At 71.9% G+C, this 56,676-nt stretch carries 49 protein-coding genes and 2 tRNA genes (1 of these 51 only partly in view); 37 read left to right on the forward strand and 14 right to left on the reverse strand.

What is annotated here, in order from left to right:
* Nucleotides 1-155: 155 nt before the first annotated feature.
* Entirely contained in the window at nt 156-1,244 is a 1,089-nt protein-coding gene (locus ACGF4C_RS18710; protein ID WP_393567531.1) for a M48 family metallopeptidase, read from the reverse strand.
* Between the two features lie 151 nt (nt 1,245-1,395).
* Here ACGF4C_RS18710 and ACGF4C_RS18715 point away from each other — a divergent pair, with 151 nt between their 5' ends.
* From ACGF4C_RS18715 to ACGF4C_RS18755, 9 genes are all read left to right on the forward strand, one after another.
* On the forward strand, nt 1,396-1,545 hold the full coding sequence (locus tag ACGF4C_RS18715) for a hypothetical protein (RefSeq protein ID WP_393567532.1): 150 nt from the start codon (nt 1,396-1,398) through the stop codon (nt 1,543-1,545).
* Between the two features lie 93 nt (nt 1,546-1,638).
* Nucleotides 1,639-1,848, forward strand: coding sequence for a hypothetical protein (locus tag ACGF4C_RS18720; protein ID WP_236680772.1), 210 nt, complete (start codon nt 1,639-1,641; stop codon nt 1,846-1,848).
* Nucleotides 1,849-1,900: 52 nt separating this feature from the next.
* Nucleotides 1,901-2,512: a nicotinate-nucleotide adenylyltransferase gene (gene nadD / locus ACGF4C_RS18725; protein ID WP_051798734.1), complete on the forward strand. Its 612-nt coding sequence runs from the start codon at nt 1,901-1,903 to the stop codon at nt 2,510-2,512.
* Between the two features lie 24 nt (nt 2,513-2,536).
* Nucleotides 2,537-4,402, forward strand: coding sequence for an LCP family protein (locus tag ACGF4C_RS18730; protein WP_393567534.1), 1,866 nt, complete (start codon nt 2,537-2,539; stop codon nt 4,400-4,402).
* Between the two features lie 273 nt (nt 4,403-4,675).
* Entirely contained in the window at nt 4,676-5,110 is a 435-nt protein-coding gene (gene rsfS, locus ACGF4C_RS18735) for a ribosome silencing factor (RefSeq protein WP_393567535.1), read from the forward strand.
* Between the two features lie 14 nt (nt 5,111-5,124).
* Nucleotides 5,125-5,760: a histidine phosphatase family protein gene (locus ACGF4C_RS18740; RefSeq protein WP_234442158.1), complete on the forward strand. Its 636-nt coding sequence runs from the start codon at nt 5,125-5,127 to the stop codon at nt 5,758-5,760.
* A 114-nt stretch (nt 5,761-5,874) separates the two neighbouring features.
* Nucleotides 5,875-5,947 (forward strand) — tRNA-Ala (locus ACGF4C_RS18745).
* A gap of 149 nt (nt 5,948-6,096) precedes the next feature.
* On the forward strand, nt 6,097-6,273 hold the full coding sequence (locus ACGF4C_RS18750; RefSeq protein WP_393567537.1) for a hypothetical protein: 177 nt from the start codon (nt 6,097-6,099) through the stop codon (nt 6,271-6,273).
* A 3-nt stretch (nt 6,274-6,276) separates the two neighbouring features.
* The gene (locus tag ACGF4C_RS18755; protein ID WP_030413843.1) at nt 6,277-6,510 is read left to right on the forward strand and encodes a hypothetical protein; all 234 of its coding nucleotides are present in this window, start codon (nt 6,277-6,279) and stop codon (nt 6,508-6,510) included.
* Nucleotides 6,511-6,720: 210 nt separating this feature from the next.
* Here ACGF4C_RS18755 and ACGF4C_RS18760 read toward each other — a convergent pair whose 3' ends face one another.
* On the reverse strand, nt 6,721-8,055 hold the full coding sequence (locus ACGF4C_RS18760) for a glycosyltransferase 87 family protein (protein WP_393567539.1): 1,335 nt from the start codon (nt 8,053-8,055) through the stop codon (nt 6,721-6,723).
* A gap of 155 nt (nt 8,056-8,210) precedes the next feature.
* Here ACGF4C_RS18760 and ACGF4C_RS18765 point away from each other — a divergent pair.
* The 7 genes from ACGF4C_RS18765 (at nt 8,211) to ACGF4C_RS18795 (ending at nt 20,612) form a co-directional block, all read left to right on the forward strand.
* Nucleotides 8,211-8,283: transfer RNA gene (locus tag ACGF4C_RS18765), tRNA-Ala, on the forward strand.
* A gap of 351 nt (nt 8,284-8,634) precedes the next feature.
* Entirely contained in the window at nt 8,635-10,593 is a 1,959-nt protein-coding gene (locus ACGF4C_RS18770; protein WP_393567541.1) for a protease pro-enzyme activation domain-containing protein, read from the forward strand.
* Between the two features lie 269 nt (nt 10,594-10,862).
* Complete coding sequence (locus ACGF4C_RS18775; RefSeq protein WP_393567543.1) at nt 10,863-13,769, forward strand: leucine--tRNA ligase; 2,907 nt, start codon at nt 10,863-10,865, stop codon at nt 13,767-13,769.
* Nucleotides 13,770-14,015: 246 nt separating this feature from the next.
* Complete coding sequence (locus ACGF4C_RS18780) at nt 14,016-14,855, forward strand: hypothetical protein (protein WP_393567544.1); 840 nt, start codon at nt 14,016-14,018, stop codon at nt 14,853-14,855.
* A 371-nt stretch (nt 14,856-15,226) separates the two neighbouring features.
* Nucleotides 15,227-16,072 (forward strand): DegV family protein, encoded by an 846-nt coding sequence (locus tag ACGF4C_RS18785; RefSeq protein WP_393567546.1) that lies wholly within the window; start codon nt 15,227-15,229, stop codon nt 16,070-16,072.
* Between the two features lie 668 nt (nt 16,073-16,740).
* Nucleotides 16,741-17,508 (forward strand): helix-hairpin-helix domain-containing protein, encoded by a 768-nt coding sequence (locus ACGF4C_RS18790; RefSeq protein ID WP_393567547.1) that lies wholly within the window; start codon nt 16,741-16,743, stop codon nt 17,506-17,508.
* A complete protein-coding gene (locus tag ACGF4C_RS18795; RefSeq protein ID WP_393567549.1) occupies nt 17,505-20,612 on the forward strand; it encodes a ComEC/Rec2 family competence protein in 3,108 nt (1,035 codons plus the stop codon). The genes ACGF4C_RS18790 and ACGF4C_RS18795 overlap by 4 nt, the downstream gene beginning before the upstream one ends.
* 8 nt (nt 20,613-20,620) lie before the next feature.
* Here ACGF4C_RS18795 and ACGF4C_RS18800 read toward each other — a convergent pair whose 3' ends face one another.
* Entirely contained in the window at nt 20,621-22,249 is a 1,629-nt protein-coding gene (locus ACGF4C_RS18800; RefSeq protein WP_393567551.1) for a substrate-binding domain-containing protein, read from the reverse strand.
* 498 nt (nt 22,250-22,747) lie between these two features.
* Between ACGF4C_RS18800 and ACGF4C_RS18805 the strand changes: the two genes are divergently transcribed.
* Entirely contained in the window at nt 22,748-23,530 is a 783-nt protein-coding gene (locus ACGF4C_RS18805; protein WP_393567553.1) for an arylamine N-acetyltransferase, read from the forward strand.
* A gap of 72 nt (nt 23,531-23,602) precedes the next feature.
* On the opposite strand, the gene ACGF4C_RS18810 is transcribed toward ACGF4C_RS18805, so the two are convergent.
* On the reverse strand, nt 23,603-23,827 hold the full coding sequence (locus ACGF4C_RS18810; RefSeq protein WP_236680761.1) for a hypothetical protein: 225 nt from the start codon (nt 23,825-23,827) through the stop codon (nt 23,603-23,605).
* 349 nt (nt 23,828-24,176) lie between these two features.
* Here ACGF4C_RS18810 and holA point away from each other — a divergent pair, with 349 nt between their 5' ends.
* Nucleotides 24,177-25,160, forward strand: coding sequence for a DNA polymerase III subunit delta (gene holA, locus ACGF4C_RS18815; protein WP_393567555.1), 984 nt, complete (start codon nt 24,177-24,179; stop codon nt 25,158-25,160).
* A gap of 278 nt (nt 25,161-25,438) precedes the next feature.
* Here the strand turns inward: holA and ACGF4C_RS18820 are convergent, their stop codons facing one another.
* Nucleotides 25,439-26,413, reverse strand: coding sequence for a hypothetical protein (locus tag ACGF4C_RS18820; protein WP_393567557.1), 975 nt, complete (start codon nt 26,411-26,413; stop codon nt 25,439-25,441).
* A 564-nt stretch (nt 26,414-26,977) separates the two neighbouring features.
* Entirely contained in the window at nt 26,978-27,244 is a 267-nt protein-coding gene (gene rpsT, locus ACGF4C_RS18825; RefSeq protein WP_030415161.1) for a 30S ribosomal protein S20, read from the reverse strand.
* Nucleotides 27,245-27,540: 296 nt separating this feature from the next.
* On the opposite strand from rpsT, the gene lepA reads away from it, so the two are divergent.
* The 5 genes from lepA (at nt 27,541) to ACGF4C_RS18850 (ending at nt 36,324) form a co-directional block, all read left to right on the forward strand.
* Nucleotides 27,541-29,415 carry a translation elongation factor 4 gene (lepA, locus tag ACGF4C_RS18830; protein WP_030415162.1) on the forward strand — a complete coding sequence of 625 codons (1,875 nt, stop codon included), beginning with the start codon at nt 27,541-27,543 and terminating at the stop codon, nt 29,413-29,415.
* A 393-nt stretch (nt 29,416-29,808) separates the two neighbouring features.
* Nucleotides 29,809-31,698 carry an AMP-dependent synthetase/ligase gene (locus ACGF4C_RS18835; RefSeq protein ID WP_393567559.1) on the forward strand — a complete coding sequence of 630 codons (1,890 nt, stop codon included), beginning with the start codon at nt 29,809-29,811 and terminating at the stop codon, nt 31,696-31,698.
* Nucleotides 31,699-31,968: 270 nt separating this feature from the next.
* On the forward strand, nt 31,969-34,338 hold the full coding sequence (locus tag ACGF4C_RS18840; protein WP_393567561.1) for a SpoIIE family protein phosphatase: 2,370 nt from the start codon (nt 31,969-31,971) through the stop codon (nt 34,336-34,338).
* A 75-nt stretch (nt 34,339-34,413) separates the two neighbouring features.
* Nucleotides 34,414-35,646, forward strand: coding sequence for a radical SAM family heme chaperone HemW (hemW, locus tag ACGF4C_RS18845; RefSeq protein WP_393567563.1), 1,233 nt, complete (start codon nt 34,414-34,416; stop codon nt 35,644-35,646).
* Nucleotides 35,647-35,730: 84 nt separating this feature from the next.
* Nucleotides 35,731-36,324 (forward strand): Uma2 family endonuclease, encoded by a 594-nt coding sequence (locus ACGF4C_RS18850; RefSeq protein ID WP_393567565.1) that lies wholly within the window; start codon nt 35,731-35,733, stop codon nt 36,322-36,324.
* Here the strand turns inward: ACGF4C_RS18850 and ACGF4C_RS18855 are convergent.
* The gene (locus tag ACGF4C_RS18855) at nt 36,302-37,135 is read right to left on the reverse strand and encodes a DUF3097 domain-containing protein (RefSeq protein WP_393567567.1); all 834 of its coding nucleotides are present in this window, start codon (nt 37,133-37,135) and stop codon (nt 36,302-36,304) included. The two genes, ACGF4C_RS18850 and ACGF4C_RS18855, sit on opposite strands and share 23 nt — an antisense overlap.
* Nucleotides 37,136-37,183: 48 nt before the next feature.
* On the reverse strand, nt 37,184-37,921 hold the full coding sequence (locus ACGF4C_RS18860; protein ID WP_393567569.1) for an MBL fold metallo-hydrolase: 738 nt from the start codon (nt 37,919-37,921) through the stop codon (nt 37,184-37,186).
* Between the two features lie 194 nt (nt 37,922-38,115).
* Between ACGF4C_RS18860 and hrcA the strand changes: the two genes are divergently transcribed.
* From hrcA to ACGF4C_RS18880, 4 genes are all read left to right on the forward strand, one after another.
* On the forward strand, nt 38,116-39,132 hold the full coding sequence (gene hrcA, locus ACGF4C_RS18865) for a heat-inducible transcriptional repressor HrcA (protein WP_393567571.1): 1,017 nt from the start codon (nt 38,116-38,118) through the stop codon (nt 39,130-39,132).
* Nucleotides 39,133-40,266, forward strand: coding sequence for a molecular chaperone DnaJ (gene dnaJ / locus ACGF4C_RS18870; RefSeq protein WP_393567573.1), 1,134 nt, complete (start codon nt 39,133-39,135; stop codon nt 40,264-40,266). It begins immediately after the preceding gene.
* A gap of 237 nt (nt 40,267-40,503) precedes the next feature.
* Entirely contained in the window at nt 40,504-41,646 is a 1,143-nt protein-coding gene (locus tag ACGF4C_RS18875) for a nitronate monooxygenase (RefSeq protein WP_393567575.1), read from the forward strand.
* A complete protein-coding gene (locus ACGF4C_RS18880; protein ID WP_393567576.1) occupies nt 41,643-42,386 on the forward strand; it encodes a 16S rRNA (uracil(1498)-N(3))-methyltransferase in 744 nt (247 codons plus the stop codon). The genes ACGF4C_RS18875 and ACGF4C_RS18880 overlap by 4 nt, the downstream gene beginning before the upstream one ends.
* A gap of 27 nt (nt 42,387-42,413) precedes the next feature.
* On the opposite strand, the gene ACGF4C_RS18885 is transcribed toward ACGF4C_RS18880, so the two are convergent.
* The 3 genes from ACGF4C_RS18885 to ACGF4C_RS18895 are packed head-to-tail and all read right to left on the reverse strand — an operon-like array spanning nt 42,414 to nt 43,829.
* A complete protein-coding gene (locus ACGF4C_RS18885) occupies nt 42,414-42,626 on the reverse strand; it encodes a DUF4287 domain-containing protein (protein WP_393567577.1) in 213 nt (70 codons plus the stop codon).
* A 49-nt stretch (nt 42,627-42,675) separates the two neighbouring features.
* On the reverse strand, nt 42,676-43,245 hold the full coding sequence (locus ACGF4C_RS18890) for a dihydrofolate reductase family protein (RefSeq protein WP_393567578.1): 570 nt from the start codon (nt 43,243-43,245) through the stop codon (nt 42,676-42,678).
* Between the two features lie 26 nt (nt 43,246-43,271).
* A complete protein-coding gene (locus ACGF4C_RS18895; RefSeq protein WP_393567579.1) occupies nt 43,272-43,829 on the reverse strand; it encodes a dihydrofolate reductase family protein in 558 nt (185 codons plus the stop codon).
* A 195-nt stretch (nt 43,830-44,024) separates the two neighbouring features.
* Here ACGF4C_RS18895 and ACGF4C_RS18900 point away from each other — a divergent pair, with 195 nt between their 5' ends.
* Nucleotides 44,025-44,666 carry a TetR/AcrR family transcriptional regulator gene (locus tag ACGF4C_RS18900; protein ID WP_393567581.1) on the forward strand — a complete coding sequence of 214 codons (642 nt, stop codon included), beginning with the start codon at nt 44,025-44,027 and terminating at the stop codon, nt 44,664-44,666.
* Nucleotides 44,667-44,765: 99 nt separating this feature from the next.
* Here ACGF4C_RS18900 and ACGF4C_RS18905 read toward each other — a convergent pair whose 3' ends face one another.
* Nucleotides 44,766-45,197: an OsmC family protein gene (locus ACGF4C_RS18905; protein ID WP_393567583.1), complete on the reverse strand. Its 432-nt coding sequence runs from the start codon at nt 45,195-45,197 to the stop codon at nt 44,766-44,768.
* Between the two features lie 151 nt (nt 45,198-45,348).
* On the opposite strand from ACGF4C_RS18905, the gene ACGF4C_RS18910 reads away from it, so the two are divergent.
* Nucleotides 45,349-45,708 (forward strand): histidine triad nucleotide-binding protein, encoded by a 360-nt coding sequence (locus ACGF4C_RS18910; protein WP_393567584.1) that lies wholly within the window; start codon nt 45,349-45,351, stop codon nt 45,706-45,708.
* Nucleotides 45,709-45,714: 6 nt separating this feature from the next.
* A complete protein-coding gene (locus ACGF4C_RS18915; protein WP_393567585.1) occupies nt 45,715-46,620 on the forward strand; it encodes a ribonuclease Z in 906 nt (301 codons plus the stop codon).
* A 27-nt stretch (nt 46,621-46,647) separates the two neighbouring features.
* On the opposite strand, the gene ACGF4C_RS18920 is transcribed toward ACGF4C_RS18915, so the two are convergent.
* Nucleotides 46,648-47,478: an HAD family acid phosphatase gene (locus ACGF4C_RS18920; protein WP_393567587.1), complete on the reverse strand. Its 831-nt coding sequence runs from the start codon at nt 47,476-47,478 to the stop codon at nt 46,648-46,650.
* A gap of 261 nt (nt 47,479-47,739) precedes the next feature.
* Here ACGF4C_RS18920 and ACGF4C_RS18925 point away from each other — a divergent pair, with 261 nt between their 5' ends.
* The 3 genes from ACGF4C_RS18925 (at nt 47,740) to ACGF4C_RS18935 (ending at nt 50,993) form a co-directional block, all read left to right on the forward strand.
* Nucleotides 47,740-49,068 carry an enolase C-terminal domain-like protein gene (locus ACGF4C_RS18925; RefSeq protein ID WP_393567588.1) on the forward strand — a complete coding sequence of 443 codons (1,329 nt, stop codon included), beginning with the start codon at nt 47,740-47,742 and terminating at the stop codon, nt 49,066-49,068.
* A gap of 210 nt (nt 49,069-49,278) precedes the next feature.
* Nucleotides 49,279-50,364, forward strand: a complete 1,086-nt coding sequence (locus ACGF4C_RS18930) for an S-(hydroxymethyl)mycothiol dehydrogenase (protein WP_393567590.1) — start codon at nt 49,279-49,281, stop codon at nt 50,362-50,364.
* Nucleotides 50,364-50,993 (forward strand): MBL fold metallo-hydrolase, encoded by a 630-nt coding sequence (locus tag ACGF4C_RS18935; RefSeq protein WP_393567591.1) that lies wholly within the window; start codon nt 50,364-50,366, stop codon nt 50,991-50,993. Before ACGF4C_RS18930 ends, ACGF4C_RS18935 begins: the two co-directional genes overlap by 1 nt.
* Before the next feature lie 337 nt (nt 50,994-51,330).
* On the opposite strand, the gene ACGF4C_RS18940 is transcribed toward ACGF4C_RS18935, so the two are convergent.
* Nucleotides 51,331-52,668: a 6-phospho-beta-glucosidase gene (locus ACGF4C_RS18940; protein ID WP_393567593.1), complete on the reverse strand. Its 1,338-nt coding sequence runs from the start codon at nt 52,666-52,668 to the stop codon at nt 51,331-51,333.
* Between the two features lie 66 nt (nt 52,669-52,734).
* Here ACGF4C_RS18940 and ACGF4C_RS18945 point away from each other — a divergent pair, with 66 nt between their 5' ends.
* The 4 genes from ACGF4C_RS18945 to ACGF4C_RS18960 all read left to right on the forward strand — a co-directional run.
* Nucleotides 52,735-53,880: a carbohydrate kinase family protein gene (locus ACGF4C_RS18945; protein WP_393567595.1), complete on the forward strand. Its 1,146-nt coding sequence runs from the start codon at nt 52,735-52,737 to the stop codon at nt 53,878-53,880.
* 229 nt (nt 53,881-54,109) lie between these two features.
* Nucleotides 54,110-55,114, forward strand: a complete 1,005-nt coding sequence (locus ACGF4C_RS18950) for a PhoH family protein (protein WP_362144401.1) — start codon at nt 54,110-54,112, stop codon at nt 55,112-55,114.
* Between the two features lie 42 nt (nt 55,115-55,156).
* The gene (ybeY, locus tag ACGF4C_RS18955) at nt 55,157-55,654 is read left to right on the forward strand and encodes an rRNA maturation RNase YbeY (protein WP_030415187.1); all 498 of its coding nucleotides are present in this window, start codon (nt 55,157-55,159) and stop codon (nt 55,652-55,654) included.
* A gap of 12 nt (nt 55,655-55,666) precedes the next feature.
* On the forward strand, nt 55,667-56,676 hold the 5' portion of the coding sequence (locus ACGF4C_RS18960) for a hemolysin family protein (RefSeq protein ID WP_393567596.1). The gene runs 307 nt beyond the window's last position; the window shows 1,010 of its 1,317 coding nt (coding positions 1-1,010); its start codon is at nt 55,667-55,669; the stop codon falls past the right edge of the window.

Raw genomic sequence — 56,676 nt, forward strand, 5'->3', positions numbered from 1 at the left:
GCCACTCGCTACGACAAGACCACCGAGTCCTACCAGGCCGCCGTCACCCTCGCCTCGCTCCTGATGTGGGCGTGACATTTGAAGACATCTCCTAGGCGCCGAAGGGCCCGCCGGGCGCGCGAGCATCTGCGCCGGGCGGCGTGCGGGTCGTTCCGTCAGGCTTCCGAGCCGTTGGTCCGGTCCGTGCCGTTGGCGCCGCCCTGGCCGCCGCGCGAGCCGCCGCCGAAGACCGTGTCCCGCAGCTTGCCGCCCAAGTCGCCCGCACCGCCCGCGATATCGCGGACCAGGCCCATCAGCGGGTCCTTGCTGTTGCGGACCGACTCGGCGTAATGCGCCGCCGAGTCCCGGAACGAGTCGGACACCGAGGCGTCCTTGTCCTCGTCGCGGCGGGGGTAGTGGCCGTCCATGATCCGCTGGTAGTCGCGGCTGGCCGCCCACTTCTTCAGCTCGGCCGCCCGCACGGTCGTGAACGGGTGGCTGCGCGGCAGGAGGTTGAGGATCTTCAGCACGGAGTCGCGCAGATCGCCGCCCGACTCGTACTCGTCGGCCTGCTTGAGGAAGGCGTCGACGTTCATCTCGTGCAGGTGGTTGCCGCCGGCCAGCTTCATCAGGCCGCGCATCGAGGCCTGGAGGTCCTGGCCGACCAGCAGCCCGGCGCGGTCCGCCGACAGCTCGGACTTGCGGAACCACTCGCGCAGCGCCGTCACGATCGCCATGATCGCGACGTTGCCCAGCGGGATCCAGGCGACCTTCATGGCGAGGTTCGTCAGGAACAGCAGGATCGTGCGGTAGACCGCGTGACCGGAGAGGGCGTGGCCGACCTCGTGGCCGACGACCGCCCGCATCTCCTCCTCGTCGAGCAGCTCGACGAGACCGGTCGTCACCACGATGATCGGCTCGTCCAGGCCGATGCACATCGCGTTGGGCTGCGGGTCCTGATTGACGTACATCGGCGGGACCTTCTCCAGGTCCAGGATGTAGCAGGCGTCGCGCAGCATGTCGTTCAGGTGCGAGAACTGCTGGTCGCTGACGCGCACCGAGTCCGACAGGAACAGCAGCCGGAGGCTGCGCTCCGGCAACAGGCCGCTGAGCGTCTTGAAGACGGTGTCGAACCCGCTGAGCTTGCGCAGGGCGACCAGCGCCGAGCGGTCCGCGGGGTGCTCGTACGACCGCGAGGAGATTCCGGGGAATCGCCGCCGGTCCCGGCTCGGTACACGCGCGCTGCCGTCTGGGCTCTCCGTCATTGGGGCCTCCCCCTCTTCGACTGCGTGAGTTTCAGACTAGAGGACGCCACTGACAGGCGAATGGATGCTCGGGCGTACGCTGGCGATCGCACCAATGACCGCACAGGCCCGTACAAAAGACCCGCCGGGCCGGTACCCGAGGAGCGCCGCCATGCCGCATCCGAGCCTGCTGCTCGCCGCAGCCGAGCAGACCGCCAGGGACGGCGGCCCCGGATGGATCCTGCGCACCGTGATCATCGTGGGTGTGCTCGGTGCCGCCCTGCTCGCGTGGTTCCTGCTGCGCGGCTACGGCCAGGACTGACCGGAAGGGACCGCGCCCCGTCAGGCGTGCGGACGCCGCCGGGCGCATCCGGGTGGAGTCGCCGTGAGCCCGTAGTGGGCCGACGCATACGATGTGGTGGAAGTCTCTGCCCGCACCGAGCCCGGATTGGTCCTGCTGACGATGAGCCTGCACACCACCGCACAGTCCCTGGTTTCCCTCGCCGCCGAACCCGGCCACGAGGGCGGTCACGCCAGCCTCAGCCCTTTCCTGACCGGCGGCGGTGCCCTGTTTGTCCTGCTCCTCCTGCTGTGGGTCACGACCCGCTTCAACCGGGACCGCTGAGCCCCGGCACCCGGCCCCCGGCATCGCGCGCCGCCCAGTAGGGTCTGCACGCATGGGAGAGCACACAGGGCCCGTGAAGCGGCGACTCGGAGTGATGGGCGGGACGTTCGACCCGATCCACCACGGACACCTGGTCGCCGCCAGCGAGGTGGCCAGCCAGTTCCACCTCGACGAGGTCATCTTCGTGCCGACCGGACAGCCGTGGCAGAAGAGCCACAAGAAGGTGTCCCCGGCCGAGGACCGGTATCTGATGACGGTCATCGCGACCGCGTCGAACCCGCAGTTCTCCGTCAGCCGCATCGACATCGACCGCGGCGGCAAGACGTACACGATAGACACGCTGCGTGATCTGCGCGCGGAGCACCGTGACGCGGATCTGTTCTTCATCACCGGCGCCGACGCGCTCAGTCAGATCCTGACCTGGCACGATGCCGCGGAGCTGGTGTCGCTCGCCCACTTCATCGGGGTGACCAGGCCCGGCCACGTCCTTGCGGACCCCGGGCTGCCCGAGGGGGCGGTGTCCCTGGTCGAGGTGCCCGCGCTGGCCATCTCCTCGACCGACTGCCGGGCGCGCGTCGCCCAGGGGGATCCGGTCTGGTACCTGGTGCCGGACGGTGTGGTGCGCTACATCGACAAAAAGCAGCTGTACCGCAACGACCGCTGACGGGGCTGACGGAAAGGGGCACCGGTGAGCGACCGACACGATCCGTACGGGCCGCAGGACCCGTATGCCCGCGACCCTTACGCCCAGGAACAAGGGCAGCAGGGACAGCCGGGCTACACCTACGACGCCTACGGGCAGCCGGTCTACCACGACGCCGCCCGGCCGCCGTACGAACAGCAACACGACCCGTACGGCGGGCACTCCGCCCCGCCCGCCTACGAGGGCTACGACCCGTACGGCACGGCGCAGGGCCACCAGGCGCGGCAGGCCTACCAAGGTCACCAGGGGCACCAGACCGGCGGCGACTACGGCTACGACCCGTACGGCCGCGGCCAGGTCCAGGCCGAACCCGGCTACCCCCAGCAGTACGACCCGTACGGCCGGCCGCAGCAGGCAGCCCCCCAGCAGGCGCCCCCGCAGCAGGTCCCGCCCCAGGAGTGGATCCCTCAGCAGTCCCAGCAGTCGCCGTACGAGCAGCTCTCCTACGAGGAGCAGCGCCACGGCGGACCGGCACCCGGTGGCCGCGAGGACACCCGGCAGCCGGGCGGCGGGCGCCGTGCCCCCTCGGACGGTCCGGCCGCGGAGACGGCGAACGGCCCGGCCGACCGGGCCGGCGGTGCCCCTTCCGGCGACCCGGAGTACCGCACCGAACAGTTCTCCTTCATCGAGGAGCCCGACGAGGACTCCGAAGACGTCATCGACTGGCTGAAGTTCACCGAGAGCCGCACCGAGCGGCGCGAGGAGGCCAAGCGGCGCGGCCGCAGCCGGATCATCGCGCTGTCGGTCGTCCTGGTCCTCCTGGTGGCCGGTGGTGCCGGCTACCTGTGGTGGGCGGGCAAGCTGCCCGGACTGGCCGGGCCGGGCACCGGCCAGGCCGCCGCGGCCGGCGGCCAGAAGCGCGACGTCCTCGTCGTGCACCTGCGGGACACCAAGACGGGCAACAGCTCGACCGCGCTCCTGGTGGACAACGAGACCACCCACAAGGGCACCACCGTCCTGCTGCCCAACAGCCTCGTGGTCCCCAAGGACGACGGCAGCGCCACCACGCTCGGCAAGTCCGTGAAGGCCGACGGCGCCGAGCCCACCCGGGACGCCCTCAACAGCCTCCTGGGGGCCGACCTGAAGGCCACCTGGCGGCTGGACACCCCCTACCTGGAGAACCTCGTCGAGACGGTCGGCGGGATCACCCTCGACACCGACGCCACCGTGCCCGGCGCCAAGAAGGGCGCCTCCCCGGTGGTCAAGCAGGGCCGGGCCCAGGACCTGGGCGGCCAGGCGGCCGTCGCCTACGCCACCTACCAGGCACCCGGCGAGCCGCAGACCCGGCAGCTCCAACGCTTCGGGCAGGTCATGCAGGCGACGCTGAAGAAGGTCTCCAGCGATTCGGACGGCGCCACCGCCACCGTCAAGGCCCTCCTCCAGGTCCTCGACCCGCCGCTGACCGAGGCCCAGCTGGGCAGCTCGCTGGCGCAGCGCGCCGAACTGGCGAAGACCGGCGCCTACCGCACGACCCTGCTGCCCGTACAGGCCGACGGCACGCTCAGCCAGACCACCGCGGCCGGCGTCGTCAAGGACGTGCTCGGCGGCACGGTCAAGAAGACCGCCCCCGACACCACCGCCCGGGTGGCCGTCCGCAACGCCACCGGCAACAAGGCGGCGACCGGAAAGGCGCAGGTCGCCCTGCTCAACGGCGGCTACACCTTCGTCGACGACGGCACGGCGGGCGCGGCCCGGGCCGCCTCCCAGGTCACGTACGCGGACGCCGCCGCCAAGGCGAAGGCCACCGAGGTCGCCAAGACGCTGGGCCTGCCGGCGGGCGCGGTCCGGCAGGGCAAGGGCGCCGGGAACGCCGACATCACGGTGGTCCTCGGCCAGGACTACAGGGGCTGACGGAAGGGGCGGGCGGTCCGCCGCAGGACCGGCCCGCCCCGTCCGGTCACCGGTGGGCGGGAGCCGCCGCCACCGCTCTGACCAGCCCGGATGCGCGATCTGACCCGCTGGTTCGAAAACCCTGCCGGGAGTGTCGGTGGTCCGTGAGACCCTTGAGGGGTACCTGACCGCCGATCCGGTTGCCCACGGGGACCGCGGCGCGCGCCGCGGCGGGGCCGAGCCCCCCGCCCCGTGACCGGCCGGAGAAGCAGCCCTCGACCCGGAAAGCCGCTTGTGACCGCCACGGACCGCTCCATCGAGCTCATCAACGCCGCAGCCCAGGCCGCGGCCGACAAGCTCGCGCACGACATCATCGCGTACGACGTCAGTGACGTCCTCTCGATCACCGATGCCTTCCTGCTGGCCTCGGCCCCCAGCGACCGCCAGGTGAAGGCGATCGTCGACGAGATCGAGGAACGCCTCTCCAAGGAGCTCGGCGCCAAGCCGGTCCGCCGCGAGGGCGACCGTGAGGCCCGCTGGGTGCTGCTCGACTACGTCGACATCGTCGTGCACATCCAGCACAGCGAGGAGCGCGTGTTCTACGCGCTCGAGCGGCTGTGGAAGGACTGCCCGGAGATCGGCCTCCCCGAGGACGCCAAGGCCACCCGCGGCAAGGCCGCCGCGCACGCCGAGGCCGCCGCGGGCGGGCAGGACGGAGAGCTGCTCTGAACGGCACGAAGCGGGTGCCGGGCCGCCGCATCGTCCTGTGGCGGCACGGCCAGACGGCCTGGAATCTGGAGCGCCGCTTCCAGGGCTCCACGGACATCGAGCTGACGGACGCGGGGCTGGCCCAGGCCCGGCGCTCGGCCCGGCTGCTGGCCGCCCTGCGGCCGGACGCGATCATCGCCTCCGACCTCAGCCGCGCGGCCGCCACGGCGAACGAGCTCGCCGCGCTCACCCGGCTCGACGTGACCCATGACGCGGCCCTGCGCGAGACGTACGCGGGTTCCTGGCAGGGGCTCACCCACGAGGAGATCCTCGCGCGCTACGGCGAGGAGTACACCGCCTGGAAGCGCGGTGAGCCGGTGCGGCGCGGCGGCGGCGAGCTGGAGACCGAGGTGGCCGACCGGGCCGCCCCCGTGGTGCTCAACCACGCCGACAAACTGCCCGAGAACGGCACCCTGGTCGTCGTCAGCCACGGCGGCACGATCCGCACCACCATCGGGCGGCTGCTCGGCCTGGAGGCCCACCACTGGGAGGGCCTGGGCGGTCTGTCGAACTGCTGCTGGTCCGTGCTCGGCGAGGGCGCGCGCGGCTGGCGCCTGTTGGAGCACAACGCCGGCACCCTGCCGGAGCCGGTGCTCGGCGACGACGTCTGACCCCCGCCGGTGGCCCCGGCGGACCCGGATTTCACATCTGGGCAGGTCGCAGGCTAAAGTTCATCTTGTTCGCGGCGCCGCCGGGGAAAACCCCGGAGGAGCGGAACAAGACCCGGGGCTATAGCTCAGTTGGTAGAGCGCCTGCATGGCATGCAGGAGGTCAGGAGTTCAATTCTCCTTAGCTCCACAACCCGGATGATCCCGCCTCCAGATGGAGGCGGGATCATTGCGTATGTGCGGACCCGCGCAGGGCCCGGCCCGCTGTGAAGACGGACCTGACCTGGTGGGCCGTCCGTGGCAGAATCGGACGGCGCCGCCAGGGGAGGAGAGACAGCGATGCCCACGAGCATCCTCGGGGAGGTCGACGGCCTGCTCGACGTCGCTGCGGCGGGCGCCTGCCACGGCTCTGCCCTGCAGTGCCCCTCGTGCGGGTCGTCGCACGTCGCCCAGGTGCTGGGCGACAACGGCGGCATCTCCTTCGTTTGTACGGCCTGCGGCCACAGTTGGAGCTGATGGATGGGCGCCCACAGCAGGAAATGCGACTGGTGCGGCAGCGGAACGCCGATCGTGCGCGACATGGAACCGGTCAACACCGACTACCAGTACTGGTGCGAGGAATGCGCCCGCGCCCTGGTCATAAAGGGCGACCCGATCGAGACCTACCGGGAGCTCGACGGGGAGCCGATCTACGGGCGGCTGCTCGACGAGCACTGCACGCTCAAGCGCTTCTACTCGTTCGCCACGGCCTGACCGGCGTCGCCCGCCAACTGGCGCGCGTTCCGAACACTTTGGGACGGACGAGCGCGCCGTTCTGACCCCCTCCCGAGCATCCCCGGAGCCTTCCGGGCACTTCCGTACGGTTCCGGGCGGGCGGAACTGCCGTGGGCCCGCACGGCGTTGGACCGGTCGACGGCGTACCGACCTGCGCCCCGGCAGATCCCCGACGGGCCGCCCGGCACGTCAATCGTGGGTGGTGGGGGAGTGGTTGGCCCGCCACAGCCGGGTCCCGGCCAGCGCCAGCACGGCCAGCCCGGCGAGCGGATAGACGTCGGAGAGCAGCATCTGGAGGCCGTCCTGGTGCAGTTCCTGGTGCTGGTGCCAGCGGTGCGGCACCCACCACAGCGCGAAGGAGCAGAAGAGGAGGCCGAGCGTGACGGTCGTCACCCACCAGCGGCGCGCGCGGGTGCCGGTCCGGTCGAGCGCCTCGGATCCGAGCAGGACCAGCATCGGCACGCACCACACCCAGTGGTGGGACCAGGAGACCGGGCTGATGAGGAGGGCGGTCGCGGCGCAGGCGATGGCCGCCCAGGCGCGCCCGCCGTCGGCCGGGGAGGCCGGTGACCCGCGCAGCAGTGCCCCGGCGGCCAGGGCCAGGCCCGCGAGCGCGGTCAGCCCGGCCAGTACGGCCCAGGAGGCGCCGGGGTCGTGGGTGTGCAGCAGCCGGGCGAGCGCGCCGCGCAGTGACTGGTTCGCGGTGATCTCCACCTCACCGACCCGGTCGGCGGCGAACACGATTCCCGTCCAGAAGCGGTGCGAGTCGCGGGGCAGCGCGAGGGCGGAGAGGAGGGCGGTGGCGAGGAAGGTCACGACCGCGACGGCGGCCTGCCGCAGCCAGGGGTTCCAGGCGGCGCGCGGACCGGCGCCGGAGCGCAGGCGCTGCCCGGCCCGTACGGCGCCGGCCACGGTCAGGAAGACGGCGAACAGTGCCGGTGTGAGCTTGATGCCGGCCGCGATACCGATGCCGATACCCGCGAGGCGGTGGGTGTCCTTGCGGGTCAGGTCCCACAGTACTAGCGCGGCGAGCAGCAGGTTGATCTGGCCGTAGCGCAGCGTCGTCCACACCGGCTCGCACCACACCAGCAGTGCCGAGACCGCCAGGGTGGCGGCCGGCCGGGGCAGCCGGCGGGGCCGGTCCGCAAGGCGCAGCGAGAGGCCGACGACCGCGACGAGCAGCAGCAGGTTCCCGGCGGTGGCCAGGGTGCGCATCGCCGGGACGCCGAGCAGGGTGAGCGGGGTGAAGAGCAGTGCCGCGAAGGGCGGGTAGGTGTTGGGCAGGTGGGCCGAGGTGGCCACCATGTCGTAGAGGGACTCGCCGTTGCGGACGGTCAGCCCTTCGGCCCGGTAGACCATGAGGTCGATCATCGTGACGTGCGCGAGCCGCTGGGCGATCCAGAAGGCGGTGAAGGAGACCAGGCAGGCCAGCGCCGCCGCGGCCGTCGGGTGGCGGCGCAGGACGCCCTTGCCGGGGTGCGGGCCGCCGGGGTCCGTGGACTGTTCCAGCTCCAGCGCGGTCACGGCGTACGGCTCCCCCAGGACGAATCGGGCACGGCCTGCCGACAGTACCGCGCGCCCCGTCCGCGGGCCCCCGGGAGAACGATTTGGCAGAAGGCGGGGAGGTCCGTGTAATGTAGGCGATGCCGCAGCGGGGAACCGGGCGGAAAACAAAATCTGGGGCTATAGCTCAGTTGGTAGAGCGCCTGCATGGCATGCAGGAGGTCAGGAGTTCAATTCTCCTTAGCTCCACAAGAACAAAGCAGGCCGTCCATTGCGGACGGCCTGCTTTGCTGTGTGCGCCCGGCTCCCGGGTGGGGCGAGTGCTCGGCGGGCGGAGCCGGCGGGGGTGACGGCCGGTCAAGTCCCTGTCCGCTATGGCGGATTCAATGTTCGCCGGATGGTCATTCCTGACCAGTCCTTGTCATTCCTTGGCCTCTTCTTGGTGATCACATTCCCCTGACATGAACAGTTCACCGAGAGAGTGGCGAATCGCGTGAGCGTCACATCCACCGCATGCACCGCTCGTGAGGTGCCGCGCATCGGCGCACCGGCGCACCGCGTCACCCCGCAGCGCATCGCATCGCCACAGCAGGGGGTTACATGAGATCAAGCCACACCGGATCACCGCGCGTCCGCGCCGGTCTGGCCTGGGCAGCCGCGCTGCCCTTGGTCGCCGGCGCGCTCGCACTCGGCGCGCCCGCCGCCGACGCCGCGGGCCACGACGGTGGCCGGCACGCACTGCTGGGCACCAAGCCCCTCTGGGCCACCCAGAAGGCCGACCAGGGCGCCACCGCGGACTCGGCGGCCGTCACCGCCCGGGTCTACCTCGCCGGCCGCGACGCCAAGGGCCTGGCGGCCTACGCCCGGGCCGTGTCCGACCCGCACTCGGCCGCGTACGGGAAGTACCTGAGCCCCGCCCAGACGCGGGCGCGCTTCGGCGCCACCCGTGACCAGATAGCCAAGGTGACCGACTGGCTGACGAAGTCCGGCCTGAAGGTCACCGGCTCCACCCACCGCTACCTCACGGTCCAGGGCGACGCGGCCGCCGCCGAGCAGGCCTTCGCCACCGACCTGCACAACTACCGCAAGGACGGGCACACTTACCACGCCCCGTCGACCACCGCCTCCGCGCCCGCCACGCTGGCCGACGCGGTGCTGACGGTCACCGGCCTGGACAACGCGCCGAAGCTCGCCAAGCACCACTCCGGCGAACTGCCGCCCCCGGAGGACGTCTTCCGGAACTCCGGCCCGTTCTCCTCGTACTACGGCTCGCGCACCAACAAGAGCCTGCCGTCCGCCTACGGGAGCAAGGCGCCGTACGCGGTCAAGGGCTACACCGGCAAGCAGCTGCGGGCCGCCTACGGGGCGAAGAAGTGGACCGGCAAGGGCGTCACCGTCGCGATCACCGACGCCTTCGCCTCGCCGACGATCTCCAAGGACGCCGCCACGTACGCCGCCCGCAACGGTGACGCCGCGTACCGCCGTGGCCAGCTCTCCCAGGTGCTGCCCGACAAGTACACGCACATCAAGGAGTGCGGCGCGGCCGGCTGGTACGGCGAGGAGACCCTCGACGTCGAGGCCGTCCACGCGATCGCCCCGGCCTCCGACGTCGTCTACGTCGGCGCCTCCTCCTGCATGGACGACGACCTGATCGACTCGCTCGGCAAGATCGTCGACGGGCACCTCGCCGACATCGTCTCCAACTCCTGGGGCGACATCGAGGCGAACGAGACCCCGGACGTGGCCGCCGCCTACGACCAGCTCTTCCAGCAGGGCGCGGTCCAGGGCATCGGCTTCTACTTCTCCTCCGGCGACAACGGTGACGAGGTCGCCAACACCGGCACCAAGCAGGTCGACACCCCGGCGAACTCCGCCTGGGTGACCGCCGTCGGCGGCACCTCCCTGGCCGTCGGCAAGCACGACAAGTACCAGTGGGAGACCGGCTGGGGCACCCAGAAGGCGCTGCTCTCCAAGGACGGCAACAGCTGGGCCGGCTTCCCCGGCGCCTTCAACGGCGGCGCCGGCGGCGGCGTCAGCAAGACCGTCGCGCAGCCCTTCTACCAGCGCGGCATCGTTCCGGACTCGCTGTCCAACACCCTCCTGAAGGGCCGGATGCGCACCGTTCCGGACATCTCCGCGGTCGCCGACCCCAACACCGGCTTCCTGGTGGGCCAGACCCAGACCCTGCCCGGCGGCAAGCTCGGCTACGACGAGTACCGCATCGGCGGCACCTCCCTGGCCGCCCCGGTCATCGCCGGCGTCCAGGCGCTCGCCCAGCAGGCCCGGCACGGTGTGGCCATCGGCTTCGCCAACCCCGGCATCTACCAGCGCTACGGCACGTCCGCCTACCACGACGTCACCGACCACCCGCTGGGCGCCGGACGTGACCTCGCCGTCGTCCGCGTGGACTACGTCAACGGCACCGACAACAGCGCGGGCACCACGACCTCGCTGCGCAGCCTCGGCAAGGACAGCTCCCTGCACGCCGTCGTCGGCTACGACGACGTCACCGGCGTGGGCAGCCCCAGCGCCGGCTACGTGAGCTCCTACCGTCCCTGACGGACCGGCGCGGCCCGCGCCGGGGGGAATCCTCGGCGCGGGCCCCGCACGCCCTGCGGTACCCTGGCGCCATGCGTGCCGTACGCCTTCTGCTTAGCGGGCCGCGCTGATCAGTGCCGACGGATGACAGACCCGTCGGAATCGGCGCGGCGTCCCCTCCTGTGCGAGGGGTCTTTTTGTTTCCGGAGTTCCGGGGGCAGGGTCCGGGACACGTTCCGGGACAAGGCGCGTTTCCGCAGGCAGAGACGATCGATGGAGCTTTGAGGACGATGAGCGAGACGACCACCGCTGCCGAGGTGGCAGCGCCGCACCGCTATACGGCCGCGCTGGCCGCCGACATCGAGGCACGCTGGCAGGACTTCTGGGAGAAGGACGGGACCTACGAGGCCCCGAACGCGAGCGGGGAGCTGGCCGGCGACCCGGAGCTGGTGGCCCGCCCCAAGAAGTTCATCATGGACATGTTCCCCTACCCGTCGGGCGCCGGTCTGCACGTCGGCCACCCCCTGGGGTTCATCGCCACCGACGTCTACGCCCGCCACCAGCGCATGACGGGCCACAACGTCCTGCACACCCTGGGCTTCGACGCCTTCGGCCTGCCCGCCGAGCAGTACGCCGTCCAGACCGGCACCCACCCGCGGGTCTCCACCGAGGCCAACATCGTCAACATGCGCCGCCAGCTGCGCCGGCTGGGCCTGGGCCACGACCCGCGCCGCTCGGTCGAGACGATCGACCCGGCGTACTACAAGTGGACCCAGTGGATCTTCCTGCAGATCTTCAACTCCTGGTACGACCCGGAGGCGGACGCCGCCCGCCCGATCGACACCCTGGTCGCCCAGTTCGAGGCCGGCACCCGCCCGACCCCCGACGGCCGCCCCTGGGCCGAGCTGGGCGTCACCGAGCGCGCCGACATCCTGGGCGAGTACCGCCTGGCGTACGCCTCTGACGCGCCGGTCAACTGGTGCCCCGGCCTGGGCACCGTACTGGCCAACGAGGAGGTCACCGCCGAGGGCCGTTCCGAGCGCGGCAACTACCCGGTCTTCAAGGCCAAGCTGCGCCAGTGGAACATGCGCATCACCGCCTACGCCGACCGGCTGCTGCGCGACCTGGACGCGCTGGACTGGCCGGAGGCCATCAAGCTGCAGCAGCGCAACTGGATCGGCCGCTCCGAGGGCGCCCGGGTCGACTTCCCGGTGGGCGACGACAAGATCACCGTCTTCACCACCCGTCAGGACACCCTGTTCGGCGCCACGTACATGGTGCTGGCCCCCGAGCACCCGCTGATCGCCGGCTCCGAGAACGGCAACACCACCGGCACCATCGTCCCCGGCGCCTGGCCCGAGGGCACCCACGACGTGTGGACCGGCGGCCACGCCACCCCGCGCGAGGCCGTCGCCGCCTACCGCAAGCAGGCCGCCGCCAAGTCCGACCTGGAGCGGCAGGCCGAGGCCAAGGACAAGACCGGCGTCTTCACCGGTGCCTTCGCCACCAACCCGGTCAGCGGCGAGCAGGTCCCGGTCTTCATCGCCGACTACGTCCTGATGGGCTACGGCACCGGCGCGATCATGGCCGTGCCCGCGCACGACACCCGCGACTTCGCCTTCGCCCGCGCCTTCGAGCTGCCCATGCGCTGCGTCGTCGAGCCGACGGACGGCCGCGGCACCGACCCCGCCACCTGGGACGACGCCTTCGCCTCGTACGACGCCAAGATCGTCAACTCGTCCGGCGACAGCATCTCGCTGGACGGCCTGGGCGTCACCGAGGCCAAGGCGAAGATCACCGACTGGCTGGCCGAGCGCGGCATCGGCGAGGGCACCGTCAACTTCCGGCTGCGCGACTGGCTGTTCAGCCGCCAGCGCTACTGGGGCGAGCCGTTCCCGATCGTCTACGACGAGGACGGCGTGGCGCACGCGCTGCCCGAGTCGATGCTGCCGCTGGAACTGCCCGAGGTCGAGGACTACTCCCCGCGCACCTTCGACCCGGACGACGCCGACACCCAGCCCGAGACCCCGCTGTCCCGCAACGAGGACTGGGTCAACGTCGAGCTGGACCTGGGCGACGGCCGGGGCGTGCGGCGCTACCGCCGCGAGACCAACACCATGCCCAACTGGGCCGGTTCCTGCTGGTACGAGCTGCGCTACCTGGACCCCCGCAACGACGACGCGCTGGTCGACCCGGCCGTCGAGCAGTACTGGATGGGACCGCGCGACGGACAGCCGGCCGGCGGTGTCGACCTGTACGTGGGCGGCGCCGAACACGCCGTGCTGCACCTGCTGTACGCCCGTTTCTGGTCCAAGGTGCTGCACGACCTGGGGCACGTCTCGTCCTCCGAGCCGTTCCACAAGCTGTACAACCAGGGCATGATCCAGGCCTTCGTCTACCGGGACAGCCGCGGTATCGCCGTCCCGGCCGCCGAGGTCGAGGAGCGGGACGGCGCCTACTACTACCAGGGCGACAAGGTCAGCCGCCTGCTGGGCAAGATGGGCAAGTCCCTGAAGAACGCCGTCACCCCCGACGAGATCTGCGCCGAATACGGTGCGGACACCCTGCGCCTGTACGAGATGGCGATGGGCCCGCTGGACGTGTCGCGGCCGTGGGACACCCGGGCGGTCGTCGGCCAGTACCGCCTGCTGCAGCGCCTGTGGCGCAACGTCGTCGACGAGGCGACCGGTGAGGTCACCGTCGCGGACGTGCCCGAGTCGGACATCGACGTGGACACCCTGCGCGCCCTGCACAAGGCCATCGACGGGGTCGGCCAGGACCTGGCGAACCTGCGCTTCAACACCGCCATCGCCAAGGTCACCGAGCTGAACAACCACCTGACCAAGACGGGCGGCCCGGTCCCGCGCACGGTCGCGGAGCGGCTGGTCCTGCTGATCGCCCCGCTGGCCCCGCACATCGCCGAGGAGCTGTGGCGCAAGCTGGGCCACACCGACTCGGTGGTCCACGCGGACTTCCCGGTCGCGGACCCGGCGTACGTCGTGGACGAGACCGTGACCTGCGTCGTCCAGATCAAGGGCAAGGTCAAGGCCCGCCTGGAGGTCGCCCCGTCGATCTCCGACGCCGACCTGGAGGCGACCGCACTGGCCGAGCCGGCGGTGGTCGCGGCGCTGAACGGCGCGGACATCCGCAAGGTCATCGTCCGCGCCCCGAAGCTGGTGAACATCGTCCCGGCGTGAGCCATCGGCGGTGCGTGCCGGTACGTGTGGACGTCGGCCATCGACGGCGCCTGTCGGCCCGTGAGGACGTGAGCGGCGGGCGCCGGCCGGGGCGGGCAGCAGGCCGGCTGAACGCGGTATAGGGGGTTTCCCCTACGGGCAGGTTGGGGGTTCTTCCGGACCCCGCAACCTGCCCTTTCCGTTTACGGTGGAAGGACACGGCGCGGGCGAAAGTCCGGCGCCACCGACACGCCTGGGGGAGAACCCATGGAAGCCGCCGCCGCCATCATCGGACTGCTCTTCGTGCTGTTCGTCCTGGCCGGCGTGCTCCTGACGGTCAAGGCCGTGAAGGCGACCAAGCGCGGCGTGGACCGTACGGTCGCCCAGGCGCGCAGGACGGTAGAGGACACCACCCTCCGGGCCCGGCAGCTCGCCCAGCCCGGCGTGGTCGGCGAGCTGGCCCAGCTGCGGCTGTCGCTCAGAACGTCCATGCGGGCCACCCAGGACGTGCTGTACGGGGGCCCTCCGGACGATGCCTCCCTGAGCGAGGCGATCGGCCTGTTCGAGCGGCTGAGTGCCCATGGCCACGAGCTTGACGCCGACCTCAAACGCCTCGAACGCGAGCCGGACCGGGCCACCATCGCCGCCCGCCTCCCGGAGCTGAGGGAGCGCATGGAGCGGATCACGCACTCCGCCGAGTCGCTCCGCTGGGCCGCCCGCGACCGGGCACGCAAGTTCGCCGATGACGACCTCGCGGCGCTGACCGACCAGATCGACGTCGAGGCGGGCGCCTTGCGCCACTGGACCCAGGCCCCTGACGAGCCGGGGAGAGACCAGGACGGCCAAGGTGGGGGCTGGGGTCGCTCCGGGGACGTTCCGGGGGCGGGGCAGGGGGCGTCGTCCGACGGTCACCGCCCGGGGGTGCCGGAGGGCGAGGATGAGCAGCAGCGGGCGATCACCGCGCGCGACGACCGCAGCCGGCCGACGTACCCGTGGGAGAAGACCCCGCGGCCGGAAGGCGTAGCGACTCCGCGGCCGGAGGGCAGGGGCGGGAGCGGGGGTACGGGAGCGGGCACCGGTTCCGGTACCGGTACGACCAAGACTTGAGTGATGCGAGGTGGAGGAGGCGGGTGGGGGCGGGGCGGGGCCCCGGGGAAGCCCCATCCCACCCACGGCCATAGGGGACACCCACGGTCAAAGGGGAGGCCCACGGGAGCCCGTCACCAGGGGTCGCCCACCGGAAGAGTCCGTCACCAGGGGACGCCCACCGGAAGAGCCCGCCGCCCGGGTGCGCCCACCGGAGTGCCCGGGCGACCGTGGCTGTCGCGGGGGACATGACGAGGGCCGTCGCGAGGGCATCGCGGAGGTGATGCTTCCGTTGCCCGCTGAGCACTTGGCAGAGCCTTGGGGAAACCTGGAAGATCTTGGGGACGGACCCGCACTGTGCGACGTCCCGATCCCCGGATAATCTCCCATTCATGTCCCGCCATGTCGCGATCGTCACCGATTCCACGGCCTACTTGCCGCGGACGGCCGTCGAGCGCCACCGCATCACGGCCGTACCGCTGACCGTCGTCCTGGGGGACCAGGCCCTTGAAGAGGGCACCGAGATCTCCGCGAGATCCGTCGCCCAGGCCCTGCAGAAGCGGCGCAGCGTGACGACGTCCCGGCCCAGCCCGGCCACGTTCGCGGACACCTACCGCAAGGTGGCGGCGGCCGGCGCGACCGGCATCGTCTCCCTCCACCTCTCCTCGGAATTCTCCGGCACCTACGATGCGGCGGTGATGGCCGCCAAGGACGCCCCGGTTCCGGTACACGTCGTGGACACCGGGATGGTCGCCATGGCCCTCGGATTCTGTGCCCTCGCCGCCGCGGAGACCGCGGAAGCCGGCGGCGACGTGGACGAAGCGGTCGCCGCGGCGGAGAAGCGGGCCGCGGGGACCTCCGCCTACTTCTACGTCGACACCCTGGACTACCTCCGCCGCGGCGGCCGGATCGGCGCGGCCCAGGCCCTGCTCGGCTCGGCGCTTGCCGTGAAACCGCTTCTCCAGCTGGCGGACGGACGGATCGAGCTGCTGGAGAAGGTCCGTACGGCGTCCAAGGCCATCGCACGGCTTGAGGAGATCGCCGTGGAACGGGCGGGCGAGGGCCAGATCGACATCGCGGTGCACCACCTCGCCGCCGCGGAACGCGCGGACGCGCTCGCCCAGCGGCTCCGTGAGCGGACCCCGGGGCTGAACGAGCTCCATGTGAGCGAGGTCGGCGCGGTGATCGGCGCACACACGGGACCGGGACTGCTGGGGGTTGTGGTGTCGCCGCGCTGAGCGAGGCGCGAGGGGTACGGCAGGGCACGTGTGGGTGACGAAGTTATCCACAACTGCGGGGTTGTCCACGGGATTTGACGCCGCTCAGCAGGCTCTGCATCGGTCACTTAGCGTCAGGAGTTATGAACTCCTCGCAGACCGCTCGACTCGACTCGTCCGTATCCGTTTCCACGTGGGCCGCGCCGGCTGACGGCCCCTCCTCGGCTCCGGAAGCCTCTGCCGAACGTTCCGGCTGGCCATGGGCGTCCGACTCCACAGACCCGTATGAGCAAAACGTACCGCCTGATACTTCATTTGCTCCTGATACGTCACCTCAGCCTGGCACTCCATCTCCTTCTGGCCCGTCATCTCTCTCTGGCTCATCACTCCCTCCGGAATCGGTGGGCGCATCTGTGGCGCCCTCGCCAGACCTGGTGGGCGAAGCAGTGCTGTCTTCGCCGGAACCTGTGCGCGAACCCGTGACCCCTTCCCGTGCGCGGGCGCGTGAGGAACGGGAGCGTGAGCGGGTACGGGCCCGGGTGGCGGCGATCTTCGGCGATACGGAGCGGGCGTCCGCAACGACCGGGACCCCGCCGCCCGGACACGATCCCCCGCCTCATCCCCGGCTTCACCCCCGGTCCCAGCCCCCGTCCCCTCGCCCGCGCCGCACGGAGCGGGCGTGGCTGGCGATGCGGGAACGCCTCCCGCTGTGGCTGCAGTTACGGTGCGGTACCGACCCCAGGGCACTGGCCGCCCTGGCGTTGGTGCTGATCGTGGCGGTGGCGTTCGCGGTGCACCACTTCTGGACCGGGCGCCCGGAACCGGTACGCGCTCCGGCCGTCGAACGGTCCGCCACGGGTCCGGACCACCAGCACCACGGCCCCGGCGCGGCCGCCGACCGGCACTCGTCGGCGCTCCCGTCACCCGCATCCTCGTCGAACTCGTCGACGGGCGCGACTGGTTCAGCGGGCGGCTCCTCGGGCGGTGGTGGGCGCCAGTTGGTCGTCGATGTCACGGGCAAGGTCCGGCATCCCGGCATTCACCGGATGCCGCCGGGCTCACGAGTGATCGACGCGCTGCGGGCCGCGGGCGGTGTGCTGCACGGGGCGGATGTCAGCGGGCTCAATCGGGCGCGGCTGCTGACCGACGGCGAACAGATCGCGGTCGGCGTGCCGGGCGCCGCGGCCGGGAGCGGCGCCGGCACCGGTGGTGCCGGGGCCGGTGGTACGGGCAGTGGGACGGCGGGCGGCGGAGTCGGTCCGAGCGGGCCGGTGAGCCTCAGTACGGCGACGGAGCAGCAGCTCGACGCCTTGCCGGGGGTCGGTCCCGTACTGGCGCGCCACATCATCGAATTCCGTACCCAGCACGGCGGCTTCATTTCGGTGGAGCAGCTTCGTCAGGTGACTGGTATCGGCGACCGTCGCTTCGCCGATCTGCGGCCCTTGGTGGAGCCATGACCTCCGCCCGGCCCTCGGTGCACGCCACGGCTCCCTCGCCGCGCGGCGCTTCGGACCCGCAGCAGGAAGGGCCGCCCGATCTGCGCCTGGCCGGACCGGCACTGGCGGCCTGGGCCGCGGCGGCAATCGGGTTGGGCGCCTCCGACGGCGGCGTGGCGGTGGCCTGCGCCGTGGGGGTGGTCCTGGCGGCACTCGCGCTATGGGTGGCCGTCCTACGGCGCCGGGCGGAACGCGGGGGAGGCGGGGAGTACGAGGGCGAGAGGCACGGGGAGCACGAGGAGGGCGAGCAGCACGGGGAGGGCAAGAGGCACGGGGAGCACAAGGAAGGCGGGCAGAGCGGTGCGGGTGCGAGTGCGGGTGGTGGTGCGGCGGGCGGGACAGGGGGCGCTCGGGGCGGCGGAGCGGGTCGCATGTGCCGGTCCGGCCTCTCCCGTCGGTGGGCCTCCGGGGCGTGGGTGGCGCTGGCCGCCGTGCTGCTGGGTGCGGTCGCGGGGGCGGCGTCCGCGGCGTTGCACGCGGCGGACGTCCGGCGTGGTCCGCTGCCCGACCTGGCGGACCGCTATGCACGGGTGACGGTGGAGCTGGAGGTGACCGATGATCCTCGGCTGACCCGGCCCCGGGTGCGCGGCTCCCAACGGACGCCTGCAGCTGTGGTGTTCAACGCCGATGCCGTGCGGGTGACCGCTCCGGACGGTGCGGTCACCGCCGTGCGTACCCCGGCCCTGGTCCTCGTACGGCAGAGCGGAAGGGACGAAGGCGCGCCGTCCGGCAGCAGCGGAGGCGAGGGGAAGAGCACCGCTGCCGGGGCCGAGAGTACAGACGGCGAGGGCTCTGGCGGTGAGGGCCCTGGCGGTGAAGGGCCTGGCCGTGAGGGGCCTGGCCGTGAGGCGCCCGGCGGCAAGGGCTTCGGAGGCAACGGCTCCGGAGGCGAGGGCTCCGCGGGTGAGTGGGGCCGGCGGGGTGGGCGCCCGGCGTCAGCGGCCTCGTCGTTGTCGGAGGCTTGGCGCGGGCTGCTGCCGTCGACGCGGATCCGGGTCGTGGCGCGGGCCGTACCGCCGCTCATGCCGGATGATCAGGTCGCCGCGGTGTTGCGGGTCGACGCCGATACGCCGCCGGTCAAGGTCGGTGGCCCGTCCGTGTTGCAGCGGGTGGCCGGACGCGTCCGGGCCGGGCTGCGGGAGGCCACGGACGGGCTCCGGCCCGACGCCCGTGCGCTGCTGCCGGGTCTGGTCGTAGGGGATACCTCGCGCGTGCCGCCGGATCTGGACGAAGCCTTCCGGGCCACCGATCTGACGCACCTGCTCGCCGTCTCCGGCAGCAATCTCACGATCGTGCTCGCCCTGCTGATCGGCCCGCCGCACCTCGCCACGCGTGCCGAGCGGCGTGGGCTGGCGCCCCGCCTGAGGCTGTCGTTGCGCGGCACCGCCGTCCTCGGGGGCGTGCTCGCGCTGGCCTTCGTGGTCGTGTGCCGCCCGGACCCGAGCGTGCTGCGGGCCGCCGCATGCGGACTGATCACCCTGCTGGCGATCGGCACCGGCCGCCGCCGTTCGCTGCTCCCTGCGCTGGCCGCCGCGGTGCTGCTCCTGGTGCTCTACGACCCTTGGCTCGCGCGACGGTACGGCTTCCTGCTCTCCGTACTGGCCACCGGCGCACTGTTGCTGCTCGCACCGCGCTGGAGCGCCGCCCTCCAGCGGCGCCGGGTGCCGCCCCGGCTCGCCGAAGTGCTCGCCGCCGCTGCCGCGGCACAGGCGGTCTGTGCGCCGGTCATCGTGGTGCTCGCCGCCCGCGTGGGCCTGGTGGCGGTGCCGTGCAATCTGCTGGCCGAGCTCGCGGTGGGCCCGGCCACGGTCCTCGGGTTCGCCGCGCTCGTCACCGCCCCGTTCGTCCTGCCGGTCGCCAAGGCACTGGCGTGGTGTGCCGGCTGGCCGACCGAGTGGATCGCCGGTGTCGCCCGTACGGGCGCGGCGTTTCCCGGGGCCGAGATCGGCTGGCCCGGCGGCTGGGTGGGGGCGTTGGTGCTGGCGGCCGTCATGGTGGCGCTGGTGCCGTTCGGGCGACGCGTGGTGCGCCGTCCCTGGCTCTGCGTCCTGTGTGCGTGCGCCGTGGTGCTGGCGGTGTGCCGCCCCGCTCCGTTCACCCGGGTCATCACCGGCTGGCCGCCGCCCGGGTGGCGGGCCGTGGTCTGCGACGTGGGGCAGGGCGACGGCCTGGTGCTGGCCGCCGGCGACGGTACGGCTCTGGTGGTGGACACCGGCCCCGAGCCACACGCCATCGACCGCTGCCTCACGGAGCTGGGTATCCGCCGCATCCCTCTGCTCGTCCTCACCCACTTCCACGCCGACCACGTGGACGGACTTCCCGGCGTGCTCCGTGGCCGGTCGGTCGGCGCGATCGAGACCACGACCCTCCAAGATCCGCCGGGCCAGGCGCAGTTCGTACGGGAGACGGCCGCCCGGGCCCGGATTCCGCTCGTACGCGCCGTTCCGGGGGAGCGGCGGCGCCTCGGCCCGCTCGGCTGGGAGGTGCTCTGGCCTCCGGCCGTGCCGTTCGCCCCGGTGCTCGACGGGCCCAACGACGCCAGCGTCACCCTGCTCGTACGGACCGGCGGACTGACGTTCCTGCTCCTCGGTGATCTCGAACCGCCTGCGCAGCAGGCGCTGCTGGCGGCGCATCCGGAGCTGGCCGGGGTCGACGTCCTGAAGGTGGCGCACCACGGTTCCGCACACCAGGACCCGCCGCTGATGCACCGGTTGGCGCCGCGCCTGGCGCTGATCTCGTGCGGCACCGGAAACCCTTACGGCCATCCGGCGCCGCGGACGATCGCCGCGCTGCGGGCTCAGGGCGCCCGGGTGCTGCGTACCGACACCGACGGTGCGATCGCCATCCTCGGCACTCCGGGCAGACTCGCCGCCACCGTGACCGGCCGTCGGACGGGGGCCGGGCTGCCGGGCGGCCGAGACGCTGGGCGCGGCCGGGGGAGGCGGCGCGGCCGGCGAATACGCAGCCGCGGACCGGCCGGCAGGGGCCGGTCCGGCCTCTCCGCTTCCGCCCGTGGGTCACGGCCCGTGGGTCACGGCCCGTGGGTCACGGCCCGTGGGTCATGACCTGCGGATCACGGCCGGCAGATGGTGTCCGGCAGGCTCTGGCGATCGGCGCAGGGCACGTGCTTGTACATCCGCATGATGTTCTTCGCCGTGTCGGAGTCCATGAACGCCAGGAATTTCGCGGTCAGTGAGCCGTCCTCGGGCCGCCCGTATGTGTAGAGGTACTCCACCGTCCAGAAGGGGTAATCACGTTGCTGTCCCCATTCGATGTCCGGCTCGTGCCCGTTCAGGCGCACGCTGACCACGTGCTGCCGTTGCGCCGCCGCATAGACCTCGGCGTAACCGATGGCGCCCGGCACCCGGTCCACCGCGTCCAGCAGGCTCTTGGTGCTGTTCACCTCGCAGCGCGTCAGGCGCGCCTGCTCGTCACGGTCCTTGTCACCGCAGTCGTAGGACGACACCACGCCCGGCTCCGAGTGGTGCAGCACCGACGTCTCGAACGCCCGGCGGGTGCCCGAGCCGGCGTCGCGGCTGACGAGACGGATCGGCAGGTCGTTGCCGTGCAGCTGCTGCCAGTTCGTGTAGGTCCCGTCATAGATCTTGCGGACCTGGACGGAGGTGAGGTCGTCGACACCGGCCTTCTCGTTGGCCACGAGGCCGAGCAGGATGACGCCGGTCCGGTCGCCTTCGAGCCGTCGGTAGAGGGAGGGCGCGGGCACGTCCGACACGGCGAGGAAGCCGGGCCCCTCGACGGTGGCCGGCTTGCCTTCACGGTTGAGGTTGCCGAGGCCGGAGAGGCTGCCGGACGTCGAAACGGTGATCTCGGCGCCCGCACACCGGGCCCGGTACTGCCGGGCGATCTCCCGCATCGGCGGGGCGAACGCCGTGGACCCGTCGATGGTCAGCCGCCCGGTGGCGCATTCACCGGCCGCGGCCGGGGCCGTCCGGGCGCTGAGGAGCAGGCCGCCGAGCAGTCCCAGCAGCACGATGAAGGTGCCGCCCAGCGCGAGACTGAGCTTGCGCGGCCCCCAACGCTGGGCGTTGCGCCGGATCCGTCCGCCGCTGATGAAGCCGCTGACGGTCACGGCCCCGGCCGCGCTCCCGTCGCGACCGCTGTTGCCGGTGGTGCCGCTGGTGCCGGCGTTGCCCCGGGCCCCGGGAGTGCCGCTTTCGGAACCGGCGTCCGTACCCGCATCGCCGCCCGCGCCCGCACCCGTACCTGCGTCCATGTCCGTGCTGGAGAGGAGGACCAGCAGCTTGAAGTGATTCCGCTTGTTCAGCGGCACTTTCGGGATGAACAGCCGACCGCCGTCGTGGCGCAGCCCACCGCCGTTGCGGGTCAGCATGCCCATCAGATCCGTCGGGTTGGCGTCCGGCACCTCGACGCCGATGACCGTGCGCCCGACGAACTCCACCGTGAGCGGCTCCTGATAGTCCTGCCGGACGATGTCCTTGCCGCCGTCGTTCTCGAACCGCAGGAGGGCCAGCGTCGCATCGTTGACCTCTTGGTCCTGCCGCAGCAGCCGCAGCTGCACCAGGCTGTGGGCGTCTTGGGGGTTCATGCCGATCGCCGTGTCCATCTGGACGCGGTATCCGATCCGCTTACGTCCCGGCAGAAACCGCTCGACGGCCCATACCACGGCCGTGGCCACGAGCCCGGCCGCGGTGAGGATCGTCTCGGTGTCCGGCAGAGCCACGGCAACCTCGCACAGATGAACGGACGTTGGGAGGTCAAAGCTTTGAGCAGCCCCGCTCGACCCCGGGAGGGCTTCGGCAGCTCGTCATCGGAGGTTCATCCGCTGGCCGCCGGTGACGCCGTCTCCTCCTCCCACCGAGGTTTCCGCGGCCCGGCCCGGCCCGGCCCGGCCCGGCTTGGCCCGGCTTGGCGTCCGCGGCCCGCGACGTGTGGGCTGTGGCCTGTGGGCCTCCGGCGGTACTACTTCTTCGGACCTCTCCTTGTTCCCTCGATCCACCGAGCCCCCGGTTCCTCTCGGCCCTTCAGTTGCCCGCGGGCGGTCCCACGGGTCCCACGGCTTGCGCTCGTCGTGGCCGTCGGCGCCCTTGTCCTCCCGTTTCGGCCGGTCCTGGCTCTGTAGGCTCCGGAACGAGGCTCCGGGAGGAGGCTTCTACCGGTGGGGACGGCGGCGCTGCGTGCCGGTCGGTGGAGAGATACGGGACGAGCGGAGGCGGGGTAGATGGACGAGATGGCGGCCGATGCCTATCTGGAGCGCATCGGGGCGGTGCGGCCCGGGGCCCCTGATGCGGGGGCGTTGGCTGCGCTGCACCTCAGGCATCTGCGGGCGGTGCCGTTCGAGAATCTCGCCATCCACCTCGGCGAGGAGATCGTGCTGGCGGAGCAGCCGCTGCTGGACAAGATCGTCGGTGCCCGGCGCGGTGGGTTCTGTTACGAACTCAACGGAGCCTTCGCCGGGCTGCTGCGGGCCCTCGGGTACGAGGTCGAGTTGTTGTCGGCGCGCGTGTTCGGTGCCGAGGGCCGCCTCGGCATCCCGTACGACCACCTTGCGCTGCGGGTCTCCACGCCGAGCGGGCCGTGGCTGGCGGACGTCGGCTTCGGCCGGCACAGCCACCTTCCGCTGCGCTGGGACAGCCGCGAGGAGCAGGCCGATCCCGGAGGGACGTTCCGGCTGGAGGAGACGGCGGAGGGGGACGTGGACGTACTGAGGGACGGCTCGCCGCAGTACCGGCTCGAACAACGGCCGCGTGCGCTGGCGGACTTCGAGGTCGGCTGCTGGTGGAACCGCACCTCGCCGACCTCCCACTTCACCCGGTCCCTGGTGTGCTCACGGCTGACCGAAACCGGGCGGATCACGCTCTCCGGCCGCACACTCGTGATCACCGGGGCGGGTGGTGCGCGAGAGGAGCGTGAGCTGGCGGCGGGAGAGGTACTGGCCGCCTATCGGGAGCACTTCGGCGTGGTGCTGGATCGGGAACCGGTGGTGGGGGCCGCGGCCGGGTGATCCCCCGTCGGTCGCCTCGGCCGCCTCGGCTGCCTGACGGTGGGCGGGGCAGGCCAGTGGCCGCCGGTCGTCTTACTCGGCCTCGCGCCAGCCCTCGAACTCCGCCGCGAGGTCGTCCAACCGTGCCGGGTCGTGGCGGGCGTCCGGATCTTCGACCACCACCAGCCACTGGGCGTCCTCGGCGTCGTCCTCGCCGGCCAGCGCGTCTCTTACGAGCTGGGGCTCCTCGGTGACGCCGAAGCGTTCGACGAGGGCCTCGGCGACCTCCTCCGCGGCGTCGCGGTCGGGCAGGACCAGGACGTGGCGTACCTGCCCGGAGGAGGGCGCCGGGGCGGAGGGAGAGGCGTGGTGCTCGGGGTGAGAGTGGTGCTCGGGGTGAGCACGATGCCGGGGCGCGGCGGCGTGGTCGTTCATCAGGCCATTGTCCCCGCTCGAAAGCCCGGCTCTCGGCGCGCGGGTCCGTACGTCACGCCGAGACCCCGGCGTCAGGCCGAGACCCCGAAGTCACGCCGAGACCCCGGCGTCAGGCCGTAGTGACTTCAGGGTCGTAGCGAGGTCAGGGTCGTAGCGAGGTCAGGGGCATGGCGGAGTGGGGCGGGGGCCGGCCGGGCGGCGTTGTCGGTGGGGCGTGGGATGCTGGATCGCGATGGCCAGGAAGACAGCTAACGACGATCCGCTTGCCCCCGTGACGATCGCGGTGGGGCAGGAAGACCTGCTGCTGGAGCGTGCGATGCAGCAGGTGGTGGCGGCTGCCCGCGCGGCCGATGCGGACACCGATGTGCGCGACCTCACCCCCGACCTGCTCCAGCCCGGCACCCTCGCCGAACTGACCAGTCCCTCGCTGTTCGCCGAGCGCAAGGTCGTGGTGGTGCGCTCCGCCCATGACCTGTCCGCGGACACGATCAAGGACGTCAAGGCGTATCTCGGTTCGCCCGCGGAGGAGATCACGCTCGTGCTGCTGCATGCCGGCGGCGCCAAGGGCAAGGGTCTGCTCGACGCCGCCCGTAAGGCCGGGGCGCGGGAGGTGGCCTGTCCCAAGATGACCAAGCCGGCCGACCGGCTGGCGTTCGTGCGGGGGGAGTTCCGTACGGTCGGGCGGTCGGCGACACCGGAGGCGTGCCAGTCGCTGGTCGATGCGATCGGCAGCGATCTGCGGGAGTTGGCCTCGGCGTGTGCGCAGCTCGCCGCCGACATCGAGGGCACGATCGACGAGGCGATCGTCGGGCGGTACTACACAGGTCGGGCCGAGGCGTCGAGTTTCACCGTCGCGGACCGCGCTGTCGAGGGCCGGGCCGCCGAGGCCCTGGAGGCGCTGCGCTGGGCGATCGCCACAGGCGTCGCACCCGTCATGATCACCAGCGCGCTCGCCCAAGGCGTCCGGGCCATCGGCAAGCTGGCCTCCGCGCCGCGCGGCGCCCGCCCCGGCGACCTCGCCCGCGAACTGGGCATGCCGCCGTGGAAGATCGACCGGGTGCGGCAGCAGATGCGGGGCTGGTCGGCGGACGGTGTGGCGACGGCGCTGCGCGCGGTGGCGGCGGCCGATGCGGGGGTCAAGGGCGGCGGGGACGATCCCGAGTACGCCCTGGAGAAGGCGGTCGTGACGATTGCCCGGGCGGCGCGGTCCCGCTGAGGCGCGTACGGCTGCGGCAGGGCCTGCTCAGGCGTGATCTCACTGAGAAGTGATCCCGCTGAGGCGCGGTCCGCTGAGGCGCGGCCCCAACGAGGCGCGGTCCCAACGAGGCGCGGTCCCGCGGAAGCCCGGAGCTTGGGATCGCCCGGGGAGTTCCGTTTGTCTCCCATCGGCCGAGCCGAGCCGAGCCGATCCCAGCCCAGCCTGCCACGCCGAGCCCGGCTCAGCCCCGCCCAGGCCCGGCTCAGCCCCGCCCGGTTCGCCCCGCCGAGCCCAGCTCAACGCGCATTCTGCAGGCGTTTGAGGGTCTCCGTCGCGCTGGTTTTGAGCATCGTGGCGACCTCGTCGGAGGTGGGCTGCTTGCCGGAGCTGCTGCCGGAGGCGTAGCTCGACCACGTCGACTGGAAGGTCATCCAGCCGTCCCGCACCCCGAGGATCACGTAGGAACCGCTGTCGCTGCCCATGTCGTTCCGCGTCACCAGGTAGGCCTCGTCGCCGATGCCCGGAACGGACTCGACCTTGTAGCCGACGGAGGTCTCCTGCTTCTCGTACGCGCGGTAGTTGTCGGCGAATTCCGGTGCCGGGTCGGCCTTACGGTGCAACGTCGCGCTGTTGTAGAGCCAGGTCGAGGAATAGGTGGCGGAGCTCGCGTTCTCCTGCTCAAGTGCAACGTTGCACCACATGGTGTCCATCGACGTCAGCCGGGCCCCGCTGGGCTGGGGGTTGGCGTCCTTCGAGGAGGAGCCGGTGTTCGCCTTGGTCTTGTAGTGGGCGTTCTCGAAGGGCGTCATCGAGGTGGCCGCGCACAGGTCATCGGTGTAGGCGTAGCCCGCGAGGTCCGGGCTGGGCTCGGAGGAGAAACCACCGGTGGCGAACAGCAGCGAACCCCAGATCGCGGAGGCAGCGACCGCGCCACCGATCGCCCACAGCCAGCCGGAGGCACCGCGGCCACCACCACCGCCACTGCCGCTGCCGCCGGGAGCGCCGCCCGTCCCGGCGGGTGTACCGGGCGCACCCAGGCCCGCCGGCGGGTAGCCGTAGTGGCCGACGGGTGGCTGCGACGGCGGCTGCATCGGAGCCTGCATCGGTGCCTGCGGCCCGGCGGCCGGACCCGGTTGGCCGGGCACGGGATTCTGCTGGGCGTAAGGATTCTGCTGCGCGGGCACCGGATTCTGCGGTGGTGCGGGGACCTGGCCGTAGGGGTTGGGCTGCGGCAGGCCGTACGGCTGAGAGGGCTCCCCCGGGGTGGACATGGCCGCAGAGTAGCGGACCGGCCGCACCCGGACCCCGGCCGGCGAGCGCCCCTACGACGAATAACCCCACGACAGCGGAGGTGCGTCTGCACACGTCGCTACGACGAGGTGGCTCCCGTTCTCCGACGTCGACGGTGGCTCCCGTTCTCCGACATCGACGGTGACTCCCGCTCTTCGACGGGCCGTTCCCGGCTCTACGACGGGGTGGCCCCACCGCGGATCCCACGCCCGGCCACCCCCGGAGCCCACCCCTCCACGCCCCACCCCTCCACACCCCACCCCTCCACACCAGCCCACGACAAAGGCCCCCCACCCCAGTGATGGGGCGAAGGGCCTCGTCGTGGAAAGTCGGGCTCGGTCGGCGGTGGAGGCCGCCGGTGAGCCGGGTGCGCCGCACCCGCGTGGCGAACGCAGGCCGCGTGCGGCGCGGTGGTGCACCGGTCAGGGAGCGGTGAGAGGGGCCGCTGGATCCCTGTCGGCAGGGTCGTTCAAGGGTGGTGCAAGTGCAGTGGCAGCGGAGCTGCGTACTGCGGGGTGCGGGGGAAGATCCCCGCGAAGGTCGGGTCAGCCCTTGAGGGTCGCGACCTTCTTCGCCAGCGCCGACTTCTTGTTGGCGGCGGCGTTCTTGTGGATGACACCCTTGCTGACGGCCTTGTCGAGCTTCTTGGCCGCCTCGGCCTGGGCAACGGTGGCCTTCTGCAGGTCGCCGGCCTCGATGGCCTCACGGGTGCGACGGATCGAGGTCTTCAGAGCCGACTTGACAGCCTTGTTGCGCTGACGAGCCTTCTCGTTGGTCTTGATCCGCTTCATCTGGGACTTGATGTTCGCCACGAAAGAGCCTTTTCAGGTTCGTTGGAGTTTCGAGTTGCGCCGCGCACGAGAGAGGGCACGAAGCGCAGTGGACCAGGCTACCAGCAGGGTCTACGGCCTCCCAAACCGGACCGGACCCCCGCCCCGACGGCCCGCCGGGAGCTCCCCTCCCCACGAGCTTCTCCATGAGCTTCCCCACGAGCTTCTCCAGGGGGCACACCCGCCCGAACCGGACCGTGGCCGTCGCTCATGGGACGATGGGGGGAGACGTCACATACCCGAGTCCCGCCTACCCGCGTTCACTGAATGGACCCTGCGTGCCCGCGACCCCTACGAACGTGCCGGAGCCGAGCCGTACCGATCCGGCCCTCCTCCGTAACTTCTGCATCATCGCGCACATCGACCACGGCAAGTCGACGCTCGCCGACCGGATGCTCCAGCTCACCGGTGTCGTCGACCAGCGGCAGATGCGCGCGCAGTACCTCGACCGCATGGACATCGAGCGCGAGCGCGGCATCACGATCAAGTCCCAGGCGGTCCGGCTGCCCTGGGCCCCCTCCGAGGGCGAAGAGGGAAGTGGCACGACCCACATCCTCAACATGATCGACACCCCGGGCCACGTCGACTTCACGTACGAGGTGTCGCGCTCCCTCGCCGCGTGCGAGGGGTGCATCCTCCTCGTCGACGCCGCCCAGGGCATCGAGGCGCAGACCCTCGCCAACCTCTACCTGGCGATGGAGCACGACCTCACGATCATCCCGGTCCTCAACAAGATCGACCTGCCGGCCGCGCAGCCCGAGAAGTTCGCCGCCGAGCTGGCCAATCTGGTCGGCTGCGAGCCCGAGGACGTGCTGAAGGTCTCCGCCAAGACCGGCGTCGGCGTGCCCGAGCTGCTGGACAAGGTCGTCCGCGAGGTGCCGGCCCCGGTCGGCGTCAAGGACGCCCCCGCCCGCGCGATGATCTTCGACTCCGTCTACGACGCCTACCGGGGCGTGGTGACGTACGTGAAGGTCGTCGACGGCACGCTGGGCAAGCGCGAGCGCATCAAGATGATGTCCACCGGCGCCGCGCACGAGCTGCTGGAGATCGGGACGAACTCCCCGGAGATGAAGCCGGCCGACGGCCTCTCGGTCGGTGAGGTGGGCTACCTCATCACCGGCGTGAAGGACGTCCGGCAGTCCAAGGTGGGTGACACGATCACCCAGCTCGCCAAGGGGGCGGAGGAGCCGCTCGGCGGCTACAAGGACCCCAAGCCGATGGTGTTCTCGGGGCTGTACCCGCTCGACGGTTCGGACTACCCCGAGCTGCGCGACGCCCTCGACAAGCTCCAGCTGAACGACGCGGCGCTGGTCTACGAGCCGGAGACCTCCGCGGCGCTCGGCTTCGGTTTCCGCGTCGGCTTCCTCGGCCTGCTGCACCTGGAGGTGATCCGGGAGCGGCTGGAGCGCGAGTTCGGGCTCGACCTGATCGCCACCGCGCCCAACGTGGTCTACCGCGTGGACATGGAGGACGGCGCCGAGCACGAGGTCACCAACCCGAGCGAGTTCCCGACGGGCAAGATCGACAAGGTGCACGAACCGGTCGTCCGGGCCACGATCCTGGCGCCCAGCGAGTTCATCGGCGCGATCATGGAGCTGTGCCAGAACCGCCGCGGTGCGCTGCTGGGCATGGACTACCTCTCCGAGGACCGCGTCGAGATCCGCTACACCCTCCCGCTCGCCGAGGTCGTCTTCGACTTCTTCGACCAGCTCAAGTCCAAGACCCGCGGTTACGCCTCGCTGGACTACGAGCCCACCGGCGAGCAGGTCGCCGACCTGGTGAAGGTCGACATCCTGCTGCACGGCGACAAGGTCGACGCGTTCTCCGCGATCACGCACAAGGACAAGGCGTACGCCTACGGTGTGCGGCTGGTCGCCAAGCTGCGCGAGCTGATCCCGCGGCAGAGCTTCGAGGTGCCGATCCAGGCCGCCATCGGCAGCCGGGTCATCGCCCGTGAGACGGTCCGCGCCATCCGCAAGGACGTCCTCGCCAAGTGCTACGGCGGTGACATCTCGCGTAAGCGGAAGCTGCTGGAGAAGCAGAAGGAAGGCAAGAAGCGGATGAAGATGGTCGGCAGCGTGGAGGTCCCGCAGGAGGCCTTCATCGCGGTGCTGTCCTCGGACTCCGACGGCGACTCCAAAGCGAAGAAGTGACCGCCGGGCAGCAGCCGTAGCCGGCGGAAGACGAAGAAGACGAAACGGAGAGGGGCGCCGGGTCCGGTACGGGACCCGGCGCCCCTCTCCGTCTGCTTCCCGGCCGTGGGCCCCTCACTGGCCCCTCACCAGCCGGGGAGCCCTCATCGGGATGAATGCGGAGCGTGGCGTTCCGCGAGGGTGGCGACCGGGGGCGCCGGGTGTGGTCTGGTGGGGGTGATCGGCGCGGCTCGCTATCGGGCGATGCGCGTGCTACGTACACCTATCGCACTGGTCACATCGTGAACCAGTCGGTCGTAGCCCCTTACGTGTCGGCGCAACGCGCTCTAGTCTGATCTCTGCTCAAAGGTTACTCGCGAGTCACCAGCAATGAAGCGGGCCCCGGAGGACGCCGTGACGGACACCCACACGCTGATCGAAAACCGGCCGCCTTCGGTGGCTCATCTCTTCCTGGAGCGGGTCGCGGCCACTCCCGACATCGAGGCCTATCGCCATCCCGTCCCCCCTGCCTCGGGCCAGGGCCCGGACGACTGGAAGGCGATCAGCTGGGCCGAGGCCGCCGACCGGGTCTACGCCGTGGCCGCCGGTCTGATCGCCCTGGGCGTACGGCCCGAGGAGCGGGTCGCGCTGGCCGCCAACACCCGCGTGGAGTGGATCCTCGCCGACCTCGGTGTGCTGTGCTCCGGCGCCGCCACCACCACGGTCTACCCCAGCACCAACGCCGAGGAGACCGCGTACATCCTGGCTGACTCCGACAGCCGGGTGCTGATCGCCGAGGACGCCGGCCAGCTCGCCAAGGCCCGGGAGCGCCGCGCCGAACTGCCCGACCTGGCGCATGTTGTCGTCATCGATGCGGCCGGCGCCGAGGCGTCCCCCGATGACCCCGAGGGCTGGGTGCTCAGCCTCGCCGACCTGGAGAAGCGCGGTCACGCCTACCTGGAGAAGCACCCGGAGTGCGTCAAGGAGCGGGTCGCCGGGCTGCGCGCCGACCAGCTCGCGACGCTGATCTACACCTCCGGCACCACCGGCCGGCCCAAGGGCGTACGGCTGCCGCACGACTGCTGGGCGTACATGGCCCGCGCGATCCAGGCCACCGGGATGGTCGCCGAGGAGGACGTGCAGTACCTCTGGCTGCCGCTGGCGCACGTCTTCGGCAAGGTGCTGACCGCCGGGCAGATCTCGGTCGGGCACGTGATCGCGGTGGACGGCCGGGTCGACAAGATCATCGAGAATCTGCCGGTCGTCCGGCCCACCTACATGGCCGCCGTCCCGCGGATCTTCGAGAAGGTCTACAACGGCGTCGCGGCCAAGGTGCGCGAGGGCGGCGGCGCCAAGTACAAGATCTTCCAGTGGGCGGCCGGGGTGGCCCGCGAGTACGCCAAGACCTCGCAGGACAACTTCCGGCGCACCGGCAGCGCGTCCGTGCCGTTCGCGCTCGGCGCCAAGCACAAGATCGCCGACGCACTCGTCTACGCCAAGCTGCGCGACGCGTTCGGCGGCCGGCTGCGGGCCGCGGTCTCCGGCTCGGCCGCGCTCTCCCCGGAGATCGGCTACTTCTTCTCCGGCGCCGGCATCCACATCCTGGAGGGCTACGGCCTGACGGAGTCCAGCGCGGCCAGCTTCGTCAACCCCGGCGAGGCGTACCGCACCGGCACGGTCGGCAAGCCGCTGCCCGGCACCGAGGTCCGGATCGCCGAGGACGGCGAGATCCTGCTGCGCGGCCCCGGCATCATGCAGGGCTACCACGGCCTGCCGGAGAAGACCGCCGAGGTCCTGGAGGAGGACGGCTGGTTCCACACCGGCGACATCGGCGAGCTCTCCCCGGACGGCTATCTGCGGATCACCGACCGCAAGAAGGACCTGATCAAGACCTCGGGTGGCAAGTACATCGCGCCGGCCGAGGTGGAGGGCCAGTTCAAGGCGGTCTGTCCGTTCGTCTCCAACGTGCTCGTGCACGGCGCCAACCGGAACTTCTGCACCGCACTGATCGCCCTCGACGAGCCGACGATCATGGGCTGGGCCGCGGAACACGGCCTGGCCGGCAAGACGTACGCCGAGGTCGTCGCGACCGACCAGGCCCGCGAGCTGATCGACGGCTATGTCGAGAGGGTCAACGAGGGGCTGCAGCGCTGGCAGCAGATCCGCAAGTTCCGGCTGCTGCCGCGCGACCTCGACATCGAGCACGGTGAGGTGACCCCGAGCCTCAAGATCAAGCGGCCGGTGGTGGAGCGGGCGTTCAAGGACCTGCTGGACGACATGTACGCGGGCACCCGGGAGTCGTGACCGCCCGCCGCACCGTCCTCCGGTGAACGTGCGGGGTGGGCCACCGGGCCTGCCCCGCACCGCCACTGCCGCGCACCGCGGCACTCCGGTCGCGACACTCCGGCGCCGCGGCCGCCCCGCCGCCCCGTTCGGCCAACTCCTCCGGCGCGTCAGCCGAATTGGCCGCTCCGGCCGCCCACTTCCGTGACTCACTGCTTATGGGCGCGCTCTTTCTGTCACTCTGTCGGTGGCGCACCCGGCGCCGCAGCGGAGCTGTTCGGGAGTTGCTCAATGAGGACGACAACTTCGTCTCCACGGGACGACGTCACGGCGACCCGCGCGACGACGGCCGGCCCCGGGCTCCCCGGCGCCCGCACCCGGCGGGCCGGTCTGCCCGGGGACCCGCAGGCCGCGGCCGCCGCGCGGCGGTTCGTCCGGTCCGCCTTCGCCGAATGGGAGGACCGGCGGCTGCCCGGCACCGAGCGGTTCACCGACCGGCTCACGGACGAGGCGGTGCTGCTGGTCAGCGAATTGGTGACGAACGCGGTGGTGCACGCGGGCACCACCATCGAGCTGAGCTGCCGGCTGGACCCCGCCGCGGAACCGGAACCGGGCCCCGGGCCGGACCCGGACGACGCCCCCGCGCCCGCCGTCGTCGTCGAGGTCTCCGACCGCCACCCCACCCAGCCGATCCGCGCCCGCGACGAGAACGCCCGGAACGACAGCGGCGGCCACGGCCTCCAGCTGATCAGCGCGGTCGCCGAATCCTGGGGCATCACCTACCGCCGCGACCTGAAGACCGTGTGGTTCCGGCTGCCGCTGCCGGCCCCGGAGGCCGCCGCCCGCCCGCTGCCGGAGCCCGCGTACGACGAGACGCCGTACGAGGGGGAGCGGTACGAGGGGGAGCGCTACGAAGGGGCGCGCCATGAGGAGACGCGGCATGAGGAGGTGCCGTACGAGACCCCGCACCCGCATGCGTCCGGCGATCCCGCGGGCCCGTACGACGCCGCCGGCCCGGCCGGGTACGACGAGGCCGCGGCCGCGTACGCCGACGAGGTGCTCCAGTGCGGGCTGCGGGCCGCCGAACTCCTCGCCCCGGCACCCCGCCGCGCCGACCGTCCGGAACTCGACGCCGACCGGGTCGACAACGGTGCGCTGTCCTTCCTCGCCGAGGCCTCCGACCTGCTCTCCGGCCAGCTCGACGCCGATCAGGTCGCAGCCCTCGCCGCCCAGCTGATCGTGCCGCGGCTCGCCGACTGGTGCGCGGTGTGGCTCCACGACGGCGACGGCGGCGCACCCGGCCGGGGCATCGCGACCGGCGGCGACGAACAGCGGCTGGCCCGCGTCTGGCACAGCTCCGAGAGCCGCATCGACACCCTGCGCGCCGCTCTGGAGAAACAGGCGCCGGACTTCTGGGGCGACGACGTCCCGCCGGGCGCCGCCCCCGCCGCCGTCCCCTGGCCCTGGCCGCACGACCCGGACGGCGAGGACCGGGACCACGACCTCTTGGACCACGGCCACCCGGGCGCCGGGCACCCGGTCGGCGCTCCCCTGGGCGGGCACGATCTGCCGCAGCTGCCGGGTCAGGCTCCGCCGGACGTGCCGGGTCACGTCCTGCCGGCCTACGCCCTCCCCGGCGGTGACCGCCCCGACGGTGACGAGCCGGGCGGTGCCGCGCTCGCCTGCCCGCTGGTCGCCGGCGGCCGCCGGCTGGGCACGCTGCTGCTCGGCCGCGGCGGCCTGCCGCGCTTCCCCGACGAGGTCGTCGGGCTGATCGAGGACCTGGGCCGCCGGGTCGCCCGCGCGGTGGCCACCGCCCGCGCCTACAGCCGCCAGGAACGCATCAGCCAGGTCCTGCAGCGCCGGTTGCTGCCCCGGGGCCGGGCGCAGGTGCCCGGCGTGGCGTCCGCGGTGGTCTACGAACCGCGCGAGGGCGCCTGGGCGGGCGGCGACTTCTGGGACCTCTTCGACGCCGGCGCCGGCCGCTGGTGCTTTGCGCTCGGCGACGTCTGCGGCAGCGGCCCGGAGGCGGCCGCGGTGACCGGGCTGGCCCGGCCGGTGCTGCGGCTGCTGGCCCGGGACGGCTTCGGCGTCGCCGAGGTGCTCGACCGGCTCAACAAGACCATGGCCCGGGAGGCCGCGGACTCGGTCGCGGCGGTCGCCGCGGCGGTCGCGGCGGCCGGCGCCGGGGCCGAGGCACCCGTGGAGATCCGCGAGGAGGGCGAACAGGCCCGCTTCCTGTCCCTGCTCTACGGCGAGATCGTCCCGTACCCGGGCGGGACCGGCGGCGCCCGGTGCACCCTCGCCAGCGCCGGCCACCCGCTGCCGCTGGTGCTGGGCACGGACGGCACGGTCCGCACCGTCGCGGCCCCGCAGATGCTGCTGGGGGTCGTCGAGGACGCGGCGTACGTGAGCGAATCGTTCGACCTGCGCCCGGGGGAGACGCTGCTGTGCGTCACCGACGGGGTCACCGAGCGGCGCTCGGGCCGCCGGCTGTTCGACGACGAGGACGGCCTGGCCGGCGCGCTCGCCGCCGGTGCCGGGCTGGGCGCCACCGACCTCGCCGAGCACATTCGCACCACCGTGCACGCCTTCGCCCCGAACCCGCCCGACGACGACCTGGCTCTGCTCGTCCTCCAGGCGGCGGGCGGCCCGGCGTAGGCACCACCGGGCCGCACGGGCTGCCCGCCGCCCGGGCGAACCGCGTTGTCGGTGCGATGACGGACAATGGTTCCCATGCCTTCCGCACTGCCTGATGGTGAGCCGATGCCCGACGACGGGGCGCTGCCCGGTCATGCGCTGGCGGCGGCGGCCGGCCGGCCCCTCGGCTTCTATCTGCACGTGCCGTACTGCGCCACCCGCTGCGGCTACTGCGACTTCAACACCTACACCGCGAGCGAGCTGCGCGGCTCCGGCGGGGCACTGGCCTCCCGCGACAACTACGCCGACACCGTCGTGGAGGAGATCCGGCTGGCCCGCAAGGTGCTCGGCGACGACCCCCGCCCGGTCGAGACGGTCTTCGTCGGCGGCGGCACCCCGACCCTCCTCCCGGCCGCCGACCTGGGCCGGATGCTCGCCGCCGTCCGCGAGGAATTCGGCCTGGCACCCGGCGCCGAGATCACCACCGAGGCCAACCCCGACTCCGTCGACCCGCGCTACCTCTCCGAGCTGCGCGCGGCCGGCTACAACCGGGTCTCCTTCGGCATGCAGAGCGCCCGGCAGCACGTCCTGAAGATCCTCGACCGTACGCACACCCCCGGCCGCCCCGAGGCCTGCGTCGGCGAGGCCCGCGCCGCCGGTTTCGAGCACGTCAACCTCGACCTGATCTACGGCACCCCCGGCGAGTCCGACGACGACTGGCGGGCCTCGCTCGACGCCGCGCTCGGCGCCGGCCCCGACCACATCTCCGCCTATGCCCTGATCGTCGAGGAGGGCACCCAGCTGGCCCGCCGGATCCGCCGCGGCGAGGTCCCGATGACCGACAACGACGTGCACGCCGACCGCTACCTCATCGCCGAGGAGCGGCTCACCGCGGCCGGCTTCTCCTGGTACGAGGTCTCCAACTGGGCCACCACCGAAGCCGCCCGCTGCCGCCACAACGAGCTGTACTGGACCGGCGCCGACTGGTGGGGCGCCGGCCCCGGGGCGCACAGCCACGTCGGCGGCGTCCGCTGGTGGAACGTGAAGCACCCCGGCGCGTACGCCCAGGCCCTCGGCGAGGGCCGCTCCCCGGGCGCGGGCCGCGAGATCCTCGCCGACGAGGACCGCCGGGTGGAACGCATCCTGCTGGAACTCCGCCTCGCGGACGGCTGCCCCCTGGACCTCCTCGCCCCGGCGGGCGCCCGGGCGGCCGAGCAGGCACGGGCCGACGGGCTGCTGGAGTCCGGCCCGTACGAGGAGGGGCGGGCCGTCCTGACACTCCGGGGGCGGCTGCTGGCCGACGCGGTGGTGCGGGATCTGGTGGACTGATCACTCGACGGGGTGAAGCCGTGCGTAGTGCCGGTGAGCGCCCCTACGCTGTCCTTAAGCTGCCGTCACAATGGACGCGGCGGGATGTGGAGGGCCACGGAGATGACCGCTGTGGATGATCACCGGATGACCCAGATCTTCCAGAACCTGGAGGTTCCCGAGGGCGTCAAGGTCGAGCTTCTCAGGGGGAACATCGTGATGATGGCGACGCCCGATCTCGTGCACAACGAGATCGTCGAATCGGTTCAGGACCAGATTCCGAGGCAAGCGTGGATGCGTCTCCAGACGCAGGACATCACGATTCCGGGCGAGGCCAGCGAACCCGTTCCGGATCTGGTGGTGCTGCCACGCGATGCTCGTCCGGAATCCGGGCCGCCTCCGTCCGGGGTGATTGCGACAGTCATCGAGGTTGTTTCCAAGACCAGTGTCGATCACGACTACGGAATCAAGCGCTCCATCTACGCCGCGGGCAAGGTCCCGGCCTACCTGATCATCGATCCCATCGTGGCCCACTGCGTCCTGCTCACTCAGCCCGTCGGCGTGGGGGATGAGGCGGACTACCGGACCCAGCAGATCACGAAGTTCGGTGAGCCCCTTCCGCTGCCCCTGCTCGGCCTGGAGCTGGACACCAGCGAGTTCGGGACCCTCAAGGGCGTCAGGCCGCACCGCCGACCGTAACGAAATCAATCAACTCCTCCACCCTCCCCAGGAGTTGCGGCTCCAGGTCCTTGTACGACCGCACGCACGACAGGATCCGCTGCCAGGCCGCACCGGTGTTCTCCGGCCAGCCCAGCGCCCGGCACACGCCCGTCTTCCAGTCCTGGCCATGAGGGACGGACGGCCACCCCGCGATCCCCACGGACGCCGGCTTCACCGCCTCCCACACGTCGATGTACGGATGGCCGACCACGAGTACGTGCTCGCCCGTCACCCCCGCCGCGATCCGGGACTCCTTCGAACCCGGTACGAGGTGGTCCACCAGCACCCCCAGCCGGGCGTCCGGCCCGGGCGCGAAGCCGCGGACGATCGCCGGGAGGTCGTCGATGCCCTCCAGGTACTCCACGACGACGCCCTCGATGCGCAGATCGTCGCCCCAGACCCGCTCGACGAGTTCGGCGTCGTGCCGCCCCTCCACGTAAATGCGCCCGGCGCGCGCGACCCGGGCGCGGGCGCCGGGGACGGCGAGTGAACCCGATGCCGTACGGGCCGGGCCGCTCGGGGCCGGCCGGTTCTGCGGGCGGACGAGCGTGACGACCTTGCCCTCCAGGAGGAAGCCGCGCGGGACCATCGGGAAGACCCGGTGCTTGCCGAAGCGGTCCTCCAGGGTGACCGTCGGGCCCTCGGCGGTCTTCTCACAGCGGATCACCGCACCGCAGAAGCCCGTGCCGACCTCCTCGACGACGAGATCGGGCTCGGCCGGGACCTCCGGCGCGGGCCGCTGCTTCTTCCAGGGCGGGGTGAGGTCGGGGCTGTAGCGCTTGCTCTGCATGGGCTCTTTCTACCGGTCGGCACCCCGGCCCGCGCCGTCCCCGGCCGGTCAGGACGACGGCGGAACGCCGTAGCGGGCGGCCAGGGCGTCCCGCTGGGCGCGCACGAAGGCGGCGTCCACCACGGCGCCGTGGCCGGGCACGTACCGCGCGTCGTCGCCGCCGAGCGCCAGCAGCCGGTCCAGCGCGGCGGGCCACTGCCGGGGCAGCGCGTCGGGGCCGGCGTTCGGCTCGCCGGACTCCTCGACCAGATCGCCGCAGAAGACGATCTCCGCCTCGCCGTGCCGGCCCGGCACCAGGACGGCCAGGTCGTGGGCGGTGTGGCCGGGCCCGACGTTGGCGAGCAGCACCTGCCGGTCGCCGAGCTCGACGGTCAGCTGGCCGTGGACGTGGTGGTGCGGCACGACCAGCAGGTCGGTGGCCTCCGCGGCCGCGTCCCGGTCGACGCCGTGCCGGACGGCGTCGTGCCGCAGCGCGTCCTTGTCCCGGCGGAACAACTCGGCGAGACCGGCCGCGCCGAACACCGCCACGCCCGAGAAGGCCGCGGTGCCCAGCACATGATCGAAATGCGGGTGGGTGAGCGCGACATGCGTCACTTCCCGGCCCAGCACTCCGCGGATCGACCGGCGCAGATCCGCCCCGTCGCGCAGGGTCGCGCCGGTGTCGACGATCATGACGCCGGCCGACCCGGCGATCACCCCCACGGTCTCGTCCCAGCCCGCCATACGGCGCCTGGCGACACCGTCACCGAGCCGTTCCCACCCGGCCTCTTCCCAAGCTGTGCGCATACCGAGACGCTAGCTCCATCGCGATAGCGTTGCCCGCCGGACCGCCCGAAGACGGTCATCGGGTGCGCGCTCCGCGCGGCCGCCCTTGCCGAGGTCGTGCTACCCGGCCGTACACTGGCTCAGGGTCTGGCACTCGGCCCGGGTGAGTGCCAGGAGACGGACGAGACGGCGACGGCCGGCTGGAGGTGCGCGGGATGCTCAGTGAACGCAGGCTCGAAGTGCTGCGCGCCATCGTCCAGGACTACGTCGGGACGGAGGAGCCGGTCGGCTCCAAGGCACTCACGGAGCGCCATCAGCTCGGGGTCTCCCCGGCGACCGTCCGCAACGACATGGCGGCCCTGGAGGAAGAGGGCTTCATCGCCCAGCCGCACACCAGCGCCGGGCGGATCCCGACGGACAAGGGCTACCGCCTCTTCGTCGACAAGCTGGCCGGCGTGAAGCCGCTGTCCAGCCCCGAGCGCCGGGCGATCCAGAACTTCCTCGACGGCGCGGTCGATCTCGACGACGTGGTGGGGCGCACGGTCCGGCTGCTGGCGCAGCTGACCCGGCAGGTCGCGGTCGTGCAGTACCCGTCCCTGACGCGGTCCACGGTCCGGCACGTCGAGCTGCTGGCGCTGGCCCCGGCCCGGCTGATGCTCGTCCTGATCACCGACACCGGACGGGTCGAGCAGCGGCTCATCGACTGCCAGACGCCGTTCGGTGAGACCTCGCTGGCGGACCTGCGGGCGCGGCTGAACAGCCGGGTCGTGGGACGCCGTTTCACGGATGTGCCCCAGTTGGTGCAGGATCTCCCGGAGTCCTTCGAGCAGGACGACCGCGGCACGGTCTCGACAGTGCTGTCGGTGTTGCTGGAAACTCTGGTGGAAGAGACCGAAGAGCGGCTGATGATCGGCGGCACCGCCAATCTCACGCGCTTCGGGCACGACTTCCCCCTGACCATCCGTCCGGTGCTGGAGGCGCTCGAGGAGCACGTGGTGCTGCTCAAGCTCCTCGGCGAAGCCAAGGACTCGGGCATGACCGTACGTATCGGGCATGAGAATGCCCATGAAGGCCTGACGTCCACATCGGTCGTCACGGTCGGCTACGGTTCGGGCGACGAGGCAGTCGCCAAACTCGGCGTGGTCGGACCGACCCGCATGGACTACCCCGGAACGATGGGAGCGGTACGCGCAGTGGCACGTTACGTCGGACAAATCCTCGCGGAGTCGTAAGTGGCCACGGACTACTACTCGGTCCTCGGCATCAGCCGTGACGCCTCGCAGGACCAGATCAAGAAGGCCTTCCGTCGGCTGGCGCGCGAGCTGCACCCGGACGTGAACCCGGACCCGAAGACCCAGGAGCGGTTCAAGGAGATCAACGCCGCTTACGAGGTCCTGTCGGATCCGCAGAAGAAGCAGGTCTACGACCTGGGCGGCGACCCGCTCTCGCAGGCCGGCGGCGGTGGCGCGGGCGGCTTCGGGGCCGGCTTCGGCAACTTCTCCGACATCATGGACGCGTTCTTCGGCACGGCTTCGCAGCGCGGTCCGCGCTCGCGCACCCGCCGCGGCCAGGACGCCATGATCCGGCTCGACATCGAGCTGAACGAAGCGGCCTTCGGCACGACCAAGGACATCCAGGTCGACACCGCCGTGGTCTGCACGACCTGCACCGGCGAGGGCGCCGCCCCCGGCACCTCGGCGCAGACCTGTGACATGTGCCGCGGCCGCGGTGAGGTCTCGCAGGTCACCCGGTCCTTCCTGGGCCAGGTCATGACGTCCCGCCCGTGCCCGCAGTGTCAGGGCTTCGGCACGGTCGTGCCGACGCCGTGCCCGGAGTGCGCGGGCGACGGCCGGATCCGGTCCCGCCGTACGCTGACCGTCAAGATCCCGGCCGGTGTCGACAACGGCACCCGGATCCAGCTCGCCGGCGAGGGCGAGGTCGGCCCCGGCGGCGGCCCGGCCGGCGACCTCTACGTCGAGATCCACGAGCTGCCGCACCCGGTCTTCCAGCGGCGCGGCGACGATCTGCACTGCACGGTCACCATCCCGATGACAGCGGCGGCGCTGGGCACGAAGTGCCCGCTGGAGACGCTGGACGGGGTGGAGGAGATCGACGTCCGGCCCGGTACCCAGTCCGGCCAGTCGATCCCGCTGCACCAGCGCGGTGTGACCCATCTGCGCGGCAACGGCCGGGGCGACCTGATCGTCCACGTCGAGGTCCAGACGCCGACCAAGCTCGACCCGGAGCAGGAGGAGCTGCTGCGGCGGCTCTCCAAGCTGCGCGGCGAGGAACGCCCCACGGGCCAGTTCCAGCCGGGCCAGCAGGGGCTGTTCTCGCGCCTGAAGGACGCGTTCAACGGGCGGTAGGCGGTTCGGCGTCAGCCCGCGCGTGAGCGGGCTGCCTGCCCGTACGCGAGCAGAGCGCGCCAGACTGTGAGGTGCCGGACGGGATACGGAATACCCGCCCGGCACCTCGGCGTTGTGGCCCCGCAGGGGGCCCTCGCGTCCCCTACGGGATCTGTTCGACCACCCCCTAGGGGCCGGCCTTGCCCCCGCTCAGCCCCTGATGCGGGGCGACGGTGCCTCCCGTGACACGATGTGGTCATGCCCAGCGCACTGACCGATCTCTGCCGCTACCCGATCGTGCAGGCCCCCATGGCGGGCGGCGGCTCGGGACCCGCACTGGCCGCCGCCGTCTGCGGCGCCGGCGGTCTCGGCTTCCTCGCCGCCGGCTACAAAACCGCCGACGGCATGTACCAGGAGATCAAACAGCTGCGGTCGCTGACCGACCGGCCCTTCGGCGTCAACCTCTTCATGCCGCAGCCGTCGCTCGCCGACCACTCCGCCGTCGAGGCGTACCGCGAACAGCTCGCCGGCGAGGCCACGTGGTACGAGACCGAGCTCGGCGACACCGACGGGCCCACCGACGACGGCTACGAGGCCAAGCTCGCGATCCTGCGTGAGGACCCGGTGCCGGTGGTGTCGTTCACCTTCGGCTGCCCCTCGCGCGCGGTCCTCGACGCCTTCGCGAGGGTGGGCACGTACACCATCGTCACGGCCACCACGGCGGCCGAGGCGCAGGCCGCGCAGTGGTCCGGTGCGGACGCCGTCTGTGTGCAGGGCGTGGAGGCGGGCGGCCACCAGGGCACCCACCGCGACGACCCGCACGCCGACGGGACCGGCGCGGGGCTGGGCCTGCTGGCGCTGCTCGGGCAGGTCCGGGAGGCCGTGCAGATCCCGGTGATCGCCGCGGGCGGGCTGATGCGCGGGGCGCAGATCGCGGCGGTGCTGGCCGCCGGGGCGACCATGGCGCAGCTCGGCACCGCCTTCCTCACCACCCCGGAGTCGGGCGCCAACCCGCTGCACAAGCAGGCGCTGACCAACCCCCTCTTCACCCACACGGAGCTGACCCGGGCGTTCTCCGGGCGGCCGGCCCGCGGCCTGGTGAACCGTTTCCTGCGGGAGCACGGCCCGTACGCACCGGCCGCCTACCCCGCGGTCCACTACCTCACCTCCACGGTGCGCAAGGCCGCGGCCAAGGCCGGCGACGCCCAGGGGCTGAACCTGTGGGCGGGGCAGGGGCACCGGCTGGCCCGGGAGATGCCGGCCGCACGGCTGGTGGAGGTCCTCACGGCCGAACTCGACGCGGCGCGGGCCGGGTTGAGCCGCACCGGGGCCGGGACTGCGGAAACCGGGGCCGGAAGTGCGGGATCCGGTGACTCGCCGGCTGCCGGGGGCACCGCATGACTGCGCCCGTGTTCCTCGTCGAGTCGCTCGCGCACGTACGGGCGGGCGGTACGGTCACCGTCGACGGGCCGGAGGGCCGGCACGCGGTGTCGGTGCGCCGGCTGCGGGCCGGCGAGGAGGTCGTACTGACGGACGGTCAGGGCACCGGCGCGTACGGCACGGTGGCTGCCGCCGAGGGCAAGGACCGGCTGACCGTCGCGGTCGCCGAACTGCGTACCGAGGAGGCGCCGGAACCGACCATCACGGTCGTCCAGGCGCTCCCCAAGGGCGACCGGGGCGAGCTGGCCGTCGAGACCATGACCGAGACCGGGGTGGACGCCATCGTGCCCTGGCCGGCGGCGCGTTGCGTCACCCAGTGGAAGGGCGAACGGGCCGCCAAGGCGCTGGGCAAGTGGCGGGCCACGGCCCGTGAGGCGGGCAAGCAGTCCCGCCGGCTGATCTTCCCGGCGGTCGCGGACCCGCTGTCCACCAAGCAGGTGGCCGCCCTGCTCGCCGACGCCGACTTCGCGGCCGTGCTCCATGAGGAGGGCAGCGCCCCGCTCGCCACCGCGGAACTCCCGGCCACCGGCCGGATCGTGCTGGTCGTGGGGCCCGAGGGCGGGGTGTCCCCGGAGGAGCTGGCCCTCTTCGCCGAGGCCGGTGCCAGGCCGTACCGCCTGGGCCGGACCGTCCTGCGCACCTCCACGGCCGGCACCGCGGCCACCGCCCTCCTGCTGGGCCGCACGGGACGCTGGGGCTGAGCCCCGCGCCCGTCCGGCCGCAGCGGCTCACTTCCCGTTGTCCTCGGCGAGGGTGTGGGCCACGAGGGCGTTGGCGTGGCCGTGGCCGAGGCCGTGCTCGGTCTTGAGCCAGGTGACGAGTTCCCCGTGCCTGGCCGGCGGCGCGGAGCGGATGAGTTCCTTCCATGCGGCTATCGGGCGGCCGTACTTCTTCTCGATGGAGGGGAAGTAACTGGCGGGGCCCTTGACGGCGTCGGTCATATGACGGTCTCCGTTCTTCTGCAGGGGTCGCGTGGGGGTCGCCCCGTCGTCAGGGCTGGAGGTTCGCCGGCCGGTGGCGCAGCAGGACCACCTGGGAGTCGAAGGTCCTGGACTCGACGAGGCGCAGGTTCATCCGCTCCTGCGGTGTGCTGAAGACGGGCCGGCCGCCGCCCAGCACGACCGGGTGGACGAAGATCTGGTACTCGTCGATCAGCCCGTGCCGGGTGAGGAATCCGGCGAGCTCCGAGCCGCCGAACAGCAACAGGCGGGCCCCGCTCCGCTTGAGGGCGGTGAGTTCCTCGACGACGTTCGTGCCGATCACGCGGGTGTTCCAGTCGGCCTGCTCCAGCGTCGAGGAGACAACGATCTTTGGTGCGCTGCGCCATACGGGGGCGAAGGCCAGGTCGTGTGCGTCGGTGGAGTACTCCTCCGCCCGGGGCCAGAAGCCGGCCATCATGTCCCAGACCTTGCGGCCGTACAGGAACTGGTCGGCCTCGGTCGTGAGTTGGAGTGAGTGGGCGGAGAGTTCGGGGCCCATGAGGGGCCAGTCGAAGGCGCCGTCGGGGCCTTCGATGTAGCCGTCCAGTGACTGGTGCACGAAGTGGGTGATCTTGCCCATGGGGTTCTCCCGGTGATGGCCGGCCGTCAACGGGCCGAAGCGGGGGCGGTGGCGGGAGCGTACGTGAGGATCTGCGCGCCGCTGCGGAAGGTGGTGGTGCCGAGCGGCCGGAGTGTCTTCCTCGGGGAGCTCTCGGTGAACAGGCGCTTGCCGGTGCCTTCGACGACCGGGTGCGTCCACAGGCGGAGTTCATCGATCAGGTCGTGCGCCAGGAGGGTGTTGACGAGCCCGCCGCTGCCGTAGACGAGCAGGTCCTGACCGTCCTGCTGCTTCAGCCCGGCGACGGCGGTGGGGAGGTCGCCGGTGAGGAAGGTGGCGTTCCACTCCGGTGTGTCGAGCGTCGTGGTGGCGACGTACTTGGGCAGCGCGTTCATCCGCTCGGCGAAGCCGTCCTCGTCGGTCATCGTCGGCCAGGCGGCGGCGAATCCCTGGTAGGTCACCCGGCCCAGCAGCAGGGCGTCGGCGGCGAAGAGCTGGCCGCGGGCGAACGCGGCGGCTTCCTCGTCGAAGAACGGGGCCGTCCAGGCCGGGTTCTCCACGACGCCGTCGAGCGTGATGTAGAGCGATGCGATGACCTTGCGCATGCGAGGCTCCCCCTTGATTGCGGGCACGGACCTGCCCATGTGTACGATGTCCACAAATGGGGAACGCAGTGATCCGCGGCCCCTGTTCGATCATGCGGAAGCCTAGACGAGTTAAGTGGATGCTGTCCACATTGGATGACCCCTCGATGTCCACACGGGAGGGGCGTCCCCGTGGATGACCACGTTGGAGGGGTAATGGCGGCGGAGAGCGGCAGGGCGAGGCGGACCACCTACCGCCACGGCGATCTCCGCAACGCCCTCGTCGAGGCCGGACTCGAACTGGCCCGGGAGGGCGGCCCCGAGGCGGTGGTACTGCGCGCCGCGACCCGCCAGGCGGGCGTCGTGCCCAATGCCGCCTACCGGCACTTCGCCGACCGCGGCGCCCTGCTGCACGCCGTCTCGCAGGCCGCCATGGCCCACCTCGCCCGCACCATGGAGGCCGAGCAGGACGCACTGCCGCCGGCCCCGGACGCCGCGGCCGCCGCACGGGCCCGCTTCCGGGCGGTCGGCACCGGCTATCTGCGCTTCGCCCAGGAGGAACCGGGCCTGTTCCGCACCGCGTTCCACGTCCCCGGCGACATGACGTACGCCGCCGACGACACCGCCGCGGGCGGCAGCGGCCGGACCCCCTTCGAGCTCCTGGGTGCGGCCCTCGACGACCTCGTGGAGAACGGCCTGCTGCCCGAGGACCGGCGCCCCGGGGCGGAGTTCCTCGCCTGGTCGGCCGTCCACGGCCTGGCCGCGCTCCTCATCGACGGGCCCCTGCGCGGCCTGTTGCCCTCCCAGGTCCACGACGCGGGCCAGCACGTCATCGACATGATCGAACGGGGCATCTGAGCCCGCCGCACCGCGCCCGCCCCCACGCAACGGTGCGCCGACCGGCCTCAACGACCCGTCGGCGCACCGCCGTTCACGAAGCGGAAGCCGCTCCGTCCGTCAGCTCAGCAGCTCGGCCGTCAGCGTGATGTTCTTGACGCCGGCCAGTGCCTGGCTCACCGGGCAGTTCTTCTTGGCGTCCTCGGCCGCGGCCTGGAAGTCCTCCTCGGACAGGCCGGGGACCCGGGCCTTGACGGTCAGCGCGATCGAGGTGATGCCCTCACCGGGCTGGAAGGTCACGTCGGCCTGGGTGTCCAGGGCCTCGACGGTGTGGCCCTTGCCCGCCAGGCCGTGCGAGAAGGCCATGGAGTAGCAGGACGAGTGGGCCGCCGCGATCAGCTCCTCGGGGCTGGTCACGCCGTTCGGCTGCTCCGCGCGGGCGGGCCAGTTCACGTCGTACGTACCGACCTTGGAGGACTCCAGGGCGACGGTGCCCTTGCCCTGGAGGAGGTTGCCTTCCCAGTGGGTCTTGGCGGTGCGCGTGGTTGCCATGGTGCATAACTCCCGGTTGTGGGCGAAAGCGATCAAGGCCAGCTTAGTGATCCCGGTCCCCCCGTCGCTGCGACGCCCCACCCGGCTCGCCCGGTAGCATCCGAGGCCGTGCGCACCGTGCGTACGAGGGATGAGCTGGGAGGAGCCAACGGTGGCGGGAGAACCGCAGGCCGATTGCCTGTTCTGCAAGATCGTGGCCGGGGAGGTGCCGGCGACCATCGTCCGCGAGACCGCGACCACCGTCGCGTTCCGCGACATCAACCCCCAGGCCCCGACGCACGTCCTGATCATCCCCAAGGTGCACCACCCGGACGCCGCGGCCCTCGCCGCCGCCGAACCGCAGGTCGTCGCCGACATACTGTGCGAGGCCCGGAAGGTCGCCGCCGAGGACGGGGTCGAGGAGACCGGCTACCGGGTGGTCTTCAACACCGGCTCCGGCGCCGGCCAGACCGTCTTCCACGCCCATCTGCACGTCCTGGGTGGCCGCGGCCTCCAGTGGCCCCCCGGGTAACCAGCCATGTCCGTACGTGAACTGGTCGTCCTCGGCACCGCCAGCCAGGTCCCCACCCGGCATCGCAACCACAACGGCTATCTGCTGCGGTGGGACGGCCAGGGGCTGCTCTTCGACCCCGGCGAGGGGACGCAGCGCCAGATGCTGCGCGCCGGGGTCGCGGCCCACGACCTCAACCGGATCTGCATCACCCACTTCCACGGCGACCACTCGCTCGGGCTCGCCGGGGTGATCCAGCGGATCAACCTCGACCGGGTGCCCCACCCGGTCACCGCCCATTTCCCGGCCAGTGGCCAGCACTTCTTCGAGCGGCTGCGCTACGCGACCGCCTACCGCGAGACCGTTCGGCTGGTCGAGCGGCCGGTCGCGGCCGACGGCGAGCTGGACCGCTGCGCCTCGTACACCCTGCAGGCGCGGCGGCTGTCGCACCCGGTCGAGTCGTACGGCTACCGGCTGGTGGAGCCGGACGCACGCCGGATGCTGCCGGAGCGGCTGGCGCAGCACGGCATCACCGGGCCGGACGTCGGGCGCCTGACGCGGGAGGGGGAGCTGAACGGCGTCACCCTCGACGAGGTGAGCGAGCACCGCCCCGGCCAGCGGTTCGCGTTCGTGATGGACACCCGGATGTGCGAGGGCGTCGAGGCGCTCGCGGAGGGCGTGGACATGCTCGTCATCGAGTCCACGTTCCTGGACGGCGACGCTCAACTCGCCGCGGATCACGGGCACTTGACGGCGGGGCAGGCCGGCGGGGTGGCGGTGCGGGCCGGGGTGCGGCATCTGGTGCTGACGCACTTCTCGCAGCGTTACGACGACCCATCGGAGTTCGCGCGGCAGGCCCGTGCGGCGGGGTACGACGGTGAGCTGACGATCGCCAGGGACCTCATGCGCGTGCCCGTGCCCAGGCGACGCTGAGCACGGGCACGTGGCCCCGGCCTGCCGTTACGGCAGGTAGTACATCGGGTTCGGCATCTTGAACGTCCGGTGGGCGTAGCCGCCGTCCAGGTCGCTGTACTGGTCACCGAAGTTGGCGACGATGTCGTAGCCCAGGGACTCGATGTGCTTGCGGGTGCCCGACTTGTACTCGACGGTCGTGCAGGTGCTGCCGCAGGGCAGGTAGGCCGGCGGGTGCTCCTTGTCCTTCAGGTAGACGTGCGTCCGGTCCAGCGGGACGCCGTAGCCCACGTTCTTGAGGTTGCGCACGCTCCAGTCGCGCTGGGCCTCCTTGCGGCCGGTGATGAAGAAGACCTCGGCGCCCTTGTCGCGGGCCCGGTTGACGAGCCGGTTCATGCCGAAGACCGGGTCCATGTCGGTGTGCTCCAGGTACGTGTCCTGGCTCTGCGGGGTGAAGGCGAAGCCGACCTGGAGCTCGTAGTTGTACGTGAGCAGGGTGGTGTCGTCCATGTCGAGGACGATCGCGGGCCTGGTCTTCTTGCCGGCCCGGGCCTGGCGGGCGAGCGCCTTGTCCAGGTAGGTGCGGGCCTTGGCCTCGATGCCGCGGACCTGGCGGGCGTAGTTGCTGTGCGGGGAGGCGTAGTGCTGGCCGTCGGCCGTGACCGTGTCGCCGTAGTACGCCTTGATCTTGTCCTGGACCTGCGTGAGGTTGGGGATCTCCTTGTCGGTCCGCGGGACGGAGTGCTCGGCGGTGGCCTGACCGATGCCGAAGACGGCGGTGCCGGCGACGAGGGCGGCGACCGTCGTGGCACCGAGGCGGGTGCGGCGCGACAGGGCGGGGCGGAGGCGACCGGGACGGAAGCGGTCGGGACGGGGCATGCGCGGCTCCTCTTGGAGAAGAAGGGGGGTGGGTCCCAGGGCCTGAGGCGGCTGACGGCCCCTCATTCCTTGGTCTACGCGCGGAGATTCAACCCTTGGCGGGAAGTTCCCGCAAGAGGTGGGGCCTTGACGGTCCGAAGGGGCCTCCGTAGCCTCCACCTGCATGCATGGATGATGTTTATATGCGTGAATGGCGTGCCGCTGCCGACCATGCCACCGGTCCTGTCGCCGACCGTGCCCCCGTACCCGTAGGAGCCCCGGATGACCGACGCCCCGCATCCCCTCGCCATCGCCGAGGTCCGGCTCACCCCGGTCCTGGTGGCCGACCCGCCCCTGCTCAACACCCAGGGCGTACACCAGCCGTACACCCCGCGGCTGATCATCGAGCTGGTCACCGAGGCGGGGGTCACCGGGCTCGGCGAGACCTACGGGGACACCGGCTATCTGGACCTGGCCCGGCCGCTGGCCGCGGCACTGACCGGCCGGCGGGTCACGGATCTGAACGGACTGCCCGCGCTCGCCGCCGAGGTGTGTGGGGGCTCACCGGCAGTCACCGGCGACTCGCCGGTCGCCACCGACGCCGACGCGGTGCACGCCGGCGGACTGCGCGGCGCCCGGACCGCCGAAAAGCTACGGCTGTCGGTCCTCTCCGGCTTCGAGGTCGCCTGCCTGGACGCCTGGGGCAAGGCCACCGGACTGCCGGTCCACGCCCTGCTCGGTGGCAAGGTCCGGGACCGCGTGGAGTACGGCGGGTACCTCTTCTACCGCTGGGCCGGACACCCCGGCGGCCGCGGCGAACGGGACGACTGGGGCGCGGCGCTCGACCCGGCCGGCGTGGTGGCCCAGGCCCACCGCTTCGCCGACACCTACGGCTTCACGTCCTTCAAGCTCAAGGGCGGCGTCTTCGAGCCCGCGCACGAGGTCGCCACGATCCGTGCGCTGGCCGCCGCCTTCCCCGGGCGGCCGCTGCGGCTCGACCCCAACGGCGCCTGGAGCGTGGCCACTTCGCTCAAGGTCGCGGACGAGCTGGCGGACCTGCTGGAGTACCTGGAGGACCCGGCCGGCGGGACCGCGCGGATGGCGGAGGTGGCGGCCGGCACCCGCCTGCCGCTGGCCACCAACATGTGCGTGACGACCTTCGACGAGATCGCCGAGGCGTTCCGCCGCCGCGCCGTCCAGGTGGTGCTCTGCGACCACCACTACTGGGGCGGGCTGCGCGCCACCCGCGAACTGGCCGCCGTCTGCCGCACCTTCGGCGTCGGCCTGTCCATGCACTCCAACACCCACCTGGGCATCAGCCTGGCCGCGATGACCCAGGTGGCGGCGACCGTGCCGGACCTCCACCACGCCTGCGACACCCACTACCCCTGGCAGACCGAGGACGTCCTCACCGAGCGGATCGCGATCCGCGACGGCAAGGTGGCCGTCGGCGACGCCCCCGGTCTCGGCGTCACCCTCGACCGGGACCGGCTCGCCGCGCTGCACCACCGCTGGCTGGCCGACGACGGGGGCCTGCGCGACCGCGACGACGCCGCCGCGATGCGCCACGCGCAGCCGGACTGGACCGTCCCGGCCGTCCCGCGCTGGTGACCGCGGCCGGCGGCGGGCCGTGAGCGGGCCGGGTACGGACGCGGGCTGTCCTACGTACGCATGCCCGGCCCGGACGCGGCCGCCGCCCGCGGGGATCATGAACCCGGCCGTGGTCCTGTGCGTGGTCGCCCGGCACGCGTACGGTGAGGCACGGCTCAGTGGCAGCGCGCCACAGTGGTCCCGTAGTGATCTTTGAAAGGGGCTGTTCCGATGGCACAGGAAGTGCGCGGCGTGATCGCGCCGGGGAAGAACGAACCGGTCCGGCTGGAGACGATCCTGGTGCCGGACCCGGGACCCGGCGAGGCCGTGGTGAAGGTCCAGGCGTGCGGGGTGTGCCACACCGATCTGCACTACAAGCAGGGCGGCATCAACGACGAGTTCCCGTTCCTGCTCGGCCATGAGGCGTCCGGGGTCGTGGAGTCGGTCGGCGCCGGGGTCACCGACGTCGCGCCGGGGGACTTCGTCATCCTCAACTGGCGTGCGGTGTGCGGCCAGTGCCGGGCCTGTCTGCGCGGCCGCCCCCAATACTGTTTCGACACCCACAACGCCCGCCGGAAAATGACGCTGAAGGACGGCACGGAGCTGACGCCGGCGCTGGGCATCGGTGCCTTCGCCGACAAGACGCTGGTCGCCGCGGGGCAGTGCACCAAGGTCGACCCGGAGGTGTCGCCCGCGGTGGCCGGCCTGCTGGGCTGCGGGGTGATGGCCGGTATCGGTGCCGCGATCAACACCGGCGGGGTCACCCGCGGCGACTCGGTCGCGGTCATCGGCTGCGGCGGGGTCGGCGACGCGGCCGTGGCCGGCGCCCGGCTGGCCGGCGCGGCCCGGATCATCGCCGTCGACATCGACGACCGCAAACTGGACATCGCGCGCACCATGGGCGCCACCCACACCGTCAACTCCCGTACCACCGACCCCGTCGAGGCGATCCGCGAACTGACCGGCGGGTTCGGCGCGGACGTCGTCATCGAGGCGGTCGGCCGCCCCGAGACGTACAAACAGGCCTTCTACGCCCGCGATCTGGCCGGCACGGTCGTCCTGGTGGGCGTGCCCACCCCGGACATGACCCTGGAACTGCCGCTCCTGGACGTGTTCGGCCGCGGCGGCGCGCTCAAGTCCTCCTGGTACGGCGACTGCCTGCCGTCCCGCGACTTCCCGATGCTGATCGACCTGCACCAGCAGGGCCGGATCGACCTCTCCGCGTTCGTCACCGAGACCATCGGCATCGACGACGTCGAGCGGGCCTTCGACCGGATGCACGCGGGCGACGTGCTGCGTTCGGTGGTGACGCTCTGATGGCGGCGCGGATCGACCACCTCGTCACCTCGGGGACGTTCTCGCTCGACGGCGGCACCTGGGACGTCGACAACAACGTGTGGATCGTCGGGAACGACGACGAGGCGATCGTCATCGACGCCGCGCACGACGCCGACGCCATCTTCGAGGCGCTGGCCGGCCGGACGCTGCGCGCGATCATCTGCACCCACGCGCACAACGACCACATCGACGCCGCCCCGGCGCTGGCCGCCCGCACCGGCGCCCGGATCCATCTGCACCCGGCCGACCTGCCGCTGTGGAAGATGACCCACCCCGGCACGGTCCCGGACGCGGACCTGACCGACGGCCAGGTCCTGACCATCGCCGGTACGGACCTGACCGTGCTGCACACGCCGGGTCACGCCCCCGGCGCGGTCTGCCTGTACGCCCCCGACCTGCGCACCGTCTTCACCGGCGACACCCTCTTCCAGGGCGGCCCCGGCGCCACCGGCCGGTCCTTCTCGGACTTCCCGACGATCGTCACCTCGATCCGGGACCGGCTGCTGACCCTGCCACCGGAGACGGCGGTGCGCACCGGGCACGGCGATCCCACGACGATCGGGGACGAGGCGCCGCACCTGGACGAGTGGGTCAAACGGGGGCACTGAGGGGCGGAGCGGGCGGGCGGTCCGGGGCCCGGGGCCGGTGCCCGGGGGCGGGGCCGGAGAGGCCCCTGGCGGTGACGGAGACGCGGGTCGCTGCGGGCGCGGGCCTGTAGGGGGCGGACCCGCTGGGGGCGGACCCGTAGGGGGCGGACCCGTAGGGGGCGGTCGAACAGATCCCGTAGGGGTTGCGCGGGCCCCCTGCGGGGCCACAACGCGGCGCGGGGAGAGGGTATTCCGCGTGCGGAGGACGTTCTCCTCCGGAGGGCATTCCGGCCCGGGGGGCCGGTGTGTCGGAGGCCGGGGCGTTCGAGGCCGGTGCGGCTGAGGTGGGTCCGGCGCCTCAGTCCTCCTTGGCCGCCCGTTCCAGGATGCGGGCGGCCACCGCGGGGGAGTCCACCAGCGGGTGCAGCGCCAGGGCGCGCAGGGCCGCGCCGCGGTCCTTGCGGGTGGCGGCCACCACCGCCGCCCGTTCGACCGCCTTGACCTGGAGCATCAGCCCCAACTGGTCCTCGCGCAGCGGGGCGCAGGGCAGCGGCCGGGCGCCGTGCGCGGTCACCTCGCACACCGTCTCCACGATCGCTTCCGGCGCCAGTTGCGGCACCGTCGTGCCGTTGCGGACGTTCAGGATCAGCCGGGTGCCGCTGTTGCGCACGATGGCGTGCATCAGCGCCAGCGCCACCCGGTCGTAGCCGCCGCCCTCCAGGTCGTGGCTGTCGCGCTGCCAGCCGCCGGTGGCCTCCCGGCTGTGCGCCATGTACGTCTCCTCGCGCTCCAGCCGGGTCCGCTCCCACAGTGCGTACACCGCGTCCGGGCCGCCGGCCGCCGCGGCCCGCTCGAAGAAGCCGCCCTGCTGCTGGTCGAGGAACTCGCCGCGGGTCTCCCGGGTGTCCCGGAGGGAGTCGAGGGTCTCGCGGCGGAAGTAGTAGTAGTGCAGGTACTCGTTCGGGAGCGCGCCCAGGGTCTGCAGCCATTCCGCGCCGAACAGCCGGCCCTCCTCGAAGGAGGCCAGGGCGGCGTCGTCGGCCAGCAGGCGCGGCAGCAGTTCGGAGCCCTCGAACGTCAACGACCGCAGCCAGCCGAGGTGGTTGAGGCCGACGTAGTCGTAGCCGACCCGGCCGCTGTCGAAGGCCGCCGGGTCCAGCCCCGCCGCCCGCGCGGCCCGGCGCACCAGCCCGACGGGGGAGTCGCAGATCCCGATGACGCGGTCGCCGAGCACCTGGGACATCGCCTCGGTCACCATGCCCGCGGGATTGGTGAAGTTGATGACCCAGGCCGCCGGCGCGAGCTGGGCGACCCGCTCGGCGATGTGCAGCGCCACCGGGATCGTCCGCAGGCCGTACAGGACCCCGCCCGCGCCCACCGTCTCCTGGCCCAGCACGCCCTCGGCCAGCGGGATGCGTTCGTCGCGTATCCGGCCGGCCGTGCCACCCACCCGGATCGCCGAGAACACGAAGTCCGCCCCGGCCAGCGCCTCGTCCAGGCTCTGCGCGACCCGGACCGGTACCGGTGCCGGATGCCCCTCGGCCAGCCGCGTCAACACCTCGGCGATGACCGCCACCCGCCGGGCGTCGGTGTCGTGCAGCACCACCTCGGAGACGGAGTCCGCCGGGTCGGCCAGGAGCGCGCGGTAGACCAGCGGCACCCGGAAACCGCCACCGCCGAGAATCGTGAGCCTCATGGGGCGGAACGTACCGCAGCATCAGGCACACTGGCGGCACGTGCCGATACGAGAGGGGCGAGCACGGTGACCAGCCGACGTGATGTCCACCCGCCCACGGGCCCGGCCGGGACGCCACCGGGCCTCGACCCGCTGGCCGAGGTGCGGGCGGAGGGTGATCCGCGCACCGACGTCTACCTCACCGGCACGGTCTTCCTGGACATCATCTTCACCGGCCTGGATTCCGCCCCGGTCCGCGGCACAGAATCCTGGGCCCGCGGCATGGGCTCCAGCCCCGGCGGCGTCGCCAACATGGCCACCGCCCTGGCCCGGCTCGGGCTGCGCACCTCCCTGGCCGCCGCCTTCGGCGACGACAAGTACGGCGAGTACTGCTGGGAGGCGCTCGAAGAGGGCGAGGGCATCGACCTGGCGCTGTCACGCACGGTCCCGGGCTGGCACTCCCCGGTCACCGTCTCCATGGCGTACGAGGGCGAGCGCACGATGGTCTCGCACGGCCATCAGGCGCCGCCCCCCGACTTCACCTTCGACGGCCGGCACGCGCCGGGCTGCCCACCGCCGTCCCGGGCCTGCGTCGCCTCGCTGGTGCCCGGCCGGCGGGAGCCCTGGCTGGAGTGCGCGGCCGGCCGCGGCAGCCGGATCTTCGCGGACGTCGGCTGGGACGACAGCGGCCGCTGGGACCCGGCCGACCTCGCCGACCTCGAACACTGCGAGGCGTTCCTGCCCAACGCCGAGGAGGCGATGCGCTACACCCGCACGAGCTGCCCGCGCGCGGCCGCCCGCAAGCTGGCCGACCGGGTGCCGCTGGCCGTCGTCACGCTGGGCTCGGAGGGTGCGTACGCGGTGGACGGGCGGACCGGCGAGACCGCCGAGGTGCCCGCGATCGCGGTGGAGGCGCTGGACCCGACCGGTGCCGGCGACGTCTTCGTCGCGGGCTTCGTCACCGGCACCCTGGCCGACTGGCCGCTGACCGACCGGCTGGCGTTCGCCGGGCTGAGCGCCGCGCTGTCGGTGCAGGAGTTCGGCGGGTCGCTGTCCGCGCCGGGCTGGGCGGAGATCGCCACCTGGTGGCAGCAGGTGCGGCTGTGCGAGGCGGGTGCCCCGGGCGCGCTGCGCCGGCAGTACGCCTTCCTCGACGAGGTGCTGCCCGCCGCCTACCGTCCGGCGCCGCTGGCCCGCGCGGTCCCCACGCTCGGCTTCCGCCGCCCGGCCTGAGCCCCGCGCCGGGACCCGAAGCGGTATCGGAAGCGGCATCGGAAGCGGTTCCGCGCCGATCACCGTCCCGCGTCGAAAACCCAGGTCAGAACGGCCGCCAGGAAAAACTCTCGGGCCTGTCGGTGCCCCGTCGTACTCTTGTATCGCAAGGAGGCCGTGCCGTCAGGCACCTCCTCGGCACGTCTTCATGAGCAAAGGATGGGGGTTGAGCAGGCCACCGAGCCGCCCTATGACGCAGACACCCATGGAACCGCAGGCGAGCGCCCAGTTCACCGTCCCGGCCAAGCACCCGATGGTGACGGTCCTGGGGTCCGGCGACTCGCTCCTGCGAGTGATCGAAAAAGCCTTCCCGGCGACCGACATCCACGTCCGGGGCAACGAAGTCAGCGCGGTCGGCGACGCCCGGGAAGTGGCCCTCGTCCAGCGCCTTTTCGACGAGATGATGCTGGTGCTCCGCACCGGACAACCGATGACGGAGGACGCGGTGGAACGCTCGATCGCCATGCTGCGCGCGGCGGAGAACGGCGAGGGCGCCGGGAGCGAGACACCCGCCGAGGTACTCACCCAGAACATCCTCTCCAACCGCGGCCGGACGATCCGTCCCAAGACCCTCAACCAGAAGCGCTATGTCGACGCCATCGACAAGCACACCGTCGTCTTCGGCATCGGCCCGGCCGGTACCGGCAAGACGTATCTCGCGATGGCCAAGGCCGTCCAGGCGCTCCAGGCCAAGCAGGTCAACCGCATCATCCTGACCCGCCCCGCGGTCGAGGCCGGCGAGCGGCTGGGCTTCCTGCCCGGCACCCTCTACGAGAAGATCGACCCGTATCTGCGCCCGCTCTACGACGCGCTGCACGACATGCTCGACCCCGACTCCATCCCGCGCCTGATGGCCGCGGGCACGATCGAGGTCGCACCGCTGGCGTACATGCGCGGCCGGACGCTGAACGACGCGTTCATCATCCTCGACGAGGCGCAGAACACGAACCCCGAGCAGATGAAGATGTTCCTCACCCGCCTCGGGTTCGAATCGAAGATCGTCGTCACCGGCGACGTCACCCAGGTCGACCTCCCCGGCGGCACCAAGAGCGGTCTGCGCCAGGTCAGGGAAATCCTGGAGGGCGTCGACGACGTGCACTTCTCCCTGCTCACCAGCCAGGACGTGGTCCGGCACAAGCTCGTCGGCCGTATCGTCGACGCCTACGAGAAGTACGACAGCCGCAACGGCCAGTGAGCCGGACGCACCGCGCGAACGAGAAGCGAGACGCAACGCCCCATGTCCATCGACGTCAACAACGAATCCGGCACCGAGGTCGACGAGCAGGCGATCCTGGACGTCGCCCGCTACGCCCTCGGCCGGATGCGCATCCACCCGCTCTCCGAGCTGTCCGTGATCGTCGTGGACGCCGAGGCCATGGAGCAGCTCCATCTGCAGTGGATGGACCTGCCCGGCCCGACCGATGTCATGTCCTTCCCGATGGACGAGCTGCGGCCGCCGGCCAAGGACGACGAGGAGCCCCCGCAGGGCCTGCTCGGTGACATCGTGCTCTGCCCGGAGGTCGCCAAGAAGCAGGGTGAGGAGGCGCCGACCGCGCACAGCATGGACGAGGAGCTCCAGCTGCTGACCGTGCACGGCGTCCTCCACCTCCTCGGTTACGACCACGAGGAGCCTGACGAGAAGGCCGAGATGTTCGGCCTCCAGGCGGCGATCGTCGACGGCTGGCGCGGTGAGCGGGGGCTGACCGGCCCCTCGCCGGCGCCCACCGTGACCTGACGGGCGTCCGCGATGACCACCCAGCTGATCGCGGTCGCGGTCCTGCTCGTCGTGATCGCCTGGCTCGCCGCCTGCGCGGAGGCCGGCCTGGCGCGTACGACGAGTTTCCGCGCCGAGGAGGCCGTCCGTTCCGGCCGCCGCGGCAGCGCCAAGCTCGCCCAGGTCGCCGCCGACCCCACCCGCTACCTCAACGTCGCCCTGCTGGTGCGGGTCGGCTGCGAGATGGCCGCCGGCGCCCTGGTCACCTACGCCTGCCTGCGCTCGTTCGACGAGACCTGGCAGGCGCTGACCGTCGCCATCGCCGTGATGGTGCTGGTCAGTTATGTCGCGGTCGGCGTCTCGCCGCGGACGATCGGCCGCCAGCACCCGCTGAACACCGCCACCGCGGCCGCCTACGTCCTGCTGCCGCTGGCCCGCATCATGGGCCCGATCCCGCAGCTGCTGATCCTCATCGGCAACGCCCTCACCCCCGGCAAGGGCTTCCGCAAGGGTCCCTTCGCCTCCGAGGCCGAGCTGCGCTCGCTGGTGGACCTCGCGGAGAAGGAGTCGCTGATCGAGGACGAGGAGCGCCGGATGGTGCACTCCGTCTTCCAGCTCGGCGACACCCTCGTCCGCGAGGTGATGGTGCCGCGCACCGACCTGGTGTCCGTCGAGCGGTTCAAGACCATCCGGCAGGCGCTGACCCTCGCCCTGCGCTCCGGTTTCTCCCGTATCCCGGTGACCGGCGAGAACGAGGACGACATCGTCGGCGTGGTCTATCTGAAGGACCTGGCCCGCAAGGTCCACATCAGCCGCGACGCGGAGACCGAGCTGGTCTCCACGGCCATGCGGCCCGCGGTCTTCGTGCCCGACACCAAGAATGCCGGCGATCTGCTGCGCGAAATGCAGCAGGACCGCAATCACGTCGCGGTGGTCATCGACGAATACGGCGGCACCGCCGGAATCGTCACCATCGAGGACATTCTCGAAGAGATCGTCGGCGAGATCACCGACGAATACGACCGCGAATTGCCGCCGGTCGA

It is taken from the genome of Streptomyces sp. NPDC048197 (genome assembly GCF_043202395.1).
Classification (GTDB): domain Bacteria; phylum Actinomycetota; class Actinomycetes; order Streptomycetales; family Streptomycetaceae; genus Streptomyces; species Streptomyces siderophoricus.

What these genes read in the sequence shown, in the direction of transcription:
- ACGF4C_RS18710 (WP_393567531.1), bottom strand. Translation starts at nt 1,244, where the DNA reads ATGACGGAGAGCCCAGACGGCAGCGCGCGTGTACCGAGCCGGGACCGG.
- ACGF4C_RS18715 (WP_393567532.1), top strand. Translation starts at nt 1,396, where the DNA reads ATGCCGCATCCGAGCCTGCTGCTCGCCGCAGCCGAGCAGACCGCCAGG.
- nadD (WP_051798734.1), top strand. Translation starts at nt 1,901, where the DNA reads ATGGGAGAGCACACAGGGCCCGTGAAGCGGCGACTCGGAGTGATGGGC.
- ACGF4C_RS18750 (WP_393567537.1), top strand. Translation starts at nt 6,097, where the DNA reads ATGCCCACGAGCATCCTCGGGGAGGTCGACGGCCTGCTCGACGTCGCT.
- ACGF4C_RS18755 (WP_030413843.1), top strand. Translation starts at nt 6,277, where the DNA reads ATGGGCGCCCACAGCAGGAAATGCGACTGGTGCGGCAGCGGAACGCCG.
- ACGF4C_RS18770 (WP_393567541.1), top strand. Translation starts at nt 8,635, where the DNA reads ATGAGATCAAGCCACACCGGATCACCGCGCGTCCGCGCCGGTCTGGCC.
- ACGF4C_RS18775 (WP_393567543.1), top strand. Translation starts at nt 10,863, where the DNA reads ATGAGCGAGACGACCACCGCTGCCGAGGTGGCAGCGCCGCACCGCTAT.
- ACGF4C_RS18780 (WP_393567544.1), top strand. Translation starts at nt 14,016, where the DNA reads ATGGAAGCCGCCGCCGCCATCATCGGACTGCTCTTCGTGCTGTTCGTC.
- ACGF4C_RS18785 (WP_393567546.1), top strand. Translation starts at nt 15,227, where the DNA reads ATGTCCCGCCATGTCGCGATCGTCACCGATTCCACGGCCTACTTGCCG.
- ACGF4C_RS18790 (WP_393567547.1), top strand. Translation starts at nt 16,741, where the DNA reads ATGCGGGAACGCCTCCCGCTGTGGCTGCAGTTACGGTGCGGTACCGAC.
- ACGF4C_RS18795 (WP_393567549.1), top strand. Translation starts at nt 17,505, where the DNA reads ATGACCTCCGCCCGGCCCTCGGTGCACGCCACGGCTCCCTCGCCGCGC.
- ACGF4C_RS18805 (WP_393567553.1), top strand. Translation starts at nt 22,748, where the DNA reads ATGGACGAGATGGCGGCCGATGCCTATCTGGAGCGCATCGGGGCGGTG.
- holA (WP_393567555.1), top strand. Translation starts at nt 24,177, where the DNA reads ATGGCCAGGAAGACAGCTAACGACGATCCGCTTGCCCCCGTGACGATC.
- ACGF4C_RS18820 (WP_393567557.1), bottom strand. Translation starts at nt 26,413, where the DNA reads ATGTCCACCCCGGGGGAGCCCTCTCAGCCGTACGGCCTGCCGCAGCCC.
- ACGF4C_RS18840 (WP_393567561.1), top strand. Translation starts at nt 31,969, where the DNA reads ATGAGGACGACAACTTCGTCTCCACGGGACGACGTCACGGCGACCCGC.
- hemW (WP_393567563.1), top strand. Translation starts at nt 34,414, where the DNA reads ATGCCTTCCGCACTGCCTGATGGTGAGCCGATGCCCGACGACGGGGCG.
- ACGF4C_RS18850 (WP_393567565.1), top strand. Translation starts at nt 35,731, where the DNA reads ATGTGGAGGGCCACGGAGATGACCGCTGTGGATGATCACCGGATGACC.
- ACGF4C_RS18855 (WP_393567567.1), bottom strand. Translation starts at nt 37,135, where the DNA reads ATGCAGAGCAAGCGCTACAGCCCCGACCTCACCCCGCCCTGGAAGAAG.
- ACGF4C_RS18860 (WP_393567569.1), bottom strand. Translation starts at nt 37,921, where the DNA reads ATGCGCACAGCTTGGGAAGAGGCCGGGTGGGAACGGCTCGGTGACGGT.
- hrcA (WP_393567571.1), top strand. Translation starts at nt 38,116, where the DNA reads ATGCTCAGTGAACGCAGGCTCGAAGTGCTGCGCGCCATCGTCCAGGAC.
- ACGF4C_RS18875 (WP_393567575.1), top strand. Translation starts at nt 40,504, where the DNA reads ATGCCCAGCGCACTGACCGATCTCTGCCGCTACCCGATCGTGCAGGCC.
- ACGF4C_RS18880 (WP_393567576.1), top strand. Translation starts at nt 41,643, where the DNA reads ATGACTGCGCCCGTGTTCCTCGTCGAGTCGCTCGCGCACGTACGGGCG.
- ACGF4C_RS18885 (WP_393567577.1), bottom strand. Translation starts at nt 42,626, where the DNA reads ATGACCGACGCCGTCAAGGGCCCCGCCAGTTACTTCCCCTCCATCGAG.
- ACGF4C_RS18890 (WP_393567578.1), bottom strand. Translation starts at nt 43,245, where the DNA reads ATGGGCAAGATCACCCACTTCGTGCACCAGTCACTGGACGGCTACATC.
- ACGF4C_RS18895 (WP_393567579.1), bottom strand. Translation starts at nt 43,829, where the DNA reads ATGCGCAAGGTCATCGCATCGCTCTACATCACGCTCGACGGCGTCGTG.
- ACGF4C_RS18900 (WP_393567581.1), top strand. Translation starts at nt 44,025, where the DNA reads ATGGCGGCGGAGAGCGGCAGGGCGAGGCGGACCACCTACCGCCACGGC.
- ACGF4C_RS18905 (WP_393567583.1), bottom strand. Translation starts at nt 45,197, where the DNA reads ATGGCAACCACGCGCACCGCCAAGACCCACTGGGAAGGCAACCTCCTC.
- ACGF4C_RS18915 (WP_393567585.1), top strand. Translation starts at nt 45,715, where the DNA reads ATGTCCGTACGTGAACTGGTCGTCCTCGGCACCGCCAGCCAGGTCCCC.
- ACGF4C_RS18920 (WP_393567587.1), bottom strand. Translation starts at nt 47,478, where the DNA reads ATGCCCCGTCCCGACCGCTTCCGTCCCGGTCGCCTCCGCCCCGCCCTG.
- ACGF4C_RS18925 (WP_393567588.1), top strand. Translation starts at nt 47,740, where the DNA reads ATGACCGACGCCCCGCATCCCCTCGCCATCGCCGAGGTCCGGCTCACC.
- ACGF4C_RS18930 (WP_393567590.1), top strand. Translation starts at nt 49,279, where the DNA reads ATGGCACAGGAAGTGCGCGGCGTGATCGCGCCGGGGAAGAACGAACCG.
- ACGF4C_RS18935 (WP_393567591.1), top strand. Translation starts at nt 50,364, where the DNA reads ATGGCGGCGCGGATCGACCACCTCGTCACCTCGGGGACGTTCTCGCTC.
- ACGF4C_RS18940 (WP_393567593.1), bottom strand. Translation starts at nt 52,668, where the DNA reads ATGAGGCTCACGATTCTCGGCGGTGGCGGTTTCCGGGTGCCGCTGGTC.
- ACGF4C_RS18950 (WP_362144401.1), top strand. Translation starts at nt 54,110, where the DNA reads ATGACGCAGACACCCATGGAACCGCAGGCGAGCGCCCAGTTCACCGTC.
- ybeY (WP_030415187.1), top strand. Translation starts at nt 55,157, where the DNA reads ATGTCCATCGACGTCAACAACGAATCCGGCACCGAGGTCGACGAGCAG.